Source organism: Dasania marina DSM 21967 (genome assembly GCF_000373485.1).
Classification (GTDB): Bacteria; Pseudomonadota; Gammaproteobacteria; order Pseudomonadales; family Dasaniaceae; genus Dasania; species Dasania marina.
In genome coordinates, this window is the sequence record NZ_KB891586.1 from 288,358 (window position 1) to 346,028 (window position 57,671).

Consider the following 57,671-nt stretch of genomic DNA (forward strand, 5'->3'; position numbering starts at 1 on the left):
TATCGCGGGGTTACCTCTGGACATGGCATTACCCACCACCACCAAATCGGGGGCGGGATCTAACTGGGCCGGATCGTAGCCCTCGGTTAAGCTAATACCCTGCTCTTGCAGTTGGGTACTCATGGGCGGGTAAACATTGGCATCTGAGCCAGAAACGGTATGGCCTAGCTGGCGGGCCAAAATGGCTAAGCCGCCCATAAAGGTGCCGCAGATACCCAAAATATGGATATGCATTTCTGTCCTTAAATGATTTTTATTGCGCGGATAGTATCATTGCAGTTTGCTGAAACCCAGCACTAAGGCAGTGCTTAGCCATCACTGTCGACATACTCTAAACCTATGCCATCTTTATCGCAGCGAGCGATACGCATTTTCACCACTGGGGCGTCGCCATCCCCCATACCTTGCACCTGCACATTGACTATCTCGCCTATGGCGGGCATGGGATTACCTTCGGAAAGTATAAATGCCCCAGACTCAGAAATATCACTGGTGTGGGTTGCTACCTCCCCCACCTCTGGGTGTGTCACTTTTACCTCAGCACGAAACTTGGTACGTAGGTCTCGTCTTTTATCTGAATCCGTCATAATAAACCCTATATTATTGTTATCACCCACAGATCTAAGCCGCTAGGTTAGCATAAGCTTCTGATTCAAGCATTGGTATTCAGCGCCGCTCAGTTTATAATCGCAGATCAATTTTTTAGGCCACTACGTATTAGCTTCTCGGCTAAGCCCCTATTAACGGCACTAATTGTTAAACCATTAACCCTAATTGGAATGCAGCAACCATGAGCTACAACAAAATCCCAGCAGGTAAAGACCTACCCAATGATATCTATGTCGCTATAGAGATTCCAGCCAACCACGCCCCCATTAAGTATGAGATCGACAAAGATATGGATTGCTTATTGGTTGACCGCTTTATGGCTACACCTATGTTTTATCCTGCCAACTATGGCTACATCCCTGAAACTTTATCAGAAGATGGCGACGCATTAGATGTATTAGTGGTTACCCCCTACCCCGTCGCCCCTGGCTCAGTAATACGCTCGCGCCCTATAGGCATTTTAAACATGAGCGATGAAGCAGGCCAAGACGCCAAACTACTAGCGGTACCACACGACAAACTCTCTACACTCTATAAAGATGTACAAGAGATAGCCGATTTACCCGAATTGCTCATTAAACAAATCGAACATTTCTTTGAAAACTACAAAGACCTAGAAGTCGGCAAGTGGGTAAAAATAGAGGGTTGGGATAACGCCGCTGCCGCTAAAGCTGAGATCATCAAAGCCAAAGCCGCTTATGATAATGCCTAGACATAAGACATAACGTAGACATAAAAAAACCAGGCACTGCCTGGTTTTTTTATGTCTACTATTAATACAATTAACATTAGGCCGTTTTAGGTTTACTGATAAGCAATTTTTGATAGAGCTTGGTGTTTTTGCGTATCGCCTTATGCTTGGAATAGGTATCAATTGCTTTTTTCCAAGCCTCCTGCTCACCATGAGCATTAACGGAAAAACTGGTGCAGACTATTTTCTGCTTAATTTCCGACGATATACCCACCTGGAAGATAGGCGTAATGGTGCCGCTTTTTTCGGTTTTTAATAAATAGCTAATACCCTTGATAGTGCCATCGGCATTAAAACAACGATCCGCCTTTAATTGCTGCTTGGTTTTTTGTTGTAGTTCAGCAAGCTCCTTATCCCTATCAAAAGCATCTTGTTCAACCCGCCTCTTATGCCTACCTTCTAGGCGCATACCTTCGCTTTTTAAGGAATAGTATTCCTGAAATAAAGCACCATTAATCGTTCGTCGTACACGATAGCCATAAAAGGCCTCATTATCTATTAACTTTACACTCAAAATAACCTCTTTACTCTACCTAGTGCAGAGAGAAATGCCGCATCCGTGACGTATTTATTATTTAAGCTGAGTTTCAACTCAACGTTTTACAAACTTCGCTAATGTATAGAAAACATCTATAGCTTTACAAGAGATTAAGTTCACAATAAAAAAATATAAGAAAAATTTACTTAAAAATAAACTGGCAAGACTCAGGATAACAGTCTACCGGCACATCAATATAGCGAGACTTAATCAATGGCAAATTATCTAGCACGGTTTCTTTTAGCAACATATCGCAGCTCTCGCAGCATAGCCGAATCGCCTCTAGGCTTAACGCTTTTTGATAATGCGCCGCAATAGGCCCATAGCTTAAGTGCCAACGTTCGGGCGCAACCCCGCCACGATCATGATTATAGGGCCGGAAAAAACCCAGTTCAGGTTCGGCCACCAATAGCTCATCCAGCCATTGGTGCAAGGCATAAAAGGGGCCTCCAACACTCACTTCAGCCAAAGACAACTGCAGCTGATAACCCGGCTCTATGGCTGCCCTATCATAAACATCTATATCGGTGCCCCAGTGGTGCCTAGAAGCCCCTGGCAAGGCCGACCAGCGCAGCACCGCCTCTAACTGTTGCCAGGCACTCAGACCCTGCAAACTTAAAAGTTGATTATGGCTATCGTACACCGGCCTATTACCACTCAGCTTGGCATTCCATATCGTCAGCTGGCGCTCATGGCTTCTATAAGCACTAGCCACCGCCAAATCAAAGCCCGCAGCCTTGGCCCTGTCCTGCAAGCGGGTAAACGCCGTGATAACACCTTTATGCATAGGCGCCTCAGCGGTATCGTAATCTATATTCTGGTCACTTTGACCCAGTAAGCTAGCTATTTCCGTCATAGTATTTATAAAATTTTCAGCAATATGTGTGTGTTTATTGATATATCCGCCTATCTGTATTATAAAATTAGAATATAATAACAAAGATAATAGAGCAGTCCTTATGCAAAATGATTTACTAGAGTTGAAAAATCTAGGCAACACCTCAATAAACTGGCTCAAAGCCATAGGCATTAACAGCTATGAAGATCTAAAAAACATCGGCCCTGTTGCAGCCTACACCCAAATCAAACAACGCGAAATTAAAGTATCCAAGGTATTTTTATATGCTCTGCAAGGCGCATTAATGGATACCCATTGGAACGATTTAGCACCCAGCCTTAAACAACAGCTGGTTGAAGAAGCGGAGAAGCGTTTAGCCACCACCTAATATATGATCAAGCTTTGTCACATAGACGATATACCCGAAGATAGTTCTAAGGGCTTTGAATACAACGACCACAGCCTGTTTGCGGTGAAGAAAGACGGCCAACTGTTTATCTATAAAAATAGCTGCCCGCATCTGGGCGTAGAGCTAAACTGGCAGGAAGACCAGTTTTTAGATATAGATAACACCCTAATCCAGTGTAGCACCCACGGCGCCCTGTTTATTATAGAGGACGGCCAGTGTGTAGCCGGCCCCTGCTTAGGGGAGCAGTTACAAACTATATCCTACACCATAGAAGATGGCATGGTTACAGTCTCTAGTCTCTAGTCTCTAGTCTCTAGTCTCTAGTCTCTAGTCTCTAGTCTCTAGTCTCTAGTCTCTAGTCTCTAGTCTCTAGTCTCTAGTCTCTAGAATTCTGTCAGCAAACCACCTGCTGTCAACTAATTGTTTTTTTCTAGCGACTAAGAACTAGAGACTAGGAACTAGCAACTTTCAAACCAACAAAAAAGGCCAGCCCCCTTACAGGAGCTGGCCTTTTTACTAGCGACTAAAGACTAGAGTCTAGCGACTCTAGTCTTCTGAAGCTTCTTCAGTTTTTTCTTCTAACTCTTTTATAGACAACTTAATACGACCGCGCTGATCAACGTCTAATACTTTAACTTTGATCTCTTGGCCTTCTTTTAAGTAGTCAGTAACATTCTCTACGCGCTCAGATGAGATTTGTGAGATATGCACTAAGCCGTCTTTGCCTGGCAAGATGTTAACGAAAGCACCAAAATCAACAATGCGCGCTACAGTACCTGTGTAAACAGCACCGATTTCCGCTTCAGCCGTGATTTCTAATACTTTAGCTACCGCCGCGTCACGCGAAGTTGCATCAGTACCGTAGATACGAACTGTACCATCGTCGTCTATATCAACGCTGGCGCCAGTCTCTTCGGTGATAGAACGGATAGTTGCACCGCCTTTACCGATTACGTCGCGAATCTTATCAGTGTCAACTTTCAAAGTTGCCATAGAAGGTGCATTTTCAGACACCTCAGTGCGAGACGTGCTTAGCACTTGGTTCATTTGACCTAAGATGTGCAAACGCGCAGTCATGGCTTGCTGTAAAGCAATTTCCATAATTTGCTCGTTTATACCTTCAATCTTAATGTCCATTTGCAGTGCAGTAATACCATCGGCAGTACCGGCTACTTTAAAGTCCATGTCGCCCAAGTGATCTTCGTCACCCAAGATATCGGTCAAAACAGCGAAACGCTCGCCTTCTTTAACCAAACCCATGGCGATACCGGCAACCGGTGCCTTAAGAGGCACGCCCGCTTCCATCATCGACAAGCTGGCCACACAGGCAGAAGCCATAGAGCTAGAGCCGTTAGATTCAGTAATTTCTGATACTACACGAATGGTGTATGGGAAATCTTCAGGCTTAGGTAATACCGCAGCAACACCACGACGCGCTAAACGGCCATGGCCTATCTCACGACGGCTAGTGAAGCCAGCACGACCACACTCACCTACTGAGTAAGGAGGGAAGTTGTAGTGCAACATGAAGTTATCTTCACGCTTACCTTCTAAGGCGTCAATTAACTGTGCGTCACGGGTAGTACCTAAAGTAGTTACACCAATCGCTTGCGTTTCACCACGAGTAAACAGTGCTGAGCCGTGCGTTTTTGGCAATATACCTACTTCAACATTGATACCACGAACTGTACTGTTATCACGGCCATCAATACGGGCTTCGCCGTTTAGGATGCGCTGACGTACAGTAGATTTTTCAAGCTTTTTGAACACGTCTAATACGTCTTCCGCTGAATACTGGGCATCATCACCGGTAGCCAATTGCGCAATCAACTGCGCTTTTAAAGCACCTAGGCTAGCATAGCGATCCGCTTTATCAGTAATGCGGTACGCATCGCCTATGCCTTGTTTGAAACCGTTAGCAACAGCTGCTAATAGCGCAGTGTTTTCAGCTTCAGCTTCGGCTTCCCAGCGTGGCTTGCCAACTTCAGCCGCTAGCTCAGCAATCACCTTGATAACTGTTTGCATTTCTTGGTGGGCGAATAAAACCGCACCTAGCATTTGATCTTCAGTCAACTCTTGCGCTTCTGACTCAACCATTAATACCGCTTCAGAGGTACCGGCCACAACCATATCTAGCGCACTTTCAGCTAGCTTGTCATAACCTGGGTTTAAGATATAACCCTCTTCTGCAGTAAAGCCAACGCGTGCTGCACCCACTGGGCCATTGAAAGGCACACCAGAAATAGCCAACGCAGCTGAAGTACCAATTAAGGCAATAATATCGGGATCGGTATTTTTATCCGCAGACATTACCGTACACATAACCTGTACTTCGTTTTTAAAACCTTCTGGAAATAATGGACGTATAGGACGGTCGATTAAACGCGAGGTTAATGTTTCTTTTTCTGAGGGGCGAGCTTCGCGCTTGAAAAATCCACCGGGAATTTTACCCACCGCGTAGGCTTTTTCAGTGTAATGCACACCTAATGGAAAAAAGTCTTGGCCTGGTTTTGCCGACTTAGCAGCAACAACAGTACACAGTACTTTTACGTCACCCATAGTCGCCAATACTGCACCTGTCGCTTGACGGGCAATACGGCCGGTTTCTAATGTTACGGTATGATTACCGAATTGAAATGTCTTTGTTACTGGATTCACCAATTGAAATCCTCCCTTCTGGGGCTAATGTAAGTTCTGTTTATTCATCTATTTACTTAATTTTTATAGCCCTTGTTTAAACGACTATAAAATGCAAAAACCCCAACCGTTTAGCTGGGGTTTTTATTAGGTCTTAACGACGTAGACCTAAGCGCTTAATCAAGTCGGCGTAACGTTCAACGTTTTTGCCTTTTAGGTAATCCAGTAATTTACGACGCTGGTTTACCATGCGAATCAAACCACGACGTGAGTGGTGATCATGCTTGTGGTCACCAAAGTGGCCTTGTAACTTTAAAATATTTGTCGTTAACAATGCTACTTGTACTTCTGGTGAACCGGTATCGCCTTCAGCTGTTTGGTATTCAGTTACAACAGCTGCTTTTTCGCTAGCAGATAATGCCATTTTTAATTCCTTAATTCATTGAATGATATGCCCCGTAAACACGACCTAAGCCCCATTTACCTCTGAAATTTAGCCTGACCGCGCATATCTACAGTCAGGTTAATCATGCTCTTTACACAGCCATAGGCTGCTTGCGCATAATAAGCGCGGAATTTTACCCTATTTTGGATCAGTTTGTCGCTATTAATCGACGTGGTTTTACTAATCCATCGTCATTTAATTCGCCTATGCCTAAAAAGCTGCCCTGCTCACTATAGAGCTTAAATTCGCTATCGCTAGGCGCCTTAGGCACCATCACCGGCTGACCCTGCTTGATATAATCCACCGCGGCCTCGCTTAGGGTCACCGCAGGCAGATGACCCAAGGCTTGGTCTACCGGCTGTAACAAGGCATCCAGCTCGTCAAAAGCCTCTCTATCACGCAATACCTGTAATTCAGCCAGGCTAACACTCTGCGACGCCACAAAAGGGCCAGCACCGGTGCGGTTGAGCATGGAGACGTGAGCACCACAACCTAATGCTGCCCCCAAATCTTCCGCTATAGAACGTACATAGGTACCTTTGCTGCATTCTATATAAACATCAATCTCAGGGTACTCGCCCGCCCTATACGCTTCTAGCTCCAGAGTGAAAATCTCTACCCGGCGGCTTTTGCGCTCCACCTCCAACCCTTTACGGGCCAATTTATACAACGGCTGGCCTTCATGCTTAAGAGCCGAATACATGGAGGGCACTTGCTCTATGCTACCCCGGAATTGGTCCAGCATAGCTAGCACTTGCTGCTCGCTAATATGCTCCGCCGGCTCGGCCGTTAACACCTTACCTTCGGCATCCCCCGAGGCAGTGGTGACACCCAAGGTAAAGGTGCTGCGATAAGCCTTGTTGGCGTTGAGTAGGTATTGTGAAAACTTGGTGGCCTCGCCAAAACACAGCGGTAATACGCCGGTAGCTAGCGGGTCCAAGCTACCGGTATGGCCGGCCTTTTGCGCGTTATAAATCGCTTTGGCCACCTGTAGCGCCCAATTAGAACTTTTATCTATGGGCTTATCTAACACTAAGATGCCGTGTACCGGCCTACCTCGACGTCGCTTAGCCAAAATCAGGCCTCGCTATCATCATCGGCTTTATCATAATCATCGTGCTGCCGGTCTTCAGACACCGCTTTTTCGATAAGATTAGAAAGATACTGGCCATTTACCACACTGGCATCAAAATAAAAGCGCATTTTCGGCGTGGTACGGGCATTGCTAGCCTTAGCGATTTGCGTGCGCAAAAAACCTGCTGCCTTATTAAGAGCCTCTATAGACTCCTCCGCCTCTTGCTCGGTTTCCTTACCCAGCACGGTCACATACACTTTCGCATGGCTCATGTCGCGGCTTACTTCAACATCAGTCACACTGACCATGCCTACCCGCGGATCGCGAACTTGAAATTGTATGAGCCCGGAAAGCTCGCGTTTAATAAAATCACCCACCCGTTGGGTACGGCTATATTCTTTGGCCATATCAGCCACCACCTAAAACATTTACGGGGCAAAAAAATAACCCCTAAAAATAAAAAATTGCCATGCCCGAAACAGGCATGACAATCATCGATTAAGGCCCCGTTAACACGGGGACAGCAAGGTAGAAATTATAGGGTACGAGCGTACTCTTTAACTTCGTAAACCTCTATCTTATCGCCAGGCTTAACATCGGTATAGTTTTTAACACCTATGCCACACTCCACGCCGTTACGTACTTCATTGACGTCATCTTTAAAGCGGCGCAGCGACTCTAACTCACCTTCGTAAATAACCACATCCTCGCGTAAAACGCGTATAGGATTACTACGTACCAGCGTACCTTCAATAACCATACAGCCGGCAATTTGACCGAACTTAGGCGAGGTAAATACATCGCGAACTTCCGCGGTGCCGTTAATTTCTTCGCGCATCTCTGGACTAAGCATGCCAGACAAAGCCTGCTTAACATCATCTAACAAGTCGTAAATAATGCTGTAGTAGCGCAGATCTAGACCTTCGCTTTCTACCAATAGACGGGCTTTATTATCGGCGCGTACGTTAAAACCAAACACCACTGCACCCGAGGTTGCTGCCAAGCTAGCATCGGTTTCAGTAATACCACCGACACCGCCACTGATAATATTCACCTTAACTTCATCATTACCTATTTCCATCAATGATGACTGTATAGCCTCTAGCGAACCACGCACATCTGCTTTCAACACGACGTTTAAGGTACGTACTTCGTCAGCACCCATGTTGGCAAACATGTTTTCCAACTTAGCTGCTTGCTGACGCTTAAGCTTGTCCTCACGGTCTTTGGTTTGACGGAACAAGGTAACTTCACGCGCCTTCTTCTCACTCTCCAGCACCATAAAGCTATCACCCGCATCGGGTGTGCCGTCTAAGCCTAAAATCTCTACAGGAATAGAAGGGCCAGCTTCTTTAATGGGGTTACCATTTTCATCATTCATGGCACGTACACGGCCATAGTGATGGCCTGCTAAGACGATATCGCCTTGGCGTAAAGTACCAGCCTGCACCAACACAGAAGCCACTGAACCACGCCCTTTATCTAAGCGCGACTCTATAACGATACCGCTACCTGGAATGTCGGTAGCTGCCTGCAGCTCTAACAGTTCGGCCTGTAATAAGATCGCTTCTAATAGAGCATCTATGCCGTCACCGCTGTGCGCTGATACGGGAACAAACTGCACATCGCCGCCCCAGTCTTCCGGGATAACGTCTTTAGCTGCCAATTCATTTTTAACACGATCTAAATCGGCACCCTCTTTATCCATTTTGTTCACGGCGACAATAATAGGTACGCCTGCAGCACGGGCGTGCTTAATCGCCTCTTCGGTTTGTGGCATCACACCGTCATCGGCAGCAACCACCAAAATCACTATATCAGTACTCTTGGCACCACGTGCGCGCATGGCGGTAAACGCCGCATGCCCAGGGGTATCCAAAAATGAAATCATGCCGTGATCGGTTTCTACATGATAGGCACCAATATGCTGGGTAATACCACCCGCCTCACCACCGGCTACAACTGTTTTGCGTATATAGTCTAGCAATGATGTTTTACCGTGATCTACGTGACCCATAACAGTAACCACTGGCGCACGAGGCATCATAGTACCTTCTTGCTGACCTAGTTCTGTTTCCAGCGCTTCTTCAACTTCATCACCGCTAACTAACTTGGCAACATGCCCAAGCTCTTCAACCACTAACTGCGCAGACTCTTGGTCTAGGCTTTGATTGATGGTAGCCATCACACCCATACCCATCAGAATTTTAATAACCGCAGAGGCTTTGACATTCATTTTCTGAGCAAGCTCAGAGACTAATAGCGCTTCAGGGATTGCAACTTCGATAGCTTTTTTCTCGGTAGGGGCCGAGAAACCATGCTGCTTCGCACCTTCTGGCAATTTTAAGATTTTTTGCTTGCGGCGACCGCGCATATTACCTTCATCCATATCGATATTACGGATGTTATGGCCACGGTTTTTACCGCGTTTTTTGATCGCCAGCTCTTTAACTTTAGGGCCTTTCTTCTTGCCAGCTCGGGCTTCAGCGCTAGCTTCGGCATCGGGCTCAGCATGCATGCGAGCAGGCTTAGCTTTTTTGTCGTCGGTTTTTTTGTTGCTATCTACCGCTGCTAGACGTACCTCTTCTGCACGTTTAGCGGCTAGTGCCGCCTCTTGTAACTCGCGATCTTTGACATCTTGTTCCTGACGCTTGGTTGCAGCCATCTGACGCAACACTTCAGGATCCATTTGCGACTTGTCCAGCGTTGCCTCTTGCGCAGCCTGAGCCTCTTTTTCGGCCAAAGCCTTGGCCTCTGCCGCCGCTTTTTCCGCAAGTTCTAGCGCCGCTTTTTCAGCCGCTAGCTCTTGTTCTGTTTTTTCGCTTAGCTCATTGTTCGCCAGCTCCTCAGCTGCCAACTCTTGCGGATCACGCTTAATATAAGTGCGCTTTTTACGCACTTCTACGCTAACCGTTTTTTTACCTTGGCTAGAACTGGTTTTCAAGGTGCTGATGGTTTTACGTTTTAAGGTGATTTTCTTAGGCGCATCCGCCGCTTCACCATGGCTGCTCTTTAAAAAAGCCAGCAATGTTTGCTTATCATCATCCGATACAATTTGTTCAGCCTGTGTATGCGTAAGGCCCGCCTGCTTCATTTGACCCAATAAACGGTCAACTGGCGCGCCAACTACTTCAGCTAGTTGGCTTACAGTTACTTCAGCCATTCAGTATTCTCCTGTGTATTGCTACTTGTTATTACTGATGTACGCTTATTGATCGTCAGTTTCAGCAAACCATGGGGCGCGAGCAGTCATAATTAATTCGCCTGCACGCTGCGCATCCATACCTTCAATATCGAGTATATCTTCTACACCTTGCTCAGCAAGGTCTTCCATGGTGACTATACCTTTACTGGCCAACACGAAAGCTAAATGCTTATCCATGCCGTCCATAGTCAGCAAATCTTCAGCTGGGTCGACTTTACCCAACTGCTCTTCGCTGGCGATAGCCTGTGTTAGTAGCGCATCTTTTGCTCTAGCACGCAGCTCTTCGGCTATATCTTCATCAAAGCCTTCAATGGCAGTCATTTCCTCTAACGGAACATAAGCAACTTCTTCCAAGGTAGTGAAACCTTCTTCCACCAACACTTCAGCCACATCTTCTTCTATATCTAAAGCAGCCATAAACTGCTCCATAATGGCGCCTGATTCCTTTTGATGCTTTTCAGCAGCATCTTCAACGCTCATTACATTAATCGTCCAACCGGTTAGCTCACTGGCCAGGCGCACATTTTGGCCGCCGCGACCTATGGCCATAGCCAAGTTTTCTTCATTAACCGCCACATCCATAGTGCCGGAGTCTTCGTCCACAACAATAGACTCTACTTCGGCAGGTGACATGGCGTTGATAACTAATTGCGCAGGATTGTCGTCCCACAAAATAATATCGACACGCTCATTACCCAGCTCGCCAGATACCGCCTGCACACGCGAACCACGCATACCTACACAAGCACCCACTGGATCAATGCGACCATCGTTAGTTTTAACGGTGATCTTTGCTCGTGAACCGGCATCGCGTGCCGCCGAACGTATCTCAATAACCTGTTCAGAAATTTCAGGCACTTCAATTTTGAATAGCTCTATGATCATTTCTGGGCAGGCACGGCTTAAGAATAACTGTGGACCACGTGCTTCTGGACGCACATCTTGTAAAATGGCGCGCGCCCTTTCACCCATGCGGAAAACTTCACGGCCTACCAGCTCTTCTCTAGGTAATAAGCCTTCGGCATTGTTACCTAAATCAACAATAATATTATCGCGGGTCACTTTCTTAACGGTACCGCTCACCAGCTCGCCTATGCGGCCCTGGTATTCTTCAACCACTTGCGCACGCTCTGCTTCACGTACTTTTTGTACAATGACTTGCTTAGCCGTTTGCGCAGCAATACGGCCAAAACCTATATTCTCTACCACTTCCTCATGGACGTCGCCTACTTGTAAGGCACTGTCTTCTTCATGTGCTTCTTCAAGGGTAAACTGAGTGCCCAGCAAGGCCATTTCGTCATCGCTCATCACCAACCAGCGGCGGGTGGTAACATAGTTGCCGGTAGTTCTATCTATGGCTACCTGTATGTCAGCGTCTTCGTCATAGCGCTTTTTAGTAGCCATGGCTAACGCCTGCTCTATTGCCTCGAAAATAATTTCTCGATCTACGCCTTTCTCGTTAGAAACTGCTTCAGCTACTAAAAGTATCTCTTTACTCATTGCTCGCCTCGTTAAAATCCATTCACGCGCTTACGGTCTAAGCGGGTAAAACATACGGTACGCAATTAAAATTGCGGGACTATATTTGCCTTATCGATCATCTCAAAGGGTAATAAATATTCGTGATCATCAACAACAATCACCACGTCTTGATCTTCTACACCCACTAACTGGCCGGTAAAGTTTCTACGACCTTCGTAGGCTACGCGTAGCTTTAGCTTTACCACATCACCTTTGTGAGTTAGGTATTGCTCTAGGCTAAACAAAGGCCTAGCCATACCTGGCGAAGAAACCTCTAGGGTATATTCACCGGCTATAGGGTCTTCCACATCAAAAACACTACTAACCTGACGACTGACTGCAGCACAGTCGTCGACATCGATACCCTTGGGGTTATCTATATAAATTCTTACTACAGTTTGTTTGGAGTGTGCGACATATTCTACGCCCCATAACTGTAACTCTAAAGCCTCAACAACGGGCTTGATTAACTCTAGCAATAGCGCATCTTTGCCAGCCATGCATAAACCTCAATAAATCGAGTAAACTGCCACTGCCTTTTAAAAAGCAGCAGCAATAAAAAATGGGCTCCTAGGCCCACTTCAATCTGGCTCAGCCCTGCATCTCGCAAAAGCTAAACCGCAAATAGCAAAAAACCCCAGCAAAGGGGCTTATTCAGTGTCACGCGTTTACTGTACAACGCATGAATTGGTAGCGGGGGCCGGATTTGAACCAACGACCTTCGGGTTATGAGCCCGACGAGCTACCAGACTGCTCCACCCCGCATCTACTTTGGCCCAACACTTAATAGCGATAATTTGCTACTGCATCGACCACCATGCCCCTTTGGCATGCGCCCATCAAACCCCTAGGGCTTAATAAGTGCGCGAATTATAGGGATTTGGCGGTTTTGGGTCAAGGACAAGTTCCCGTATTTACCCTGCAGGGGCAACTATTTTCAGTATGCAGTCACCGCAAAAAACAAAAAACAGAGACTCAGCCCAGCCACAGCGTAGCCAACCATGCTAACACCCCCACTTTGGACAGACATAAAAAAAGCGCCTAAAACTAGACGCTTTTAATATTGGTGCCGAAGGCGGGACTTGAACCCGCACGAGCTTGCGCTCACCACCCCCTCAAGGTGGCGTGTCTACCAATTTCACCACTTCGGCTAAAACTTAATTACTGCCAGGCATATCCTCTGACGTGGCAGGTACATCAACCGAAGTTGCTGGCGCAACCGTGGCAGGCATATCAGACTGCTCCATCTCAGGCATCTCAACCTCGCTAGACTCCACTACCGCTGGCACAGGCATATCAATAGCGCCCACACTTGCCGCATTCTCTTTGGCCACCACAGCCAAACCAAAGCTAGTCACAAAAAATAACGTGGCCAATACAGACGTACCCTTGGTCAGCAAATTACCGCCGCCCTGGCTACCCATAATTGTTTGCGATGCACCCGAGCCAAAAGAGGCCCCCATGCTGGCGCCCTTGCCCTGCTGAATCAGAATCAAGCCAATAATGCCCAATGCTGCAAGTACGTGACAAATAAGTATTAATTGTTCCATAGTAATAACTCTATTTTAATTCGATGACTGGGCCGCACGACAAATCACAGAAAAGTCGTCGACCTTTAACGAAGCTCCACCGACTAAGGCTCCGTCTATATCTGGTTGAGCAAACAATAGTGCCGCATTGGCCGCATTGGCGCTACCGCCGTATAAAATTTGTAATGCTACTGCCGCCGGCTCGCTATACTGCGCAAGCACTGCCCGCAAATGCTGATGCACGGCTTGCGCCTGCTCGGGGCTGGCCGTTACACCTGTGCCTATCGCCCAAATAGGCTCATAAGCCAGCACCGCCTTATCAAAAGCAGCTATACCAACCTTGTCTATAATCGCCGTTAACTGCTCAGCAACAAAGGCTAACGCTTGACCGGACTCGCGCTGTTGCAAGCTCTCACCCAAACACAATATTGGCGTTAAGCCCGCTGCCTGCGCGGCAATAAATTTTTCTGCAATCAACGCATCAGTCTCAGCAAAAAGCGCGCGCCGCTCTGAGTGACCTATAATCACATAGCGACAACCCAACTCGGCCAACATAGGCGCTGACACTTCGCCAGTATAAGCACCCTGCTCATGCTGGCTCACATTTTGTGCGCCCAAGGCGATGCGACCATCCGTTAAAAGCGTTGCTGCTTGCGCGAGAAAAACCGCTGGCGGACAAACTGCCGTATCGGCAAAGTCGCCCTGCGTAGCCTGAGCCTGCAAACCTGTCAGCAAGCTATGCACTAACTCCTGGGAGCCATGCATTTTCCAATTACCTACGACCAACTTGCGACGCATAGTTTTCTCTTAGCTAAAAAAGGCGGCAATCTTACCCAAAGAACTTTCAACATACAAGAAAGGAGCAAGGCTTAATGCTATCTTTGCTGACAACATGGCTAGGCAACCTCAGCTTTAACCACGGCGGCAATCTCTTTGGCCAAACGGCTAACTAATTCGCCGTCCTCACCTTCAACCATGACCCGCACTACCGGCTCGGTACCCGATGGCCGCAACAACACCCTACCGCGACCCGCCAAAACAGACTCAGCTGCCGCCACTGCCTGATCAATAGCGCTATTAGCTGCCAGTTTGCCACTATCACTCATCGCCACATTAATCATGACCTGCGGAAACTTGCTCATCCCCGCCACCAAATCATGCAAAGGTATTTGACTACCCACCACCGCAAGCAACACCTTTAACGCAGCCACCAAGCCATCACCGGTAGTAGTAACGTCGGCACAAATAATATGGCCGGAGTTTTCGCCACCTAAAGTCCAACCTTCCACCTTCATGCGCTCGTTAACATAGCGGTCACCCACCTTGGCGCGCGCAAAAGGCACTTGTAATTTCTGTAACGCTAACTCAAAACCTAGATTAGACATTAACGTACCTACCACCCCGGCACAGGAGCCGGTGGTGCGTATTTCATCTTGCGCAATCACATACAACAATTCATCGCCATCAATTAAACGGCCATTGCGATCAACAAACACTAATCTGTCGCCATCGCCATCAAAAGCCACACCCAAATCAGCCTTCTCCATCACCACCCGCTGCTGCAACGCCTGCGGCTGAGTAGAGCCCACCTGCTCGTTAATATTAAGGCCGTTGGGCTTATCGGCCATGGTAATCACCTCAGCACCCAGCTCATCAAAAACCGCTGGCGCCACTTGGTAGGTAGCCCCGTGAGCGCAATCCACCACTATTTTTAAGCCTTTAAGATTAAAACCACTGGGCACGGTGCTTTTACAAAACTCTATATAGCGCCCCGCGGCATCATTAATGCGAGTCACCTTACCTAGCTTGGCAGAGTCTACCGTGGTCATAGGTTCATCTAGCTGGCGCTCTATTTCCAGCTCAACCTCATCAGGCAATTTAGTGCCTTCGGCCGAGAAAAACTTAATGCCATTATCGTGATAAGGGTTATGGGAGGCGCTAATCACTATGCCTGCCTGCGCCTGAAAGGTGCGGGTTAAATAGGCCACCGCCGGTGTGGGCATAGGCCCCAGCATACAAACGTCGGCACCGGCCGCCACCAAGCCTGCCTCTAAAGCCGACTCAAACATATAACCAGAGATACGGGTGTCTTTGCCTATGATAATTTTACAGCGCCCTTTGCGCGCAAATACCTTGCCTACCGCCCAGCCCAGCTTTAGCACAAATTCTGGAGTAATCACCCCGGCCCCTACCAGACCACGTATACCATCGGTACCAAAGTATTTTCTTGTCATCAAGCCTGCCTTATTTATTGTTGTTTTCTGCCGCTATGCATTTTGCATAGCATTAAAAAGTGTTAATGCGTCTACGGTTTCTGCCACATCGTGCACCCGCACGATGGCCGCGCCATGCATCAGCGACATCAGTGCCAAGGCCAAGCTGCCGGCCAAACGGTCAGCCACCTCGCGACCTAATACTTGGCCTATTAGTGACTTACGGGATAGGCCCACCAAGATAGGAAACCCCATCGCCTGCAGTTGTGATAAGCCCTTCAGTAATTGCAGATTATGCTCAACCGTTTTACCAAAACCAAAACCGGGGTCAATAATAATACGTTCGGCCACTATACCCGCAGCTACACAAGCCTCGGCCCTAGCGGTTAAATACTTGGCTACTTCACTGACGACGTTTTGGTAGTTGGGATTATGCTGCATCATAGCCGGGCTGCCCTGCATATGCATTAGGCATACGGGCAAACCTGTTTGCGCCGCCGCTGCTAGCGCGCCGGGGCGCTCTAGGGCACGCACATCATTGAGCAAACCGGCACCGCAACGAGCCGCGGCCAGCATCAACTCTGGACTGCTAGTATCTACCGAAATCACCGCATCAAAACGCGCATTGATGGCCTCAACCACCGGCAGCACTCTATCCATCTCTTCCGCTAGGGGTACCGCCTTCGCACCCGGCCTAGTGGACTCGCCACCTACATCAATAATGGCAGCACCCTCAGCCAATATGCGCTCCACTCGCTGCAAAACCTTTTGCTGATTAACTAGGCCAGCAGTGGTGAGGCTGCCGCCATCGGAGAAGGAATCAGGAGTAACATTCAACACCGCCATGACCTGCGGTTGCGATAAATCTAAAACACGACCGCCGCAATCCATGGAGAAATTGCGGCGGTTATTAGCTGTAGTCACTGCTGTAGACATACGATAGGAAACAATTAATGATCGCTGGCAGGGCCGCCAACGGGTTTGTCGGCCTGCGCTTGGTCTTCACTCTCAGGCTCCGCGGCCTTGCCGGCATCACCTTTAGTGTCATCATCATTCCAGTCCGCTGGCGGACCAGGCTTGCGCCCTTCCATAATGATATCAATCTGACCCGCGTCTATGGTTTCATACTGCATCAAAGCTTCAGCCATTAAATCCAGCTTATCGCGGTTTCCAGCTAGAATCTGTTCGGCCTGAGCATAACAATCATCAATGATGCGACGCACCTCGGTATCGATTTCATTGCGGGTATTACCTGACACATGGGACGAAGAACCACCCGGCTTACCTAAGTACACCTCGTCTTGTGCGTCTTCATACATCAGCGGACCCAGCTTGTCAGACAAACCCCACTTGGTCACCATGTTGCGGGCTATGCTGGTGGCGCGCTCTATATCATTAGAAGCGCCGGTAGTAACACCATCTTTACCCAGTGTCATTTCCTCGGCAATACGACCGCCAAATAAGGAACAAATCTGGCCTATGATATGACGGCGACTCAGGCTATAACGATCCTCTTTAGGCAGGAACATGGTCACGCCCAAGGCGCGGCCACGAGGAATAATAGACACTTTATAGACAGGGTCATGTTCAGCGACTAAACGACCCACTATAGCGTGGCCGGCTTCGTGATAAGCGGTATTGAGCTTCTCTTTATCAGACATCACCATAGATTTGCGCTCGGCGCCCATCATGATTTTATCTTTGGCCATCTCAAACTGCTCCATACCCACCACGCGCTCACCGGTGCGCGCCGCAAACAGCGCCGCCTCATTCACCAAGTTGGCCAGATCAGCACCAGAGAAACCTGGGGTACCGCGCGCAATAACCGACGCATCGATCTTGTCAGATAAAGGCACTTTGCGCATATGTACTTTTAAGATTTGTTCGCGGCCACGTATATCGGGCAAGCCCACCACTACCTGGCGGTCAAAGCGACCGGGGCGCAATAGCGCGGGATCTAATACATCGGGACGGTTAGTCGCGGCGATAACAATTACACCATCGTTGACATCAAAACCGTCCATTTCTACCAATAACTGGTTTAGGGTTTGCTCACGCTCGTCGTGGCCACCGCCCATACCAGAACCACGATGCCTACCCACAGCATCGATTTCATCGATGAAAATAATACAGGGCGCTTGTTTTTTCGCCTGCTCAAACATGTCGCGCACACGAGAGGCACCCACACCAACAAACATTTCTACGAAATCAGAGCCTGAGATAGTAAAGAAAGGCACTTTCGCCTCGCCGGCTATGGCTTTAGCCAATAGGGTCTTACCGGTACCGGGCTGACCTACCATCAACACACCACGGGGGATACGGCCACCCAATTTTTGGAATTTGCCGGGGTCGCTTAAGAAATCCACCAGCTCTTTAACATCTTCTTTGGCTTCATCAACACCCGCCACATCGGCAAAGGTGGTTTTGATTTGGTCTTCACCTAATAGGCGCGCCTTGCTCTTACCAAAGGACATGGGGCCGCCTTTGCCGCCACCACCGCCTTGCATTTGGCGCATAAAGAACATAAATACGGCAATAATTACCAAAATGGGAAAACTGGCGACTAGTAACTGCATCCAGATGCTTTGCTGTTCGGGCTTGCGGCCTTCAACTTCAACCCGGTGATCATAGAGATCGGTCATTAAACCAGGATCTTCTATTAAGGGCCTAACGCTTTCAAAGCTGCTGCCATCTGAGCGCTGACCACGTATGGTTTGGCCTTCTATCACTACGCGCCGCACCCTATCGTTTTGAACCTCTTGGATAAACTGCGAGTAATCCAAAATCTCTGCAGTGGGACGCACGTTGAAGTTATTAAAAATCGACAACAAAACCGTAGCAATCACCAACCACAGCAATAAATTTTTTACCATATCGTTCAAAAGTCTATCCTCTATAGAGCGCCTAGGCCTACAAGCCTGTGCTCATTACAACAATGCTGCCACTTTACTACACATTAGCCCAAGGCTCCATTGGCAACGCCGGCTGTTCGCACCAACTCTGGCCACAGGAGACTAAGACACGGAAACTACGATTTAAATCCTCGCCCCAACAAATACACCTCCCGAGAGCGTGCGCGGGACGCAGCGGGCTTACGGGTAATGACGGTTTGGAAGCTGGCCTTTAACTCGGCCATTAAGGGCTCAAAGCCCTCCCCCTGAAACACCTTAGCCAAAAACACGCCCTTAGGCTTTAACACCTGCCTGGCCATATCTATCGCCAACTCCACCAAATACATGGAGCGTGGCTGATCAATATCGCTCATACCACTCATATTGGGGGCCATATCGGAAATTACAAGGTCTACCGGCGAATCAGCTATCAGTGCCATGATCTCATCAAACACGGATTCTTCGGTAAAATCCCCCTGAATAAAGTCCACCCCCGCCAAGCCATCCATAGGTAAAATATCTGAGGCTATGACCCTACCCTTATGCCCCACCAGCTCAGCAGCCACCTGTGACCAACCGCCTGGCGCGGAACCTAAGTCCACTACCGTCATGCCTGGCAGTATCAGCTTATCTTTCTCTTGTATCTCTAACAGCTTGTAACAGGCTCTAGAACGATAACCCTCGCGCTTGGCCCGCATAACGTACTCATCGTCAAAATGCTCTCTTAGCCACCCCTTACTACTACTGCCTTTTTTTGCCATTAGAGCCCATACCTATTTGTTGCAGATAGAGGCTGGCAACCACATTGCCGCCAACCAATACCGCCATCTACTTCTATCGCCAACCCATGCTTTTCTATACAATACAGCACCGGATTTAGGTCCCCTTATTAAAGCGGTCCATTATCCCATAAACCCCAGCCCAACAGACAGCATCAAAAAGCCGCACATTATGCCATTAACATCTAGTCAGAAAAAACAATACCGCACCCTAGGCCACAACTTAAAGCCTGTAGTAATGATTGCCGACAAAGGCGTAACTGAAGGGGTAGACAAAGAATTGGAGCGCGCGCTTAACGACCACGAGTTAATTAAAGTTAAGCTTAACGTGAATGACCCGGCCATACGCAAACTATTAGCTCAAGAGCTTTGCGACAAACATCGGGCTTTACTGGTGCAGGCCATAGGGAAAATGGTGTTAATTTATCGCGCCAACCCCAAACCCAACCCTAAGCTATCTAATTTATTACGCGCCACCTAAAGTAGGCAGCGTTCATAAACAGCGACGCTCAGCCGGCAGGTTTGGGCGTTGGCTCAGCCACCCTAACCCTGTCATCTGGCTTGCCGCCAACCTCCCAGGCCATCGCATCTGCCAGCGTGTCAAACACCTTAAGCTGCCAGGACGTCTGCCCAAAGCGCTGCAAATAAAGCGCTATACTTTTTCTCACCGACTGGTCGTCTGTCACTATCGCAATGTGCGCATTAGGGTTGCTAATAAAAGCGGCGCTATCAATATGCACAAAAGTTTTTAAGTCATGCAAGCTTAAATCAAAATAGGTCACCGCCACACAGTCGTAAATACGTTTACGTAAATCATCGAATCGATAATCTCTGGCAACCTCATCCACCATAGCCATCAACGTGTCGGCATTAATCACCCCCGACAACGTCACACTCAGTACATCTTTAGACCACGACAACGCATATACCATAACAACCACAACCTCAGCTATTCCTAAACATCAGTCACCTCTATAGGTAACGCAGAGAAAAAACATAAGTGAAACATAGCAATATTTGGGATTTTTAAAACAATTATTAACGCCAACTATTACCATTTTTGGGATAAAATTAGGCTTTTATAACTATTTTTCGTTTAGTGGCTGCTAACAAACCTACAGCTAATTAGCTTTTTTAATAATTCAGGCGTTTTTTATAGGCAACAAAGTTATAGACAAAAAAAAGAGGCTTTCGCCTCTTTTTTAACAATGGTTCTCGTTTTAAATATGCTCGACTAAACCAATTTCGTATTCCACATCGCCACCCGGCGTACGAATGATGACGTCATCACCTTCAGACTTACCAATTAAGCCTCTGGCTATAGGGGAAGTAATAGAGATTTTACCTAGCTTCACACTGGCTTCATCTTCACCCACTATTTGATATTTTACGGTCTCGTCAGTTTCTATGTTGATAATAGTCACTGTCACGCCAAAAATAACTTTGCCGGTGTAAGCGATACTAGTCACATCAATAATCTGTGATTCGCCTAACTTACCTTCTATTTCCTGTATACGTCCCTCGCAAAAGCCCTGCTGCTCACGGGCAGCATGGTACTCAGCATTTTCCTTCAGGTCGCCGTGCTCGCGGGCGATAGCAATAGACTGAATAATACGTGGTCTATCTTCCGTTTTCAGACGACTTAATTCGTCTCGCAAGGCCTTTTCACCGGCCACTGTCATGGGTGTTAAACGCATATTTTTAACCAAACCTTATAATTCAAACCTATAGTTCAAAACTTGTTATATCAAACCTTGATGAACATCTTGTAAGCGGCGCACCACTATTTCATCATCCACTTTAAAGGACTCGCAGATAGCCTCACCACCCGCCAAGGTGGTAGTGTAATACACTTTATATTGTAAAGCCGAGCGGCGAATTGAAGCAGAATCGGCAATAGCCTGTCTACCCTCAGTCGTGTTAATAATGAGATCTATATCACCGTTTTTAACCATATCTACCGCATGAGGCCTACCCTCATTCACCTTGTTAACCACATCTGTTTCTATGCCTGCCGCTTTAATGACTTTGGCAGTGCCTCTAGTCGCGACCAAAGTAAAGCCCGCATCCACCAAAGATCTGGCGACACCGACTATGCCTTCTTTGTCGGCCTCCCGCACGCTTAAAAAAGCTTTGCCGGAAGTAGGAATCACACTACCACCGCCCAGTACGGCTTTGCGGAAAGCTTCAGGGAAGCTCACTCCCAAACCCATCACCTCACCGGTGGATTTCATTTCTGGGCCTAAGATGGGGTCTACACCCTGGAACTTATTAAAGGGGAATACCGCCTCTTTAACACAGTAATAGCTGGGTATAATTTCTTTGGTAAAGCCCTGATCCGCCAAGCTAGTGCCCGCCATACAGCGCGCAGCAATTTTAGCCAGCGATACACCTATGCACTTAGACACAAACGGCACGGTACGAGAAGCACGAGGGTTGACCTCTATCACGTAGATCTCACCATCTTGCTCAGCCAACTGCACATTCATTAAACCGCACACGCCTAACTCTAGGGCCATGGCTTTAACCATGTCGCGCATTTTGTCTTGACTTTCTTTGCTTAAAGAGTAAGGCGGCAAGGAACAAGCGGAGTCACCCGAGTGCACACCGGCCTGCTCTATATGCTGCATGATAGCGCCGATGACAACATCTTTACCGTCACTCACCGCATCCACATCCATTTCTACGGCGGCGTTTAGGAAGTGATCCAACAATACCGGCGACTCATTAGACACCTGCACCGCATTGGTCATATAGCGCATCAACTCGTCTTCGTTGTAGACGATTTCCATGGCGCGGCCACCCAATACATAAGAGGGGCGTACCACCAAGGGGTAACCAATATTAGCCGCAGCTTCTACCGCCGCCTCGGTAGAGCGCACCGTGATATTAGGCGGCTGCTTTAAGCCCAGTTTTTGTATCATTTGCTGGAAGCGTTCGCGATCTTCGGCGCGGTCTATAGCATCAGGCGTGGTACCAATAATCGGCACACCCGCCGCTTCTAAATCGCGGGCTAATTTCAGTGGCGTTTGGCCACCAAACTGCACGATGACGCCTTTGGGCTTTTCTTTTTCTACGATTTCTAACACGTCTTCCAAAGTCACCGGTTCAAAGTACAGGCGATCAGAGATGTCGTAATCGGTAGAAACCGTTTCGGGGTTACAGTTCACCATAATGGTTTCGTAACCGTCTTCACGCATTGCCAAGGCGGCGTGTACACAGCAGTAATCAAACTCTATACCTTGGCCTATACGGTTGGGGCCACCGCCTAAGATTAGGATTTTATCTCTGTCGCTAACATCGGCCTCACACTCTTCCTCATAGGTAGAGTACATATAAGCCGTGCTGGTAGAGAACTCAGCCGCACAGGTATCAACGCGCTTGTAGACAGGATTAATCTTTAAGGCTTTACGGTGTGCTCTAACCGCCGACTCTTGTTCGTTTAACAATACTGACAAGCGCTTATCGGAAAAGCCTTTGCGCTTAAGGCGGTACATTTCATCGGCCGTCATATCATCGAGATTGACAGCCTTCAGCGCATTTTCAGAATTCACCAAGTCTTCAATTTGCACCAAGAACCAACGATCTATAGAGCAGTAATCAAACACTTCATCGACGCTCATGCCATAACGGAAGGCATCGGCCACATACCAGATGCGCTCGGCTCCCGGGGTGCGTAACTCGCGGATGATTTTATTTTTGGCATCAGGCCTATCAACATCAATTTGATGTTCAAAGCCCGACGAACCCACTTCTAAGCCACGTAATGCTTTTTGTATAGACTCTTGGAAAGTGCGACCTATGGCCATCACCTCACCCACTGATTTCATCTGCGTGTGCAGGCGATCATCGGCGGCGGGGAATTTTTCAAAGGTAAAGCGAGGGATCTTGGTAACCACGTAATCTATAGCCGGCTCAAAAGAAGCCGGCGTCGCGCCACCGGTGATGTCGTTTTGCAACTCATCTAAGGTGTAACCTACCGCCAACTTGGCCGCTACCCTGGCAATGGGGAAGCCGGTAGCTTTAGAAGCCAAAGCCGATGAACGCGATACCCGTGGGTTCATCTCTATAATCACCAAGCGACCGGTATCGGGGCACTGACCAAACTGTACGTTAGAGCCGCCAGTTTCTACGCCTATCTCACGCAGTACCGCCATAGAGGCGTTACGCATGATTTGGTATTCTTTATCGGTAAGGGTTTGCGCGGGCGCTACGGTAATAGAGTCACCGGTATGCACACCCATGGGGTCAAAGTTTTCTATAGCGCAGACGATAATGCAGTTGTCGTTTTTATCGCGCACCACTTCCATTTCGTATTCTTTCCAACCGATTAAAGACTGGTCGATAAGCAACTCATTGGTGGGCGACAAGTCCAAGCCGCGCTCACAAATTTCCACAAATTCTTCACGGTTGTAGGCGATACCGCCGCCGCTGCCGCCCATAGTAAAGGAGGGGCGAATAATAGAGGGGAAGCCCAGCTCTTCTAACACCGCCAACGCTTCTGTCATATTATGGGCTATGCCCGAGCGCGGCGTTTCTAAACCTATGCGCTTCATCGCCTTATCAAACAGGTCGCGATCTTCCGCCATATCGATGGATTCTTTAGTCGCACCGATTAACTCAACATTGTATTTTTCCAGCACACCCTCTCTAGCCAAATCCAGCGCACAGTTCAGTGCGGTTTGGCCGCCCATGGTAGGCAGGATAACGTCGGGACGCTCTTTCTCTATGATTTTTTCTACCGTGCGCCATTCTACCGGCTCTATGTAGGTGGCATCGGCCATAGCCGGATCGGTCATAATAGTGGCGGGGTTTGAGTTCACCAAAATAACGCGGTAACCCTCTTCGCGTAGCGCCTTACACGCTTGCGCACCCGAGTAGTCAAACTCACAGGCCTGGCCAATAACGATTGGGCCAGCGCCCAGTATTAATATGCTTTCTATGTCAGTTCTTTTTGGCATCGATCTCTTAACCTAGCGTTTAAATGTGTTCAAATTTTTCATCAATATCGTGTTGCAATATCGTTGCGCAATATACCAATATGCCACCCTATAGAGAGTGGCATACCGTTAAGCCTTGTGCGCTTCCATCAACTCAATAAAGTGATCGAATAAGTTGGCCGCCTCATGGGGGCCGGGGCTAGCCTCAGGGTGACCCTGAAAGCTAAAGGCCGGCTTGTCGGTGCGGTGTATACCCTGCAAAGAGCCGTCAAATAAGGACTTGTGGGTCACTCGCATATTGGCTGGCAGCGTGGCCTCATCGGCGGCAAAGCCGTGGTTTTGGCTGGTAATTAACACCGTGCCATCTTCCAAGTTTTGTACCGGGTGGTTAGCTCCGTGGTGGCCAAACTTCATTTTTAAGGTTTTTGCGCCGCTGGCCAAGGCCAACAACTGGTGACCCAAGCAGATACCGAAGATGGGGATGTCGGTTTCTAAAAAGGTTTTAATCGCCGCTATAGCATAGGTACAAGGCTCTGGGTCGCCAGGGCCATTAGAGAGGAATATGCCATCGGGCTGCATAGCCAGCACTTCGCTAGCTGGCGTTTCAGCAGGTACTACGGTTAGCTTGCAACCACGATCGGCCAGCATGCGTAAAATATTGCGCTTAACGCCAAAGTCGTAAGCCACTACATGAAACTTGCACTCGGCATCGCTGTAGTCTTTATAGCTGTCACCGGTCAGTTGATCAGAGGGTAAAGTCCAGCTGCCCTGCTGCCAGTTGTAGGCGGCTTTAGTGCTAACCACTTTCGCTAAGTCCATGCCTTTTAAACCGGCAAAGCCCTTGGCTAGCTCTAGCGCCTTAGCTTCGTCTATATCGACACCGGCCATAATACAGCCGTTTTGGGCGCCTTTGTCGCGCAAAATACGGGTTAGCCTACGGGTGTCTATATCGGCTATGCCTATGATGTTCTTGGCTTTGAGGTAGTCTTGCAGGCTTTGCTGGTTGCGAAAGCTGCTGGCTAACAAAGGTAGATCGCGTATCACTAGGCCTGCTGACCAGATCTCAGATGATTCTTCATCTTCGTCTGTAGTGCCCGTGTTACCTATATGTGGATAGGTAAGCGTAATAATTTGCTTAGCGTAGGAAGGGTCAGTCAATATTTCCTGATATCCGGTCATGGCTGTATTAAATACAACCTCACCGACGGAGTGCCCCTCGGCACCGATGGCTAAACCCCGAAAAATACTTCCGTCTTCTAGGGCGAGTATGGCTGGTACCGTCAAGCAAACCTCCAATATATAGGGCAAAAAACGAGTGCGGGAGATAGCAGTGGTGTTAGGCGCCGTCATACCTTGAGTATGAAACCCATGCCGCAGACTGTAAAAAAGCGAGATGAAGTTTACCTCATCTCGCTTTTACGAATGCTTTACCCGTGCGCTTATCTTAGTACCCATTGAAAGGCCCATACTGATAAATTAAGGGGGGTTTTACGCCGTTGACCACTGGTCTAACTTGGCGGGCGATTCTACGCAAAAGTTGAGCTATTGTCCAGCGAGCTAGGGCTTAATTTCAGCAAGTTTAGCTGCGGCCAGCTCGGCTTTGAGCGGCCGCTTAAAGCTATACTTGCGTCTATAAGGGAATACGCTCTTCACTTGGCCATTGCGTATCTGCCGCTGCAGGCGCTGCCAAAACTCTGCTTGATAGATATCGCTGTGTAAGCGATCAAATACCTCTCTGGCTCGCTGATTACCAGAAAAGAACAGCCGAAACTCCTCGGGGAACACGTCATTAGGGGCCACGTTATACCAAGGGCCACTAGCCATTTCCTGCTCTTCGGTTTGCGGCTGGGGTATTTTGCGGAAATTACAGTCCACTAAAGGGCAGATTTCATCGTAGTCGTAAAATACCACCCGACCATGGCGGGTCACCCCAAAGTTCTTTAGCAACATATCGCCGGGGAATATATTTACTGCCGCCAGCTGCTTAATGGCATTGCCATATTCATCCATCACGCTTTCTACTTGCTGATCACTCGCATCTTTAAGGTAGAGGTTTAAGGGCACCATTTTGCGCTCTACGTACACATGTTTAAGTATCAGCACATTGCCCAGCTCTTCTATTAACGAGGGCACCTCACGCACCAACTCCTCCATAAGCTCATCGGAAAAGCGCCGCCTATCAAATACCAGGTTTTTAAACTCTTGGGTATCGGCCATACGGCCCGCTCTATCCCAGCGTTTAACCAATACGTATTTTTCCTCCACCTGCGCCCTAGTCATATCTTTAGGCGGGGTAAATCTATCCTTAATTACCTTATAGACGTAATCGAAACCCGGACGGGTAAACACCAGCATCACCATGCCTTTAATACCCGGCGCGGTGACATATTCATCATCGGAGTGCATGGTCTCCCATACCGCTCGCCGAAAGAACACGGTTTTAGCATGCCTAGCAAAACCCAGGGCGCTGTACAGTTCAAACACTTCTTTTTGCGGCATCAGTTTTTTCAAAAAAGCCACAAACTGTGAAGGCACAGAGGCATCCACCATAAAATAGCTACGGGTGAAACTGAATAGAATACTGACATCATCAGCTTCGTTAAGCACGGTATCTACATAAACACCGCCGCACTCATTATTCATAAAAGGCAACACAAAGGGGATACTATCTTCGCCATCGATGATACGCCCCACTAGGTAGGCCGCCTTATTGCGATAAAACAGAGACTCCAATATTTCCGCCCTAAAGACCTCACCCTGCAGTAAACGCTCGCCTAGCAGGGCTTCTAAAATCTCCGCCACACGCTGCACATCACGCTCAAAATCCTCAAAGGGCACATTGAAATCAGTGCTCGCTAACACGCTACGCACAAACGGACTTACTTCGGTGATTTTATAACGATCAAAAATTTTGCTGGGGGCGATATCAATATCCATATCGTCGCCATCGAAAACAAAGGAGAATTTATCGCGAATTTTTCTATGCTTAAAAATAAAACAATAGACCGAATTAAAAAAGGTCTGCGCTATTTCGTAATTGCTGTGGGTTTCAACGATATCCGCATAATCAAGCTTAGCGTGCTCCCACACCTCTGGGTCGCCTAGCAAATCGCCCGCCACAGTTTCAGCCACCGCCGCCACCTCGGCCACCTTCTTTTTATACATGGACAGCCGATTACTCATCTCTGCTTGTACTAAATTCCAATCCGCTTTTTCAAAACGGGCCTGGGCACCTAAAGTGACATTTTGAAAATCACCAAAAAAGGAATCAAAGCCATTTAAGATGGCTTTGGCTAAGCGTAGTGAGCGGGTCATACCCATATTTTTAGTCTCTAGTTGTTAGTCGACAGTCTCTAGCTTTTTCTAGCGGCTTTTCTAGCGACTAGGAACTAGCCACTAGCGACTCTTTAGCAATAATAATGCCGGTGCCGTCGGCATAGAGGTAATCGCCGGGGTTTACGGTTACGCCGGCAAACTGCAAGGGGATGTTGATTTGGCCTTCGCCGCGCTTTTCGGTTTTTCTGGGGATTGTGCCTAACGCCATCACCCCCATGTCCATCTCTGCAATATCTTCTATGTCACGGATATAGCCGTATATCACTATGCCTGCCCAGTTATTTTTTACTGCCTTGGCCACCAGCATATCACCCAGCAACGAACGCCTAGGCGAAGCGCCGCCGTCTACTACCAACACTCTACCTTTACCTTCAGTGGCAACTAGCTCGGCAACTTTTGAGTTGTCCTCAAAACACTTAACCGTTACTACTTCACCGCCAAAGCGGCGAATAGGGCCGTAATGGTTAAATACAGGCGCTACAACTTGCACGGCATCGCCGTACTCATCACATAAATCAGGGGTAGAAATTTTCATCACAGCTCTCTTATCGATACTCTTATTAATGTGCTTATTAATGTGTTTATTAATGGCCAATACACCACACACCCTAAAGTGTTAGAGACTAACAAAACTACTATCGTTAACCTAGTTCATTCACTATTACCGCTTTGGATGCCCTATGGCCAAGCTCAAGCAATACCAGCAACATGACCTCGCCGAGATTAGCCTAGTACTTGCTAGCGCCTTTCGCGACTATGAGGTTATGCGCTATCTATTTAGCGATTCCGACCACTATTATCAGCAGCATGTGCAGGGATATTTCCACGCACTGTTAAGCATGAGCCTAGCTAATAACTGGCCTAGGCTAGGCATATACACTGAAGGGCAATGGGTTGCTGCCACCATAGCTTATCACTCCAGCTCCGCCGATGTAGTGGCAGGCAGCGATAAGGCACTACAGCAGTTTTGCCAACAACTCAGCCCACATACACAACAACGCATAGACTATTACGAAAGCCGCGCCGATGCCGCCCACCCCAGCACGCCACATTTTTTTATAGATTCACTGGGCTGCCTACCACAACATGAGGGCAAGGGTTACGCAAAAATCTTATTACAGGCACTGCAACAGCTCTCCCTGCAACACCCTAACGCTAGCGGCGTATGCCTCAATACCGAATCCAGCCTCAACCTACCGGTTTATCAACGCGTGGGATATAAGATAATAAGCACACAAACCATAAGCTCACTCACTAGCTGGTGCTTATTTAAAGCCGATAGTGATTAAGCACTAAGCAGAGTGACATAATCGGCGACTATATCTTTATTGCAATAAGCCATGCCCAGCTTATTTAAATACTCCATACGATTTGCATTCATCAAATCTATATCGGGCGCTGACAAACCTGCAGCCTCATAAAGTGCAGCAACAAAAGCTACATACCTCTCACCCTCGGGTGTTAACAGCAAGCTGGCTGCACCTACATCCGTTTTCACGGACCCAGCCAAATCTACCGGCAAATTTACTGCCAACACTACGGGTGTTTCCGCACCGGCAAAGCGCACTGAACGATTGCGAACCGCTTGCTCAGCCCAGTAATACGCCAGGGCTTTGCTCTGCGTTAAAAATACCGGCTCTATGGATTCGGTGTATTTGTTGCCAATAGTATCCATGGTTTGCTTAGCCGCCTGCTTACTGGCCTTATCACCCGAGCGATTAAGGCCATCACTTAAAATAGCATCGGCCAATGCCGAAGACGTACCGTGATACCAGGTATTAGTAACGGCAAAACCTTCTTTGCTTAATAGGACTTGGGAATCTTGTAGGTATTCAGGGATAGGCATCAACACATTCCAAATAAAGGAGATAAGGGGATCAGAACTTTCGAGCCTGACCCCATCAGCACATTCTAACAGAAACAAAAAAGGCGACCCAAGGGCCACCTTTCTTTTCCAGCGACTAGAAACTAGCCGCTAAAGACACCAAAACCCTTAACCGAACTGGTTAGAAGTGTTCTTTTCGCCACCGGCTTTCAGGGCATTTTCACCCGCAAAGTATTCTTTGTGATCATCACCCATATCAGAACCTGACATGTTTTGGTGTTTAACACAGGCAATACCTTGGCGAATTTCTTTACGCTGTACGCCAGCAACATAACCCAGCATACCCGCTTCACCGAAGTATTCTTTCGCTAAGTTGTCAGTAGACAATGCTGCGGTGTGATAAGTAGGCAAAGTGATTAAGTGATGGAAGATGTTAGCTTCACGAGCCGTGTCAGACTGGAAAGTACGGATCTTCTCGTCAGCGCGCGCACACAGCTCAGATTCGTCATACTCAACACTCATCAAGTTAGCACGATCATAAGCAGATACGTCCTCACCCGCTGCAACCATCGCATCATAAGCCTGCTGACGGAAGTTTAATGTCCAGTTGAAAGAAGGTGAATTGTTGTAAACCAGCTTCGCATCAGGAATTTCTTTACGCACTTCGTTCATCATATCAGTGATATCTTGAACGCTAGGCGTTGCCGTTTCTATCCATAATAGATCGGCACCCGCTTTGATCGCCTCGATGCTGTCAAATACGCAACGCTCTTCACCTGTTCCTTGACGGAATTGGTATAAACCAGAAGGTAGACGCTTAGGACGAACTAATTTGCCATTACGGTTGAAGCATACATCGCCTTCAGCCATGTCAGCTACGTCGATTTCTTCAACATCTAAGAAAGCGTTGTATTGATCACCTTGATCGCCAGGCTCTTTAACTACCGCAATTTCTTTAGTTAGACCGGCACCTTCAGAATCGGTACGGGCAACGATAACACCGTCATCAACACCACACTCAAGGAAGGCATAACGCAACGCGCGCAATTTAGCGTGAAAGTCTACGTGAGGAACCGTTACTTTACCGTCTTGGTGGCCACACTGCTTCTCATCAGCCACTTGGTTTTCAATTTGTAAACAACAAGCACCGGCTTCAATCATTTGCTTAGCCATCAGGTAAGTCGCTTCAGCGTTACCAAATCCGGCATCGATGTCGGCAATAATAGGCACAACATGGGTCACGTGGTTATCAATTTGATCTTGGATAGACGTTTCAGCAGCTTTATCGCCCGCTTCACGCGCCGCGTCTAATTCACGGAACAAACCACCGAGTTCACGGGCATCCGCTTGACGTAAGAAGGTGTATAACTCTTCAACCAAATTAGCGACAGTCGTTTTCTCATGCATAGATTGGTCAGGAAGAGGGCCAAACTCAGAGCGTAGCGCAGCAACCATCCAGCCTGAAAGGTATAAATAACGGCGGTCAGTTTGGCCGTTAAAATGCTTCTTGATAGAAATCATTTTTTGTTGGCCGATAAAACCATGCCAGCAACCTAAAGACTGGGTGTACTTAGTCTTGTCTTTATCGAACGCCGCCATATCAGCGCGCATAACGCCAGCTGTGTACTTGGCAATATCAAGACCTGTTTTAAATTTGTTTTGAGCGCGCATGCGAGCTACAGATTCTGGGTTAATAGCATCCCATGGGCTGCCTGCCGCCTCTTTAAGCGCAGCGATAGCTTGGATGTCTTGAGTAATGGCTGACATGGTATTTCCTTACTGATGGGTAAACAGGCCAACAAATTATGACCTTAGCTAAATCGTGGACAAAGTCTATCCGAGCATGCGATGATTTAGCTAATTTATAGTTTTTATGTCCGGTATTTACTTTATGAATATATCTCGTATAGATCTCAACCTACTCGTTTACCTTGATGTACTGCTGCGCCACCGCAATGTCACCAAGGCAGCCAACCAGCTAGGTATTAGCCAACCCGCCATGAGCAACGGCCTAAAACGGCTACGCGATTTATTTGGCGACCCGCTATTAGTACGTACTAGCGAGGGTATGATGCCAACCGAGCGGGCGCAAGGGCTGCAACCAGTAGTGCGCAACATGCTAGCCAGCGTAGAGCAGGCCATACAACCCACTACCGAGTTTGACGCCAAAAACAGCGACCGCGTGTTTCGCATTATGGCCAGCGACTACACAGAATCCACCCTCACCATCCCCCTGCTCAAACACCTGCGCGAACTAGCTCCCAATGTGCGCCTAGATATCATGACCCCCAGTGATGTCACCTACCAAGATGTAGAACAGGGCAAAGTGGATATGGTCATCAACCGCTTTGACGACATTCCCCAGTCCTTTCACCAAACCACCGTCTGGCACGATAGCTTCTCCTGCCTGTTTAGCCGCGACCATCCAGTAGCACAAAACTTTAACCTAGACAGTTACTTAGAGTCACAACATGTATGGGTAAGCAAAACCGGCATGGGTACAGGGGTGGGGGTTAACCCCAGCGACGTACAGCGCTTGGGCTGGGTCGATAATGAACTAGGTAAGCTAGGCAAAACCCGTAACATTACCGTGTTTACCCGCCATTATTTATCCGCCATGCAAATGGCTGAACAAAAAGATCTGATCGTCACGGTGCCCAGCAAAGCAGCCATCTCGCAGCGCAACAACCCCAAGCTGCTAATCAAGCCCGCGCCCTTCCCGATACAGCCACTAGAGCTAAAAATGGCCTGGAGCCCATTACTGCAAAGTAATCCAGGCCATCAGTGGATGCGCCGTCTGATAAAAAGCGTGGCTGAAGAAATAGAGCGCGGTAACTAATACAGCTAAGCAGTCATCACATTCACATACCTTATAGCGAACATAATAACTATTAATTAGATTTATCATGGTGCCCTACATAGAATAAGGAAACAGACTATTTCCACTTTCCATTCGCTAAGATGTTTAGGGCTTTATCATGGCAACGCGCATACAACAGGGCGGCTTACAGGTCGACAGTACCCTACACTCGCTCATTAATGAGCAAGTCATCCCCGGCACCGGTGTTAACACCGCGCATTTTTGGCAAAGCTTTGAAGCCATACTCAGCGACCTCAGCCCTAAAAACAAAGCACTACTAGACCAACGCGCCAGCCTACAACAACAAGTTAACGACTGGCACAAAGCCCACCCCGGCCAAGCTTTTAACTTTGCAGAATACAAAAGCTTTTTACAAAAAATCGGCTATCTAGTCGCCGAAGGCGAAGACTTCAGCATTAGCACCCAAAACGTAGAGCCCGAAATTGCCGAGCAGGCAGGCCCGCAATTAGTGGTGCCTATTATGAATGCCCGTTTTGCCCTTAATGCCGCTAACGCTCGCTGGGGTAGCTTATACGATGCTCTCTATGGCACCGACGTTATCGCCAATGAAGGCAGCATTGCCAAAACCGCCAGCTTCAACCCTTTGCGTGCCGACGAAGTACGTCGCCTAGCAAAAACCTTTTTAGACAGCGCCGCACCTTTAAATGGCGCCTCACATAAAGACGCCGCCGGTTACAGCATTAACAACGGCAAGCTCAACGTGTTATTAAAAAATGGCGAGACTGTTACCTTAATCGACAACCAACAATTGCAAGGCTATCAAGACGATGCCGCCAAACCCAGTATCGTTTTGCTCAAACACAACAACCTACATTTTGAGATAGAGATCGATCAGCAACTGTCACGTAAGGTCGATGCTGCCGGCGTAATAGACGTTAACCTAGAAGCCGCACTCTCCACCATTATGGACTGCGAAGATTCCGTTGCCGCTGTCGATGGTGAAGATAAAGCGCTGGCCTATAGCAACTGGCTGGGGTTAATGAAGGGCGATTTAAACGTCACTCTCAAAAAAGGCGAGCAAGAATCTATACGCCGCCTCAACCCCGACCGTAACTACACCAGCCCCAAGGGTAAAAAGTTTTCACTCAAGGGGCGCAGCTTATTATTTATTCGCAACGTCGGCCACCTCATGACTAACCCCGGTATTTTAGATAGCCATGGCAACGAAGTGCCCGAAGGTATTATGGACGGCATGATCACCTCACTAATTGCCATGCACGACTTAAACGGCAGCGGCCCCTTGCGCAACAGCCGCGCCAACAGCATTAATATCGTCAAACCTAAAATGCACGGCCCCGAAGAAGTGGCCTTCACCAATGAATTATTTGGCCGCATAGAAGACGCCCTAGGGCTAGAGCGCCACACCATTAAAGTGGGCATTATGGATGAAGAGCGCCGCACCTCGGTGAACTTAAAAGAGTGCATACGCGCAGCCAAAGACCGCGTGGTATTTATTAACACCGGTTTCCTAGACCGCACCGGCGACGAAATACATACCAGCATGGAGGCCGGTCCTATGGTACCCAAGGCCGAAATGAAAGCGCAGAAATGGATAACCGCCTATGAAAACTCCAATGTCGATATAGGCTTAGCTTGTGGCCTGCAAGGCAAATCACAAATTGGTAAAGGCATGTGGGCCGAACCCGACAACATGGCAAAGATGATGGAAGCTAAAATTGCCCACCCACTGTCAGGCGCCAACACGGCCTGGGTACCCTCGCCTACCGCCGCCACTTTGCACGCCATGCACTACCACCAAGTCAACGTGCAAAACCAGCAGCAGGAAATTAAGCAGCGCGCCGCCGCCAGTGTCGATGATATTTTAACCATCCCCTTATTAGGCGACCGTAAACTCAGCGCTGACGTAATTCAAAAAGAATTGGATAATAATGCCCAAGGCATTTTAGGCTATGTGGTCCGCTGGGTAGATCAAGGGGTGGGCTGCTCAAAAGTACCCGACATCAACAACGTAGGCCTAATGGAAGACAGAGCCACCTTGCGTATTTCCAGCCAACACATAGCCAACTGGTTACACCACGGCATATGCAGCCAAGCGCAAGTCATGGAAACCTTACAACGCATGGCAGCCATTGTTGATAGCCAAAATGCAGGCGACCCGGCATACACCACTATGGCACCCAGCTTTAACGGCCTAGCTTTTCAAGCCGCCTGTGATTTAGTGCTTAAAGGCTGCGAACAACCCAGCGGTTATACCGAGCCCGTTTTACACGCCAAACGTTTAGCCCTAAAAGCGCAACAAGCGTAAGCAAACCATTAACAAAAACAAAAAAAGGCGCGTGTTAATGATTTAACACGCGCCTTTTTTTGTTTTGTCTGTGCTGCCGCAGTAAGACCTAGCTTTACTTTAAACCCAGCACGTCTTGCATATCGTACATGCCTGCGGGTTGCGCGGCTAACCACACCGCAGCCCTAGCCGCACCGCGAGCAAAGCTCATGCGTGAGCTAGCTTTATGGGTAATCTCTACGCGCTCGCCATCAGCTAAAAACATCACCGTATGGTCACCTACAACATCACCACCACGTACCGTCGCAAAACCAATTTCATCTTTCGTGCGCGGGCCCACCTGGCCTTCACGGGCGTAAACAGCCACATCACTTAGCTTTTGACCCAAGCCTGCTGCCACCGCCTCACCCATACTCAAGGCGGTACCGGAAGGCGCGTCCACTTTATGGCGATGGTGTGTTTCAACTATTTCCACATCATAATCGTGGCCCAGTATTTGCGCCGCCATATTTAATAACTTAAAGGTCGCATTTACACCTGTACTGAAATTTGAAGCCATGCAGATGCCAGTTGTTACAGCCGCTCCATGAATTTGAGCTAAGTCGTCTTCACTACAGCCAGTAGTACCAATAATCATTTTTTTACCAGCGGCAGCACAGGCTTTAGCATTGGCAACAGTCGCTGCAGGAGCAGTGAAATCGATCAATACATCAAAGTCATTAATCACCGCATTAATATCACCGGCAATAATAACGCCCAGCTTGCCAACACCTGCTAATTCACCAGCATCAGAACCCACTAACGAACTTTCAGGGCGTTCAATAGCGGCACTTAGCGCTGCACCCTCAGCTAGGCCTACCGCTTCAATTAAGGTTTTACCCATGCGCCCAGCGGCACCGGTTACTGCAATTCTTACTATCATTATTGGGCTCTCAATTTTGCGGTCATCAATCTGCGGCCATCAATATCAGTGGCCATTTAGGGAGTTTAACGTTTGAGTTTACAGGTAAGTGCAAGGAAGCACTGCGCACAGCAGCGGAGTGTACAATAGTACATGAGCATGCGAGCACAGCGCTGACGCAGTAATTGCCTGTAAAATCGAGCGTTAAAACCCTAAATTTTCATGTCGTCGAAAAAGTTCTTTACACCTTCAAACCAAGAGCTCTTTAAGGGCGACTGGTCGCCGTTGCCATCATCAAAGGTTTGTTGCAACTCTTTCAACAATTCTTTTTGTTTTTTGGTTAAGTTAATCGGGGTTTCTACTGATACCTTGCAGAGCAAGTCGCCAGTGGAGCCACCGCGTACGGGCGCAACACCTTTGCCTCGTAATCTAAATAGCTTACCGGTTTGTGTTTCTGAGGGTATTTTCAATTTTACGCGACCGTCTAAGGTCGGCACTTCCAGCTCACCACCTAGGGCAGCATCGACAATGGATATAGGCACTTCGCAATACAAATGCTTACCGTCACGCTCAAATATTTTATGCGCACGCACATTCATCTGCACATACAAATCGCCACTAGGGCCGCCATCGGGGCTGGCCTCACCTTCACCGGATAAGCGTATACGGTCACCCGTATCAACACCGGGCGGTACTTTTACCGATAAGGTTTTGGTTTCTTCTACACGCCCTTGACCATAGCAGCTGCCACAGGGATCGGAAATCATCTTGCCCTTACCGCGACAATTGGGGCAGGTTTGTTGCACCGAGAAAAAGCCCTGCTGCATACGTACCTGGCCAGCACCACCACAAGTAGTACAGGTAACGGGCGCGCTGCCTTTTTTAGCACCAGAACCATCACAAGGCTTACATGCTACCAAGGTAGGTATGCGAATTTTTGTGGTGGTGCCTTTTACCGCTTCTTCTAAATCTATATCTAGGTTATAGCGCAAATCAGATCCGGGCTGTGGCCCGCGATGCCTGCCGCCTCCGCCGCCTCCAAAAATATCACCAAACACATCGCCAAAAATATCGCTGAAATTACCGGCACCGGCGCCACCACCATAACCACCACCCGCATTACCATCCACACCGGCATGGCCGTATTGGTCGTAGGCAGTACGTTTTTGGCTATTAGAAAGAATCTCGTAAGCCTCACTGGCTTCCTTGAATTTTTCTTCAGAGGCTTTGTCATCGGGGTTGCGGTCGGGATGATGCTTCATCGCCACACGGCGATAGGCTTTTTTCAGATCCGCCTCTGAAACATCCTTACTAACCCCTAAAATTTCGTAATAATCGCGTTTTGACATAGTTTTCATTCAGCCTGTTTCGGCTGCTACTTCTGGCTTTTTAAATGAATAAAAGCGCAGCTTAAATGCCGCGCTTCAAAATAATATGGCTGAAGCTACAAGCCGTAAGCTACAAGAAAAACTCTCTTGCAACTTACCGCTTACAGCTTGCCGCTGTCGATAAAAAAGCTGCGCTTATTTATCGTCCTTCACTTCTTCAAACTCGGCATCCATTACGTCATCGGCAGACTCAGCTTGTTCAGCACCAGCGTCACCGCCAGCAGGCTGGGCTTTCGCTTGCTCTTCGGCGTATAGCTTTTGCGCTAATGAGCCAGACGCTTCCGTCAGCTTTTGGGTAGCCGCGTCCATCGCTTCTTTGTCACCGCTGCCTACAGCCTCTTCAGCCTCTTTTAGCGCTTCTTCTATCGCCGCTTTCTCAGCGTCGTCAGCTTTGTCGCCAGCTTCTTCTACGGTTTTCTTAGTCGCGTGGATTAAGCCTTCTAACGTGTTACGAGCCGTTACCACTTCTTCAAACTTTTTATCCGCTTCGGCGTTAGCTTCAGCATCGCGCACCATGTTTTCGATTTCGTCGTCAGACAAACCACTAGAAGCCGTGATGCGTATAGACTGTTCTTTACCGGTTGCCTTATCTTTGGCGCCCACATGCAGAATACCGTTGGCATCTATGTCGAAGGTTACTTCAATTTGTGGCATGCCACGCGGTGAGGGCGGAATATCAGCCAAGTCAAAACGACCTAGTGATTTGTTTTGTGCCGCTTGCTTGCGCTCACCCTGTACTACGTGAATCGTCACTGCTGATTGATTATCTTCAGCGGTAGAGAAAGTTTGCGATTTCTTAGTAGGAATCGTGGTGTTCTTTTCAATCAAAGTCGTTGCAACGCCGCCCATGGTTTCTATACCTAGGCTTAATGGGGTTACGTCTAGCAACAATACGTCTTTAACATCACCGCTTAATACCGCACCTTGAATCGCCGCGCCCATGGCTACTGCTTCATCAGGGTTTACATCTTTGCGTGGAGCCTTACCGAAAAATTCAGCTACTTTCGCTTGTACCATAGGCATGCGAGTTTGGCCGCCCACTAAAATGATGTCATCAATTTCAGAGGTTGATAAATCAGCATCTTTAAGCGCTTGCTGTACAGGTTTTAAAGAATTAACAACTAAGTCTTCAACCAAAGATTCAAGCTTGGCACGGGTTAACTTAACCACTAAATGCTTAGGCCCAGTCGCGTCAGCAGTAATGTACGGCAAGTTCACTTCTGTTTGCTGGCTAGAAGACAACTCGATCTTAGCTTTTTCAGCAGCTTCTTTTAAGCGCTGTAGGGCTAGCGGATCGTTGTGTAAATCAATGCTGTTGTCTTTCTTAAATTCAGCGGCCAAATATTCGATTAAACGCATATCGAAATCTTCACCACCTAAGAAAGTGTCACCATTGGTAGAAAGTACTTCGAACTGATGCTCGCCATCAACTTCAGCAATTTCGATAATAGAGATATCGAAAGTACCACCACCTAAGTCATATACCGCAATGGTGTGGTCGCCTTTAGATTGATCCATGCCGTAGGCTAATGCGGCTGCGGTAGGCTCGTTGATAATACGTTTAACATCTAGGCCCGCAATTTTACCGGCATCTTTAGTAGCTTGACGTTGTGAATCATTGAAGTAAGCCGGAACAGTTACAACCGCTTCGGTTACCGCTTCACCTAAATATTCTTCAGCGGTTTTCTTCATCTTTTTCAAGACTTCCGCAGAAATTTGTGGAGGCGCCATTTTCTCGCCATTCACTTCTACCCAAGCATCGCCATTATCAGCGGCTGAGATTTTATAAGGCACCATGGAGATGTCTTTTTGTACCACATCATCTTTAAACTTACGGCCGATTAAACGCTTAACCGCATATAAGGTATTGTGAGGGTTGGTAACAGCTTGACGCTTAGCGCTTTGGCCTACCAAAATCTCACCGTCAGCCGTGTAAGCCACGATAGAAGGCGTAGTGCGATCGCCCTCTGCGTTTTCAATTACTTTGGCTTTGCCGTTTTCTAGCACAGATACACACGAGTTAGTTGTACCTAAGTCTATACCGATTATCTTACCCATTGTCATACTCCATCGTTCAATTTCATGGCGGCCTGTCTGAGAGCTACAAGCCTTTACTATTCAGTTGTTATCTATATTGGCGCATTTACGCCCTTTTCAAGGGCTGCAGCCATTTATTTTGTGTTGTTTAGCCGGACATTAGCCGACCCGCTCGTCCAGCTAGGCGCCGGGCGCTTTCGAGACCATAACCATAGCCGGGCGCAATAAACGACCGCTTAAGGTGTAGCCTTTTTGCATGACATGGAGAACCGTATTGGGCTCCACATCGGGGTTTTCAACCATAGACATAGCCTGATGTACTTGCGGGTCAAATGGCTCGCCATTAGGGTCAACCTGTTCAACCTTGAATTTTTCCAAAGCGGCCATGAGTGATTTTTGGGTGAGTTCCACCCCTTCTATCAAAGGCCTTAAGGATTCATTGCCTTGATCGGCGGCCTCTAGAGCGCGCTCTAGGTTATCGGCAACCACCAACAACTCACCAGCAAACTTCTCTAATGCAAACTTGCGGGCCTTATCCACCTCGGCCTCGGCGCGACGTTGGGTGTTATGGGCATCAGCCACAGTGCGCAGGGCATGCTCTTTGGTGTCGGCCAACTCTTGCTGAGAGGCCTCTAGCTGCGCTTTTAGGCTATCCACTTCGCTAAGCTCTGCACCAAACTCTGTGGCCTCGGCGCTATCGACTACCGTTTCGGGCTGGGCTGAGTCTAACTCGGGGTTTGTTTGATCATCTTTTGACACTGCGTACACTCTCCAATTACCGCTGAGATTAATGGCTACAAAAAGGCACTAACAGCGCCACCTTTTCACCTATAACATTACCTATTGTGCTCAGATATGGGGGCGCTCAGCGTCATATCAAGGTTTTAGACATAAAAAATTAATTCTTATATATCAATAAGTTATTCAAAGGTCACGGCAACAGCCACACAGCAACAGCCAGCCATAAAATAAAAACTAGACAAAACACTGTACAAATAACCATAATACTGTGTATAACAACAGTGGTTAAACGCCAGCGCCTTAATAAGACTTGATACAGAGATAAACAGCATGCTCAGCCATTTAAATATCAATAATTTTGCTATTGCCTCTCATTTGGATATAGAGCTACACCGCGGCATGACCGTAATTACCGGCGAAACCGGCGCCGGCAAATCCATTATGCTGGGCGCTTTGGGCTTGGCCTTGGGCGATCGCGCCGATGCCAGCATCGTCAAGCACGGCGCCGACCGTGCTGATATCCATGCCACCTTCGATATCAGTGACATTCCTGAAGCTCAACAATGGTTGGCCAGCCGTGAGCTTAACGCCGGCCACGAGTGCCTACTGCGCAGGGTCATCACCAAGGAGGGGCGCTCACGCGGCTTTATTAATGGCAGCCCCGCCACCCTCAGCGACCTGAAAACCCTAGGCAATATGCTCATAGACATACACAGCCAGCACGCCCATCAATCGCTGTTAAAAAAGGAGCAACAGCGTCGCCTGCTAGACGAATACGCCAATACCCAGGGCTTAGCCGATGACATCAAAACCACCGTTACCGATTACAATCAACTGGCACAACGTCTAGCTACACTAGAGAGTAACCACAGCGAACAAACCGCCAGAGCACAGTTATTAAGCTACCAAGTGGAAGAGCTGGATCAACTGGCCCTAGAAGTAGGCGAGCTGGAAAAACTGGAAACCGAGCAAAAACAACGCGCCAATGCTGAAGCTATACTAGAATCCTGCCACCACGCCCTAGCGCTGTGCCAAGAAGGCGAACTTAACGTCAACAATATACTCAGCCAAGCCATACGCTCACTGGCCACTATACCCGCCAAAACCAAAGGCTTAAGCGAAGCCGAACAGCTATTAAGCAGCGCCCTGATACAAGCTGAAGAAGCCAGCCACGAAATTTCTGCCCATATAGACAGCTTCGAAGTCGACCCTGAGCGCCTGCTCTATGTAGAGCAACGCCTCAACCAAGTATTCGAGATAGCCCGTAAACACCGGGTAGACGCCAGCCAACTCAGCGAGCTACACCAGCAATTACAAACCGAACTCAGTGCCATCGCCGGCAGCGATGAGGAAATAGACAACTTGCACCGGCAAACTAACGAGCTGCGTCTGGAGTACCAGCAACTGGCCGCTAAACTCAGCAAAAAACGCCGTAGCGCAGCCCAAAAACTTGAAAAGCAAGTAGAAGCACAGCTACAAACCCTAGCCATGAGTAACTGCCGCTTTACCATAGCGCTAGCCGCCAGAGAGTCTCAACAGCCACACCAGCACGGCCTAGAAGACATCCACTTTTTAATTAGCACCAACCCCGGCCAGCCCGCGCAAGCCCTATCGCGTACCGCTTCTGGCGGCGAACTCTCACGCATCAGCCTAGCCATACAAGTGGTCACTGCTCAAACCAGCGCCATACCCACCATGGTATTTGATGAAGTAGATGTAGGTGTAGGCGGCGCCACCGCCGAAGTAGTCGGCAACCTACTGCAACAACTGGGCGAAAAAGGCCAAGTACTGTGCGTAACCCACCAGCCACAGGTTGCCTCCAAGGGACATCAACATTTATACGTGAGCAAACAGAGTAATAAAAAAGCCGTCAGCACCCAACTACAGCAATTAACAGCGGAACAAAAAGTGGAAGAAATTGCCCGCATGTTAGGGGGCATAGACATAAGCAAGCAATCGAGGGCGCATGCCAAACAGATGTTGGCAGTGCATTAGTACCCAAAACAGGGTTTTGGGTAGCTACGAGTTGTAAGCGGCAAGCTTTAAGATAAAGATTGACTTTGAGAAGCCTGCACCAATAATTTTATAGCTTATAGCTTATAGCTTATAGCTTATAGCTTATAGCTTGTAGCTTGTAGCTTGTAAAACCGAAGCAGCTACTGCTTCGGCTTTACATACAAAACAAGACTATGATCAACAATCTCATAGCCCATTTCATCGGCTATTTCATGCTGGCGTCTTTCTATCGTGGGGTCACAAAACTCTAATACTTGTCCGCTATCTAAGCACACCATGTGGTCGTGATGATCTTCTTTGGCCATTTCAAAAACGGAGTGGCCGCCTTCAAAGTTATGCCTAACCACTAGGCCGGCAGACTCAAACTGGGTTAATACCCGGTAAACCGTGGCTAGGCCTACGTCTTCACCAGTCTCTAATAAGGCTTTGTACACGTCTTCTGCGCTGAGGTGATGGCTGTCTTGTTCCGCGGCCTCTAATAGCTGCAAAATTTTCACTCTAGGCAGGGTGACTTTTAACCCTGCTTTACGTAATTCCTGATTTTGGATGGCCATAATGTGGCTGCCTTAGCGTTAATTGCGAGTTTCGGGTATTATCCACAACCTCAAGCAACAGTGGAACCACCCATGACTAAATATCTTTTACCTCTATGCTGCTTATTGCTTAGCTTAGCAGCTTGTACACCGCATAAAATCGCTATCGAGCAAGGCAATATTTTAAAAGCCGATATGATCAAACAACTGGAAGTTGGCATGTCTAAAAGCCAAATCGAGTTTATTTTAGGCAGTCCCATTATTAAAGATAGCTTTAATGGCGACCGCTGGGATTATATTTATGTTATGCGCCCCCATAAAATGCCGGTACGCAAGAAAACCCTAACCCTAGTTTTTAAAGGCGAGCATTTAGCCAGCATGAACGGTTCGGCGCTTAAGCTGCTAGAAGAGGATGAAGCTGAAGAGAACCCTGATGCTGAAACCCTTAGCCGCGACGACTAAACCAGCAGGCCATTAATAACGCCAAACAGCAGAACATTACCCTAGCGCCGAGTATTCTTTTGCTCGGCCTTTTCCGCCTTAACCTTCTCGGCACGGGCTTTGCGTACCTCTTTCGGGTCTATTAATAAGGACCGGTAAATCTCTACCCTGTCACCCTCACGCAGCAAGGCTTGCTGCGGCTTGGCCACCGTCTTGCCAAAAACGCCCAGTTTGGCGTCGGCGACACACAGGTCAGGGAAAAACCGCTCCATACCCGCAGCCAAAGCGCCTTCGTATACTGTGCTGCCCTCGGCAAGCTCTAGCGTAATAATTTTTTGCTTGGTAGGCAGGGCATAAGCCACTTCTATAGTGATAGTAGGCGTTGCTGGCATGACGTTCTCTTGATTCATTGCTCTTGATTGATCGGTATTGTTATCGATAGCGCTCACCCGTAATGACTCGGTAACCTAGCCATACAGCTGTTGCGCGCGTTTGACTATGGCATCCACCAAATTATTAGCCATGGGCTCAAACACTTTTTTAGCAGCCAGTGATAGCACCGCCCCTCGCAACTCAAAATCCATCTGCAAGCTTACCTTACAGGCCTCATCACCCAAAGCCTGCAACTGCCATTCGCCTTGAAACTGTGAAAAGGGCCCATCCACCAAATGCATCACCACCTTTGTGGGGTAATACAACTCATTGCGGGTGGTAAAACTGTAGCTAAAGCCCAGCTTGGACAAGTCCAAGCGCGCCTGCATATGGCCCTCACTTTGCGATAGTAACTCAGCCCCCACGCAGCCATCCATAAATTGGGGGTAGGCGGTAACATCATTAATAAGCTGGTATATCTTATCAACAGCATAAGGCAATAACGCACTGCGCTGAATGGAAGTCATCATATATAGTCGTTACTAAAAAGGGGGCTAAGCAGCATTAAAACCAATGCCTATACACAGGCACCAGCAAAATCACCAATACAGCAGGTGCGGCAATATAACGTAAAAGCCAATACCAAAGAACAAAAACAAAACCGCTGTGGCGATAAAACTCATCGCGCACCACCTCTAGCCGCATGCGCCAGCCCACAAACATCGCTATTAACAAGCCCCCTAAGGGCAGCAATATAGTGACGCTAACATAATCCAGCCAATTAAAAATACTTCTGTCCAGCCAGCGCACATCACTCCACACATTTAGCGATAGCAACGCCGCTAAGCCCAGCAGCCACACCAACAAGCCCACGCTGATGGCGGCGAACAAGCGCTTAAACTTAGCCCGCTCAATCAGCCAGGCAACCGCCGGCTCCATTAAGGCTACGCCCGAGCTTAACGCCACCAGCGCCACCACGGTAAAGAAGGCACCGCCGAATAACTCGCCGTGCTCTATATGGCCAAAAGCATAAGGAAGCGCCACAAACATCAAGCCCGGACCCGTGCTGGGGGCAATATTTAAGCTAAACACCAAAGGGAATATGGCCAAACCGGCCAACAAGGCTACCGCGGTATCGATCAACACCACCACCGATAACAGCCCCGCCACTGAGCGGCCATCGGGCATATAAGCACCAAAGGCCATCATCGCCCCTAAGCCTATGCTCAGCGTAAAAAAAGCCTGACCCAAGGCCGCTAACATAATCTCAGGGGTAATGGCCTGCCACTGAAAACTAAACAAAAACTGCTGGGCGGCGGCCATATCGCCCATGCGATTACTATAAAACACCACGATCAGCAGCAAAATCACAAACACCGGCAAGATAATACGGGCCATTTTTGCCATGCCCCACTCCACCCCTGTAGAGACCACCAACACTACCAAGCCTATAAACACGCTGTGCCACAACGCCAATTGTTGCGGGTCAGCCAGTAATTGATTAAACACCTCGCCCACTTTAGCCGCGCTTAACCCCTTATATTGGCCACTAAAAACACTCTCTATATGGGCAATACCCAGCCCCGCCATGACGCTGTAATAGGAAAGAATCAACAAGCCCGCTAAACAACCCAACCAGCCCATGCTCTGCCACAGCGTGGAAACGCCGGCCTCACGGGCCAAATTATGGCTGGCGGTAATAGGGTTAGCACGGCCACGGCTGCCTATCACCACCTCGGCAATCAGCACTGGCAACGACACCATGAGCACAAAACAGAGATACACCAATACAAAAGCTCCACCGCCGTTGGCACCCGCCAAGGCAGAAAACTTCCATAAGTTACCCATGCCTACCGCAGCACCAGCGGTAGCCGCCACAAACGTCCAACGGCTGCCCCATACGCCCTGGCTAGATTCCCTTAATAAAGACACTGGCTCTGCACCTTCCCCTAAATACGCCCAAAAAATAAATACAGCTTACCGTAAAGCCCTAGACTATGGCGATAAACAAGCCGCATAACTTAAAGGCGGCTATAGGCATCCCCTATATTCTCATCCCCCCCTATATTCATTAGCCAATGAAATACCTATAATGCCGCCCCATGAGCAAAAACAAACCCAAACATACCAGCAACACCATCGCCCTTAACAAAAAGGCCAAACACGATTACCAGCTTGAAACCAAATTTGAAGCTGGCGTCGTGCTATTAGGCTGGGAAGTAAAAAGCTTAAGAGAAGGCAAAGTACAAATAGTCGACACCTATGTGCATATGCAAAACGGTGAGGCCCTGCTGATAGGCGCGCATATCACCCCACTAAACACGGTTTCTACCCACTATGTGGCAGAGCCCATGCGCACCCGCAAGCTGTTACTCAATAAACGCGAGCTGGCCAAAATAATTTCCGCTACGCAACAAGATGGTCTCACCTGTGTGTGTACCGCCCTGTACTGGAAAGGCCATTTAGTTAAAGCCGAAGTTTGCATCGCCAAAGGCAAGCAAAAACACGATAAACGCGCTACCGAAAAAGATAGAGACTGGGGCCGCGAAAAACAACGCATAGTGCGCGACAACACGCGCCAGTAAAAATCAGCAATACTTTTCAAAAATATCGAATGACTTTATAAAGCGCTTTTTTAGACGTAAACACTCTAACCACCGCATTGCAATTTAACCACTTCGGGGCCATATTAACAATGACACTTCGGTGCCACGACAGATCTCCCTCAGGGAGCATCAACTGGGGTGCGGACGCATAACCTACGGGTCGTCCCATCCCTGTTCTTCCCAAGCTATTCCATTCCCCACAGCTCTCAACGACACTTTATCGCCTTAATATCACTTTATGTAAATGAGGAGTAGCCGCAGACAAACACTCGCTCTATAATGAGCGAACCTTAAGTGATAACGGCTAACGCTAACCGCTATCAACAACAGTTTCGGGGCCGATTAGGATTCGACGACGGTTACAAAACTTAAGTGTGCATGTCGTGATGGTAGCCAATCACGTTAATCCAAAGCTGCAATTTATTAGTTGCCAACGACGACAACTATGGTGCTCAACTAGCTGCGTAAGTAGCTTTTTGTTGCATGACCTAGAGGTTCGCCTCTAGCGGTCTTTAGCAAGGTGCCAGTATCGCGCTACTGACTGTCATTTAGAACTGGATCGCTGTGAAGCCTCGCCCGGGGTGGATCTGCTAAATAATAATCGGGATCGCCAAACACGTCCTGCCCGTCGGGCTGTATGCGGCTAAATTAATTGACGGAATCTAAGCATGTAGAGCACTAAGCAGCGGACTGACGGACGGGGGTTCAAATCCCCCCGGCTCCACCAATACAAAACCCTGCCTTCGCAAGAAGGTGGGGTTTTTTATTGGTAGTACAGTAGGTATTGAGTTATAAACCCGGGTTCACAAAATTGACTGGATCAATTTTGGTCGGCCTTTAGGCCGCCGCGTAGCGGGCTTGCACATGGATGTGCAAGAACCAATCCCCCCAGCTCCACCAATACAAAACCCTGCCTTCGCAAGAAGGTGGGGTTTTTTATTGGCGGAATGGTGGCATGCAGAACCACCTAGCAGGAGCAGTTTTACACAGCCGCAGGCTGCCCGTAGGGCGAGGCACATGGATATGCCGAGTAAAATCCCCCCAGCTAATCCCACCTAAAGTTTAATAACCCATGAAAATAAGCTAACTTAACAGACTATAGCAGCGCTTTTAATTTCACATATCGATACTCTTACCATGATCACCATACATAGCACCAAAAAACTTTACGCTAAGCTGCCCTTAGATGAGCAGGGCTTACTGGTGAATAAAACAGCACCCCAACATGGGTCACTTTGTGTTGATCCTAACCCACTCAGCGGCTGGCACGCTAACCTAATCACCCTGCAGCGACGCAACTGCGTACTGCTAGTACACGATGCCACCCGTTTTCCGCTATTTATTAAAGGCTTACTAAAAGATGACTTTGCTAATTTCAATTGGCTTTTTGAGGATGCGGTGATGAACACCTTATTGAAACTGGGAGCCAATCAACAACAACTAGACGCTGCTGCGGCACTACTCGCCCCTTGCCAGTTCGATACCAGTTGTAACCGCTCTGTACAAGGCACTATGAATCAAATGGCTGGCGACATTGAACATATGCTGCGCTTTGATAACGTCACGGTGGAAGCGGTTAGCGCTTATAAAACAGCTGTTTGGCTAGCGGACAGGCCCTGCAATGTTAAGGGGCGTAAAGAGTGTGTTTGGCCACAACAAGCTATGTTAGCGCTATTGTCGGGCTCATCGCCTACTGCGCAGGCCGAAGAGAACACCCCTAAACAAAGCAATAACATCATTCAACTTTCCGACTATCGGCGACGCTAGCAATACCAGCCCAGCAAGCAAGTCATAGAGAAAATTTAAAGCTTTACCTAGCCGACTATGTTCCCCTTGTGGCTATTAGCACTTGTTTATTAATGCTACTTATCAATATGACAAAAATTCCATTCCCACACTTTTCCAAACGAGCTTTGTCACACTAACGCTCTGCACATCATCATGCCAGTAACAACAAAGGCCATGACTACAACACATGGCTATGCTCAATATTTTACCAAGCAAATTTTTCAAACATTTTGTCTACCGGCGTTTTAGCTATATGATTGGTGTAATTACTAATTACTTTTTGTGACAGCCCCAACACTATTTCCAATAACTGCTGCTTGCCATAGCCGGCAGCAAAAAATGCCTCTACCTCTACTGCCGAGATATGACCACGGTCGCGCACTATGCTCAGCGTCGTGTTATGTAATACCTGTAACTTTTCTGTAGGCATGGGCTGTTTGTTACGCAGGGCCTCGGTTAAAGCCGGATCTACCTTCATGGAGTGAGCAATGCCGGCGTGAGCAGGTACACAGTAGCCGCAAGCATGCTCTACATTAATAGTTTGCCATACCACGGTAAGCTCTTCGGCATTAAATGACGAGTTTGCAAATAACTCATGCAAGGTTTGATACGCCTCCAAGGTCTCGGGGGATTCTGCCAATACCGCGTGAAGATTGGGAATCATGCCGTAGGCTTTTTGTGAACGTTCCAACAAAGGCTTGCTAGCTGCTGGCGCTGAATCTAAATCGTGTAGGGTAAATTGGCTCATATATGCTCTCCTAATAAGAGTATGGTTAATTGCTTCAGTGATTAACTGATAAGTACATTATATAGATTGAGGCCTTTATCGCTCGGCAAATAGGGTCAATGCTTGAGCGTATTGGCTCAAAGAAATGAGCGGCCGTTATTAAAATAAAAGCCGCCATGGGGAATAGGCTAACGAGATAGTTAAAAAATTCTTATGTGATCAACGTACGGGTATTCGCAGATCTATTAATCTAGTACCTCGCACAAGCCTATAAGACTGCTCACTGTTGCTGTTGGCGGTATGTCCCAGGGGTCAAATACGGCAGCAGTACTTCTTTGCAGCCAGGCCGCGCGCCAACCCGAGGAGATAGCACCTATAACATCAAAGGGATTACTAGAAATTAACCATGTTGCATTGTTGTAGCTGCTAGCTTGCCGTAAAAAATAACTGTACACCGCGGGATTGGGTTTAAAGGACTGGATCTCGTTACAGCTAACAACCCCTGCAAAAAAATGGCCTATGCCAGCGTTATCTAGCAACTGCTCTACAGCCTGTTTACTGCCATTAGAAAAGGCATAAAGCGTAGCATTTTTTTTCTTTAAACGGGCCAAGCCCTCTTGCACATCATCAAAGGCTGGTAGAGTTTGGTAGCTGTTAAGTAGTAGTTTTTTTTGCTGCGCACTTAGCTCCTCGCCATAAAATGCACAGGTATAATCCAAGGCTTGGCGGGTACAGGTGGCAAAATCTACATAGTGCTGCATTAAGCCACGGCGAAAGGTATATTCCAATTGCTTTTCACGCCAGGTATTTGAAAACGTTGTAGCGTCACCCGCTACCACAGTTTCGAGAGCAGTAAGCACGCCTTGTGTATCAATCAATGTGCCATACACATCAAAGGCCAAGGTTATTGACATATTTATCTCCTGATAGTAATTGTTACAGCGTTTGGTCTAATCCGACATTAGCCTAAATCGCTAGCGTCGTGGCGCTCGGCCAATTGCTCAGCCTCATCGCCCCAAACACGATTGACTCTGCGGCCTCGTTGCACCGCAGGCCGTGCGGCAATGTCTTCAGCCCAGCGCAGTACATTAGAGTAAGATTTCACATCTAAAAATTCAGCTGCCTCATAGAGTTTGCCTTCTACCAATACGCCATACCATGCATAGTTGGCAATATCCGCTATCGTATAGTCCTCGCCACAAAGGTACGACCTTGACGCTAGGTTTCTATCCAACACATCTAATTGTCGTTTTACTTCCATGGCGTAGCGATTAATTGGGTATTCCAATTTTTCTGGCGCGTAGGCATAGAAGTGACCAAAGCCTCCACCAAGAAAAGGCGCGCTACCCATTTGCCAAAACAACCACGACATACACTCCGCTCTTTCGGCTGGGCTTTGCGGCAGTAAAGCATTAAATTTTTCCGCTAGGTAAACCAGAATCGCCCCGGATTCAAATACGCGTATAGGCTCTTTTGCGCTTCTGTCTAGTAGTGCGGGTATTTTTGAGTTGGGATTGACCTCTATAAAACCACTACCAAATTGTGCCCCTGTTGAAATATCAACCAGCCAGGCATCGTATTCTGCCCCGCGATGCCCCAGCGCTAATAACTCCTCTAACAACACGGTAACTTTTACACCATTGGGTGTTGCCATAGAGTATAGCTGTAGAGGGTGCTTACCCTCCGGTAAGGGCTGCTCGTGGGTGGCGCCAGCCACAGGTCGGTTAGTGCTGGCAAAGGTGCCACCGTTTTCCTTCTGCCAAGTCCATACTTTGGGGGGGTGTACTGCGGGGCTTTAGTCATACCTATTAATACCTTATCGATAACGGGTCATTATCAATTATAATAATCCATAGCTTAGTCAGCCGCCCCGCAAAAACGTTCAACATCAAGGCAAGTTAGCCCAAGCGGTACTGGCTGGGTGTTTTTCCTGTTTGCGCCTTAAACGCGCGGTTAAACGTAGATACGGAATCGAAACCGGTTTGAAAAACAATCTCTGAAATACGTAGATCTTGCTGTTTTAATAAAGGCAATGCTTTATCTATTTTCAAGCGGGTGATATATTTTTTTGGGCTTTCAGTATAAACCTCACTGAATTTTCGTTTAAAGGTGGATAAACTCATATGGCACAGTTTCGCCAGTTCATCCAAACTCAGGTCGGCATATAAATTTTGCTGTATAACTTCTTCAAATTTAGCGAAATGGGGCTTGAACATAGAAGCAAGAAAGTCAATTTCGGAAGGCGCGCCAAGCTTTTTCGTCATTAAAATAACAAACTCTCGCAACTTATTTTCCACTAGCATTTCATCGGCTATCTCAGGCTCATCCAACAAAATATTAATGCTATCCCGGTAATGCGCTAGCAATCCATCTACCGCAAACTGCTTAAGATTAAAGGTAGTGTTGTGGGTAGAGCGAGTAAGATCAAAATTGAAAAGTTGCTGATAAATATCAGGGTAAAGAAATACGCCTATAACTTCCCCCTCCGGTTCCGACGCCATAGGGTACACATTACTTTCATAAAAATAATTGGTACATTTTGCTAACAAAGCGGTTTCCCGGTTTATATCCAGTAGCGAGTTTTGATCCCTCACTTTATATTCGCCTTGAGTGATAAAAGCGAAACAGGCTTCATTCTCATAATATTCACGGGCTATACGTTTAAAGCTAGGCATAGGCATTTTTTTAAAAACCACGCGGCCTTTATAACTTATTGTCTTCAATGATACCTCCCCTAATATTATGGATATTTAATAGTATCATAAGATCTTTACCCATAGCCGCTAAGCTTTGCTGCGTAAACTCTGTAATGGCACCAGCGCGGCTAAATAGACAATATAATTTTGTTTGAACATCAATTGCAAACGATAGGAATTCACACCACTGGTATAGCGGCAATTAAGATAAGGTGAGGATAGCGGCTAACACACCGCTTTAATATCAGAGAAAGTAACAGCTAACAATATCGGGGCAACATTTCACACTAAAACCCCGTTATCTGACAGCCAAAAAATTGAATCATAATTTGTAAACCACGCCCCCCCTAATGACCATAGGCACTAGCTACACGGACGGCTTCACATCCGACGGTAAATCTGTAATTTCAGGATTGCGACGACGACGCGTTTTTGCTGGTACCATGCCACGCATGGACTCCAACTTACCAAAACAGAGTAGCTTGTCATTAGGCTCTAGCACACGCTCCGCCTTAGGATTTGGAATAACCTTTGCTCCGCGGTATAAGGTGAGCACGTTAATATCTTGCTCTCGTAAGTTGGTGCCCTGAATAGTGCTGCCAACAAATTTAGAACCTTCGGGTATATAAATTTCGCTTACACCATAACCTTTGCTAACGGTCAGACGCTGTCGAACATCAATCTCTGGAAAATCTACCTGCGCAGCTATGTAATCGATAACCGCACCGGCTACATCTAGGCCGGTACACGTTTCTATACCTTCCAAGCCAGGTGAGGAATTAACTTCCATTATTTGAGGGCCATTCGCGCCCTCAAGCATATCCACACCTGCAACTTGCAGGCCCAGTATTTGCGCGGCTCTAACCGCTGTTTCTATATATTCGGGGGAAAGATCTACCGCTTCGGCTACACCACCTCTATGAACATTACTGCGAAACTCCTGACCTTGTGCAACTCGGCGCATGGCCGCAACCACACGATCACCCACAACAAAGGCTCTAATATCTTTGCCTTTGCTTTCCGCCACAAACTTTTGTATTAACACATTCTGTTTTTGGCTCTGTAGTAACTCAACAATTGATTCTGCAGCTTTTACTGACTCGGCTAATAAAACGCCTATGCCTTGAGTACCTTCTATCAGTTTAATAACAACAGGGGCACCACCTACGCGCTCAATAGCAGGTAAAACATCGCGTTTATCACGCACAAAGGTAGTTTGAGGAATACCAATATGATGCCGACTCAGTATTTGCAAACTGCGAAGTTTATCCCTAGAGTTATTGATACCGTGGGCCGTATTGGCGCAAAACACATCCATCTCCTGAAACTGCCGCACCACAGCAGTACCATAATAGGTAATAGACGCACCGATACGCGGCAACACCGCATCGTAGTGGCTCAATGGTTTTTGGCGAAAATAAAGATCGGGCACGCCTTGCTGTAAATCAATGGCAAATTTGAGTGTGTCTAGCACCTTAACATCATGGCCGCGTTGTAATGCCGCCTCTTTAAGACGCCTGGTGCTGTAAGATTTAGGGCCACAAGATAATATCGCAAGTTTCATAACAACTACTCCTAGAAAATATTTGTTTAATGTTCATGATACCAGTACAAACAAGGCTTACTCAGCTTAGGACAGAATAAACTCTTCACCGGGATCTACCAAAATTCTATTTTTCATCGCTTCACGGCCTAACAACATTAAGCTAGTCATGGATGATCTATCGGTTAATGTTAACTTAATATTCCACGTTTTACCGCCTAAATTAATAGCGGTTTTAATCACTACACGCTTTTCTGTATCCGCCGACGAACTTTTCACTACTTTTTTCCCACTTAATGGCAATGTCTTCGAAACAACTTTCTCAACATTGTGTACATCTGGATGTATATCAAATTTCACATAACGCTTACCGTCTGTGCTAAATTCTTCAATATTATCTACATGCAATGATGAGGTTGTAGCACCGGTATCGACTCTCATTTGTAATTTGACGACGCCTAGCTCCGGAAGGTCACATAATTCTAGCGCACCGACGAGTAATTTATTAGCTTGTTTTTTATTAATGACGTAAGCCCTTATAGTGAAACGCTGTTAGTAAGCGTGATTATAGTATTACTAAGGCACTGTATTATTGCAATATAGGGTCATTCTTTAGATAGGTTACACATGAGTTACACAAACATTTTAGTACTCTATAGAGGGACTTGCACCCCCTTTTATATGTATTAGATTACGGGTTTAAATAATTTTTTAAAGACTGCTAAGCACATGCCAGCGCCCCCAGTGTTACAGTAAAGTCACATAGTTAGCACGGTATATCGCCCATTACTAACACAGTGATTTTAGATATATAGAATGCTATAAAAAGACACACCTTCTCGCTCTCACGATTAACAGCTACTGGTCAATTATTCTATTAAGCTATCACTTTTCTATAAAGCGTTTTAATTGGTGGCGATAGCGGCGATTTTCTTGTTGCAGATCTTCTTTTTGCTGCATCAAGTCAATGACCAAAGCGACTGCCACCCAGTCTATATCTAAATCTCTTTGTAGGCGGGCGGCTTTTTTTATCCAGTGTACCGTGCTGGCTTCAAACAGCCAGTCGGCGCTGCTATGCCCTGCTATGGGTTCGGCTATGCCATACTCGACGATATCTAAAATCATGTCGCGCTCTATACATTCCAGCTGGCACAATTCGTTGATGGATAAGTGTAAGGTAATTTCAACCATGCTATTTGCTCCATTCAACTCTGGGATCAAAGCTAGTACTGCTGGCTAACTGCTGCCACAGCGCGGTGGTTTTTTCATCATTACTGGCGGGTATAACAATTTTAACCACGGCATAGAGATCGCCGGTCTCCTGCCCTGCTCCCGCCTTACTTTTTAAGCCCTTACCTTTAATACGCAGCTTTTTACCGGCCGATGTATTAGGCGCTATAGTGACATTCACCGAGCCTTGCAAGGTGGGTAACTGAACCTTGGTACCTAGTGCCGCCTCCCAAGGCGCCAAAGGCAGGGTCAGCATAAGATCATGACCTTGCACATCAAACAACGGATGCGGCACTAGGCGTATATGCAAATATAAATCACCTGCACCGCCTTGGCCGTGACCTGCGCCACCTTGGCCTTTTACCCGTATGCGTTCACCATCAGCGACCCCTTGTGGGATGGTGACTTTTAAATGCTTCTTATTGGCTGCACCCTGTAGCTGATACTCTACCGTTTTAACGGTGCTTTGCAGAATTTCTTCCAAAAAGATAGGTATTTCTATTTCCACATCCTGCCCTCTTACGGAGCGCTGGCGCGCTTGAGAAAACCCATGGCTGCCGCCAAACATGGAATTGAAAAAGTCTGAATAATCCCCACCCTGCTCGTAGCTTCCGTTAGTACCTTGCCAGCCCGGTGGTGGCGTAAAGCCGCCGCTTTGGCTACCGTATTTGCGCAGCTCATCGAATTCGGCACGGCGCTTATCGTCTTTTAATACTTCATAGGCTTCTGCAGCTTCCTTAAATTTATCTTCTGCGCCCTTATCGGGGTTCATATCAGGATGATACTGGCGTGCCAACTTTCTATAGGCTGTTTTTATAGTTTTGGCATCGGCATCGTCTTTAACCCCGAGAATCTTATAGTAATCTTTAAACTCCATACCGCTTCCTAATAGCAAAATGAACCTGTTAATCATGGCAGCTAATGCCATTTCGGCAAATCATTATGTGCCTATGTCATGGCTTATGATAGTTTTTTGAAATTGTAATCACGACTTGTCGATCTTGCTGAACTACCACCATAGCTGAGTTATCTACCCGCTGTGTCGAAGTAATAGTCTGCGCGCTGCTGTTTATCCTCATCATTTCCGTGTTTAAACCAATGCCAAGGATTGAGCTTTTCTCAGGTTGAATGTTTTTCAGTATTCATCAGCAATACCTCATACACTTAAGCAATGAAGTATTGCTAACATCCAAGGCTGCCGGCAGAGCCTTACCGCTACCGGCAGCCCAGCTTTACGCTATGCAGCCTGCTCGTCTTTAGCGTCAGGCTTGTTTGCCTCCTTATGCTCTAAAACATTGCCACCTTTAGTAATAGCTATGGTTTTAGGTTTCATCGCTTCGGGTATTTCCTTAACCAAGCTAATACTTAACAGGCCATTATCAAGACTGGCATCCACCACCTCTACCTGATCATCTAAATTAAACTTACGCTCAAAGCTGCGGTTGGCTATGCCTTGATACAGGTAATTGTGCTGCTCGGCATTGGTTTTTTCTCCGCGTACACTAAGCACGCCTTTTTCCACATTTATATCTAGCTCTTGCTCGGTAAAGCCCGATACAGCCAAGGTAATGGCGTAATGGTTATCTTCCAGTGCTTCGATATTATAGGGTGGATAGTTAGGGCTAACGGTATCAGCACGTAGCATATTATCTAATAAATTAGCCAATCTATCGAAGCCTATACTGCTGCGATACAGTGGGGTTAAATCAACTGTGTTCATCTATATTCTCCTTAAGAATCAACAAAAATAAACAGCTGTGTTTCAGCTAGTTACCGCACCCGCTCGCTAAGAACCTAGCCGGCAATCAATAACTATGGACAGGAAATATGATTTCAATAGGAAGAATTTATAAAAATTAATTATAAAAAATAGTATAAATATGCGAGCAAACTATTTTGAAAGGCAGGGGCTAGCAGCCCCCCTAGCGCATTATTCTTTATCGAAGCCATCAACCACTATAGCGCCCATAGAGGCGGGCATAGCAATGATAATTAGCCGCTTGAGCGCCACTATGGGCTCTGTCAATATAGGTAACTTGTCCAAGGCCAATAGCACTAAGGCCACTACCAACATAGATATAACATAGGCAATAACGATACGTGCCACATACACCGGCATTCGGTATTTTACATTGCTTTGGAACACGCCTTCGTAGGCAAAGAAGGCCAAGAAGATGATAGACAGAGAAAATAACAGGGCGATATTAGCCATGGGTAAGGTTTTGCTTAACGACCAAGCCTCCTCCGAAAAAGAAATAGGCACCGCTAACACAAACGAACCAACAAAGACTTGGCTGACATCTTCAAGATTAAAGTAGAGCTTCAAAGGCTATCTCCAGCAGGGTATCAAGGCATTAACCAACAGGGAGTATAAACTAAATGCCTTAGATCTCGCTGTTTTATCAACCCTATTGACTGGTACCAGAGGCTTCTGGCAACTTTTCACCACTCAAATGTTTAATCGCGTTGCCTGCCAATAAAAACACTATACCCATGACTATGCCGGGAAAACCTTCATACACATAGTTATGCCAGCCTAATGCGCGCCACAGCAAGGCAACGCTAAAGCCGATTAATACCGCCGCTATAGCCAGCCTCTCGCTAAACCTAAATCCTAGGCAGTACATTAATAATAAAGGCGCAAAGGCGCTGGCCAAACCCGACCAAGCCATGACCACCATGCCAAACACCGACTGCTTATTAAACACCGCCAAGGCCAGAGCCAAGCCTGTGACTATTACCGACGATAGCTTCAACAGACTCACCCGCTCTATGTTGCCGGGTAAAATATCATGAGTTAGCGCAGCTGAGCAGCTCAGCACTAGCGAGTCGGCGGTAGACATAGTGGCAGCAAAAATACCCGCCAGTATCAATCCCACCCAAACACCCGGTAACAGGGCTTGCGCCATAGTCGGCAAGGCCAACTCAGCATCAAAGTTACCGGTATCGCTTAATAAGATTTTTGCCAACAAGCCGACAGCCGTCGCCATGCAATAAAAGGCGGTAAACCATAGGTAATACCATGTTTTAGCCTGACGCATATTGGCATTATTGTTTAGGGTCATAAAGCGCACCATCACATGGGGCTGCCCTATCACCGATAAACCGGCAAACAACCAGCCAACAACAAACAGTAACGCCCCCAGCACACCGGGAAACAATAAATCCTCGGGCATCCAGTTCATATAACCCGGCACACTGTGCAACTGTTCTATCGCGGGCTGTATGCCACCCAAGCTACTCACCGCCGCGGTTAATAACACCGCCATCGCCACTATCATCACTATGGATTGTGCTGCGTCAGTCCATATCGATGCCCGTATGCCACCGGAATAACAATAGATGCAAACAAATAAAGCACTCATGGCGGCGCCCGACCACAATGGCCAGCCTAGTAATACATGTAAGGCCTTACCGCCCGCCATTAACTGTGCCGCAGCATAGGTTAATAAAAACAGCAGCGAGATAACACCTATAAGACGCTGCAAGCCTACAAAGTTTTGCCCATGCCAATTACTCAGCACACCAGCATAACTAACCTCGCCATTGTTGCCAGCCGCGTTGCGCAAACGTTTATGCACATATAATGAGGCCAAGAAGTCACCGCTAATCCAGCCTATCATTAACCATACTGCCGATAAGCCTTGGCTATAGGTGTAACCAATAACCCCTATAAACATATAACCACTGTTATTGGTAGCCACTGCCGACAAACCCACCAACCAAGGCTTAACGCTGGCACTGGCCAGATAATAGTCCTGCTTGGTACCGCGACTCTTCCAGGCCGAAGCCGCACCCACAAGTACAAAGCCTAATAGGCAGAGAGCAAAAGAAATTAACATTAACTAGCGGCCTTTTTTATTGTGGTATTAAGTGCAAAGGTTGTTTTAAATAAGTCATGTTCTACCAGCAATGCTAAAGCTGGGTCGTGCTCTATTTCGTCGCGATAGTTTTCGCTACGATCAATCGCTTCATTTAAGTAACG

Annotated in this window: 55 protein-coding genes, 2 tRNA genes, 1 other RNA gene and 2 pseudogenes (2 of these 60 only partly in view); 12 read left to right on the forward strand and 48 right to left on the reverse strand. The window is 47.6% G+C overall.

From position 1 onward, the window contains the following. Positions 1 to 234 carry the 5' end (the start) of a UDP-N-acetylmuramate:L-alanyl-gamma-D-glutamyl-meso-diaminopimelate ligase gene (gene mpl, locus B067_RS0114180; RefSeq protein WP_019530748.1) on the reverse strand. The gene continues 1,140 nt to the left of window position 1, outside the view, so 234 of the gene's 1,374 nt are visible here — the first part of the coding sequence; the start codon lies at positions 232 to 234; its stop codon lies off the left edge, out of view. Between the two features lie 74 nt (positions 235 to 308). Then, positions 309 to 587, reverse strand: a complete 279-nt coding sequence (locus B067_RS0114185) for a PilZ domain-containing protein (RefSeq protein ID WP_026244669.1) — start codon at positions 585 to 587, stop codon at positions 309 to 311. Between the two features lie 203 nt (positions 588 to 790). Here B067_RS0114185 and ppa point away from each other — a divergent pair, with 203 nt between their 5' ends. Next, positions 791 to 1,321: an inorganic diphosphatase gene (ppa, locus tag B067_RS0114190; protein ID WP_019530750.1), complete on the forward strand. Its 531-nt coding sequence runs from the start codon at positions 791 to 793 to the stop codon at positions 1,319 to 1,321. A gap of 76 nt (positions 1,322 to 1,397) precedes the next feature. On the opposite strand, the gene B067_RS0114195 is transcribed toward ppa, so the two are convergent. Then, positions 1,398 to 1,874, reverse strand: coding sequence for a hypothetical protein (locus B067_RS0114195; protein ID WP_019530751.1), 477 nt, complete (start codon positions 1,872 to 1,874; stop codon positions 1,398 to 1,400). A gap of 166 nt (positions 1,875 to 2,040) precedes the next feature. Next, positions 2,041 to 2,754, reverse strand: coding sequence for a M15 family metallopeptidase (locus tag B067_RS0114200; protein WP_156820851.1), 714 nt, complete (start codon positions 2,752 to 2,754; stop codon positions 2,041 to 2,043). Positions 2,755 to 2,857: 103 nt separating this feature from the next. Between B067_RS0114200 and B067_RS0114205 the strand changes: the two genes are divergently transcribed. Together B067_RS0114205 and B067_RS0114210 are read left to right on the forward strand one after the other, a co-directional pair. Beyond that, a complete protein-coding gene (locus tag B067_RS0114205) occupies positions 2,858 to 3,124 on the forward strand; it encodes a TfoX/Sxy family protein (protein ID WP_019530753.1) in 267 nt (88 codons plus the stop codon). A 3-nt stretch (positions 3,125 to 3,127) separates the two neighbouring features. Further along, entirely contained in the window at positions 3,128 to 3,448 is a 321-nt protein-coding gene (locus B067_RS0114210; protein ID WP_019530754.1) for a Rieske (2Fe-2S) protein, read from the forward strand. 243 nt (positions 3,449 to 3,691) lie between these two features. Here the strand turns inward: B067_RS0114210 and pnp are convergent, their stop codons facing one another. The 15 genes from pnp to rlmE form a co-directional block, all read right to left on the reverse strand. Further along, a complete protein-coding gene (gene pnp, locus B067_RS0114215) occupies positions 3,692 to 5,803 on the reverse strand; it encodes a polyribonucleotide nucleotidyltransferase (RefSeq protein ID WP_026244671.1) in 2,112 nt (703 codons plus the stop codon). 133 nt (positions 5,804 to 5,936) lie between these two features. After that, entirely contained in the window at positions 5,937 to 6,206 is a 270-nt protein-coding gene (gene rpsO, locus B067_RS0114220) for a 30S ribosomal protein S15 (RefSeq protein ID WP_019530756.1), read from the reverse strand. Positions 6,207 to 6,375: 169 nt separating this feature from the next. Further along, positions 6,376 to 7,302 (reverse strand): tRNA pseudouridine(55) synthase TruB, encoded by a 927-nt coding sequence (truB, locus tag B067_RS0114225; protein WP_026244672.1) that lies wholly within the window; start codon positions 7,300 to 7,302, stop codon positions 6,376 to 6,378. A 2-nt stretch (positions 7,303 to 7,304) separates the two neighbouring features. Further along, entirely contained in the window at positions 7,305 to 7,709 is a 405-nt protein-coding gene (gene rbfA, locus B067_RS0114230; protein WP_026244673.1) for a 30S ribosome-binding factor RbfA, read from the reverse strand. A gap of 128 nt (positions 7,710 to 7,837) precedes the next feature. After that, positions 7,838 to 10,465 (reverse strand): translation initiation factor IF-2, encoded by a 2,628-nt coding sequence (infB, locus tag B067_RS0114235; RefSeq protein WP_019530759.1) that lies wholly within the window; start codon positions 10,463 to 10,465, stop codon positions 7,838 to 7,840. A 45-nt stretch (positions 10,466 to 10,510) separates the two neighbouring features. Further along, on the reverse strand, positions 10,511 to 12,007 hold the full coding sequence (gene nusA, locus B067_RS0114240; protein ID WP_019530760.1) for a transcription termination factor NusA: 1,497 nt from the start codon (positions 12,005 to 12,007) through the stop codon (positions 10,511 to 10,513). Between the two features lie 65 nt (positions 12,008 to 12,072). Continuing rightward, on the reverse strand, positions 12,073 to 12,528 hold the full coding sequence (rimP, locus tag B067_RS0114245) for a ribosome maturation factor RimP (RefSeq protein WP_019530761.1): 456 nt from the start codon (positions 12,526 to 12,528) through the stop codon (positions 12,073 to 12,075). Positions 12,529 to 12,716: 188 nt separating this feature from the next. Continuing rightward, positions 12,717 to 12,793: transfer RNA gene (locus tag B067_RS0114250), tRNA-Met, on the reverse strand. A gap of 299 nt (positions 12,794 to 13,092) precedes the next feature. After that, positions 13,093 to 13,179, reverse strand: a tRNA-Leu gene (locus B067_RS0114260). A 6-nt stretch (positions 13,180 to 13,185) separates the two neighbouring features. Further along, entirely contained in the window at positions 13,186 to 13,578 is a 393-nt protein-coding gene (gene secG, locus B067_RS0114265; RefSeq protein ID WP_019530763.1) for a preprotein translocase subunit SecG, read from the reverse strand. Positions 13,579 to 13,593: 15 nt separating this feature from the next. After that, entirely contained in the window at positions 13,594 to 14,355 is a 762-nt protein-coding gene (gene tpiA / locus B067_RS0114270) for a triose-phosphate isomerase (protein ID WP_019530764.1), read from the reverse strand. Between the two features lie 98 nt (positions 14,356 to 14,453). Further along, complete coding sequence (gene glmM, locus B067_RS0114275) at positions 14,454 to 15,791, reverse strand: phosphoglucosamine mutase (RefSeq protein ID WP_019530765.1); 1,338 nt, start codon at positions 15,789 to 15,791, stop codon at positions 14,454 to 14,456. A gap of 33 nt (positions 15,792 to 15,824) precedes the next feature. Continuing rightward, positions 15,825 to 16,661, reverse strand: coding sequence for a dihydropteroate synthase (gene folP, locus B067_RS0114280; protein ID WP_019530766.1), 837 nt, complete (start codon positions 16,659 to 16,661; stop codon positions 15,825 to 15,827). 59 nt (positions 16,662 to 16,720) lie between these two features. Next, positions 16,721 to 18,643: an ATP-dependent zinc metalloprotease FtsH gene (ftsH, locus tag B067_RS0114285; protein ID WP_019530767.1), complete on the reverse strand. Its 1,923-nt coding sequence runs from the start codon at positions 18,641 to 18,643 to the stop codon at positions 16,721 to 16,723. A gap of 155 nt (positions 18,644 to 18,798) precedes the next feature. Next, positions 18,799 to 19,422: a 23S rRNA (uridine(2552)-2'-O)-methyltransferase RlmE gene (gene rlmE / locus B067_RS0114290; RefSeq protein ID WP_019530768.1), complete on the reverse strand. Its 624-nt coding sequence runs from the start codon at positions 19,420 to 19,422 to the stop codon at positions 18,799 to 18,801. Between the two features lie 190 nt (positions 19,423 to 19,612). Between rlmE and B067_RS0114300 the strand changes: the two genes are divergently transcribed. After that, on the forward strand, positions 19,613 to 19,921 hold the full coding sequence (locus B067_RS0114300; protein ID WP_019530769.1) for a YhbY family RNA-binding protein: 309 nt from the start codon (positions 19,613 to 19,615) through the stop codon (positions 19,919 to 19,921). Between the two features lie 28 nt (positions 19,922 to 19,949). Here B067_RS0114300 and B067_RS0114305 read toward each other — a convergent pair whose 3' ends face one another. The 6 genes from B067_RS0114305 to rraA all read right to left on the reverse strand — a co-directional run bounded on the left by B067_RS0114305 (position 19,950) and on the right by rraA (position 28,251). Beyond that, the gene (locus tag B067_RS0114305; RefSeq protein WP_156820852.1) at positions 19,950 to 20,381 is read right to left on the reverse strand and encodes a hypothetical protein; all 432 of its coding nucleotides are present in this window, start codon (positions 20,379 to 20,381) and stop codon (positions 19,950 to 19,952) included. 279 nt (positions 20,382 to 20,660) lie between these two features. Next, positions 20,661 to 21,137 (reverse strand): transcription elongation factor GreA, encoded by a 477-nt coding sequence (greA, locus tag B067_RS0114310; RefSeq protein ID WP_026244675.1) that lies wholly within the window; start codon positions 21,135 to 21,137, stop codon positions 20,661 to 20,663. A 45-nt stretch (positions 21,138 to 21,182) separates the two neighbouring features. Then, on the reverse strand, positions 21,183 to 24,401 hold the full coding sequence (gene carB / locus B067_RS0114315) for a carbamoyl-phosphate synthase large subunit (protein ID WP_019530772.1): 3,219 nt from the start codon (positions 24,399 to 24,401) through the stop codon (positions 21,183 to 21,185). A 108-nt stretch (positions 24,402 to 24,509) separates the two neighbouring features. Continuing rightward, on the reverse strand, positions 24,510 to 25,664 hold the full coding sequence (gene carA / locus B067_RS0114320) for a glutamine-hydrolyzing carbamoyl-phosphate synthase small subunit (protein WP_026244676.1): 1,155 nt from the start codon (positions 25,662 to 25,664) through the stop codon (positions 24,510 to 24,512). 273 nt (positions 25,665 to 25,937) lie between these two features. After that, complete coding sequence (gene aceK / locus B067_RS0114325; RefSeq protein WP_019530774.1) at positions 25,938 to 27,701, reverse strand: bifunctional isocitrate dehydrogenase kinase/phosphatase; 1,764 nt, start codon at positions 27,699 to 27,701, stop codon at positions 25,938 to 25,940. Positions 27,702 to 27,762: 61 nt separating this feature from the next. Beyond that, entirely contained in the window at positions 27,763 to 28,251 is a 489-nt protein-coding gene (rraA, locus tag B067_RS0114330) for a ribonuclease E activity regulator RraA (RefSeq protein ID WP_019530775.1), read from the reverse strand. Between the two features lie 145 nt (positions 28,252 to 28,396). Between rraA and B067_RS0114335 the strand changes: the two genes are divergently transcribed. Continuing rightward, the gene (locus B067_RS0114335) at positions 28,397 to 29,005 is read left to right on the forward strand and encodes a GNAT family N-acetyltransferase (protein ID WP_019530776.1); all 609 of its coding nucleotides are present in this window, start codon (positions 28,397 to 28,399) and stop codon (positions 29,003 to 29,005) included. Here B067_RS0114335 and B067_RS0114340 read toward each other — a convergent pair. Then, complete coding sequence (locus tag B067_RS0114340) at positions 29,002 to 29,562, reverse strand: hypothetical protein (RefSeq protein WP_019530777.1); 561 nt, start codon at positions 29,560 to 29,562, stop codon at positions 29,002 to 29,004. The two genes, B067_RS0114335 and B067_RS0114340, sit on opposite strands and share 4 nt — an antisense overlap. 147 nt (positions 29,563 to 29,709) lie before the next feature. Continuing rightward, on the reverse strand, positions 29,710 to 31,308 hold the full coding sequence (locus tag B067_RS0114345; protein WP_019530778.1) for an isocitrate lyase: 1,599 nt from the start codon (positions 31,306 to 31,308) through the stop codon (positions 29,710 to 29,712). Between the two features lie 124 nt (positions 31,309 to 31,432). Between B067_RS0114345 and B067_RS0114350 the strand changes: the two genes are divergently transcribed. Continuing rightward, positions 31,433 to 32,380 (forward strand): LysR family transcriptional regulator, encoded by a 948-nt coding sequence (locus B067_RS0114350; RefSeq protein WP_026244677.1) that lies wholly within the window; start codon positions 31,433 to 31,435, stop codon positions 32,378 to 32,380. A gap of 139 nt (positions 32,381 to 32,519) precedes the next feature. Beyond that, positions 32,520 to 34,688, forward strand: coding sequence for a malate synthase G (locus B067_RS0114355; protein WP_019530780.1), 2,169 nt, complete (start codon positions 32,520 to 32,522; stop codon positions 34,686 to 34,688). A gap of 94 nt (positions 34,689 to 34,782) precedes the next feature. On the opposite strand, the gene dapB is transcribed toward B067_RS0114355, so the two are convergent. From dapB to grpE, 4 genes are all read right to left on the reverse strand, one after another. Next, on the reverse strand, positions 34,783 to 35,589 hold the full coding sequence (gene dapB, locus B067_RS0114360) for a 4-hydroxy-tetrahydrodipicolinate reductase (RefSeq protein ID WP_019530781.1): 807 nt from the start codon (positions 35,587 to 35,589) through the stop codon (positions 34,783 to 34,785). A 191-nt stretch (positions 35,590 to 35,780) separates the two neighbouring features. Continuing rightward, positions 35,781 to 36,917 (reverse strand): molecular chaperone DnaJ, encoded by a 1,137-nt coding sequence (dnaJ, locus tag B067_RS0114365; protein WP_026244678.1) that lies wholly within the window; start codon positions 36,915 to 36,917, stop codon positions 35,781 to 35,783. Between the two features lie 174 nt (positions 36,918 to 37,091). After that, positions 37,092 to 39,014 (reverse strand): molecular chaperone DnaK, encoded by a 1,923-nt coding sequence (gene dnaK, locus B067_RS0114370; RefSeq protein WP_019530783.1) that lies wholly within the window; start codon positions 39,012 to 39,014, stop codon positions 37,092 to 37,094. Between the two features lie 159 nt (positions 39,015 to 39,173). Beyond that, on the reverse strand, positions 39,174 to 39,761 hold the full coding sequence (gene grpE / locus B067_RS0114375) for a nucleotide exchange factor GrpE (RefSeq protein WP_019530784.1): 588 nt from the start codon (positions 39,759 to 39,761) through the stop codon (positions 39,174 to 39,176). A 303-nt stretch (positions 39,762 to 40,064) separates the two neighbouring features. Here grpE and recN point away from each other — a divergent pair, with 303 nt between their 5' ends. Next, positions 40,065 to 41,729, forward strand: coding sequence for a DNA repair protein RecN (gene recN, locus B067_RS0114385; RefSeq protein WP_019530786.1), 1,665 nt, complete (start codon positions 40,065 to 40,067; stop codon positions 41,727 to 41,729). Between the two features lie 161 nt (positions 41,730 to 41,890). On the opposite strand, the gene fur is transcribed toward recN, so the two are convergent. Then, the gene (gene fur, locus B067_RS0114390; RefSeq protein ID WP_019530787.1) at positions 41,891 to 42,304 is read right to left on the reverse strand and encodes a ferric iron uptake transcriptional regulator; all 414 of its coding nucleotides are present in this window, start codon (positions 42,302 to 42,304) and stop codon (positions 41,891 to 41,893) included. Between the two features lie 72 nt (positions 42,305 to 42,376). Between fur and B067_RS21395 the strand changes: the two genes are divergently transcribed. After that, on the forward strand, positions 42,377 to 42,745 hold the full coding sequence (locus tag B067_RS21395) for an outer membrane protein assembly factor BamE (protein WP_019530788.1): 369 nt from the start codon (positions 42,377 to 42,379) through the stop codon (positions 42,743 to 42,745). Positions 42,746 to 42,786: 41 nt separating this feature from the next. On the opposite strand, the gene B067_RS0114400 is transcribed toward B067_RS21395, so the two are convergent. From B067_RS0114400 to B067_RS0114410, 3 genes are all read right to left on the reverse strand, one after another. Beyond that, on the reverse strand, positions 42,787 to 43,116 hold the full coding sequence (locus tag B067_RS0114400; RefSeq protein WP_026244679.1) for an RnfH family protein: 330 nt from the start codon (positions 43,114 to 43,116) through the stop codon (positions 42,787 to 42,789). A gap of 75 nt (positions 43,117 to 43,191) precedes the next feature. Next, on the reverse strand, positions 43,192 to 43,626 hold the full coding sequence (locus B067_RS0114405; protein ID WP_240472868.1) for a type II toxin-antitoxin system RatA family toxin: 435 nt from the start codon (positions 43,624 to 43,626) through the stop codon (positions 43,192 to 43,194). Between the two features lie 34 nt (positions 43,627 to 43,660). Beyond that, on the reverse strand, positions 43,661 to 45,028 hold the full coding sequence (locus B067_RS0114410; RefSeq protein ID WP_019530791.1) for a sodium-dependent transporter: 1,368 nt from the start codon (positions 45,026 to 45,028) through the stop codon (positions 43,661 to 43,663). Positions 45,029 to 45,198: 170 nt separating this feature from the next. Between B067_RS0114410 and smpB the strand changes: the two genes are divergently transcribed. From smpB to B067_RS21960, 3 genes are all read left to right on the forward strand, one after another. Then, a complete protein-coding gene (gene smpB, locus B067_RS0114415; RefSeq protein ID WP_019530792.1) occupies positions 45,199 to 45,681 on the forward strand; it encodes an SsrA-binding protein SmpB in 483 nt (160 codons plus the stop codon). Between the two features lie 355 nt (positions 45,682 to 46,036). Further along, positions 46,037 to 46,429, forward strand: a transfer-messenger RNA (tmRNA) gene (ssrA, locus tag B067_RS21685). A 410-nt stretch (positions 46,430 to 46,839) separates the two neighbouring features. Then, on the forward strand, positions 46,840 to 47,469 hold the full coding sequence (locus B067_RS21960) for a DUF6933 domain-containing protein (protein ID WP_019530793.1): 630 nt from the start codon (positions 46,840 to 46,842) through the stop codon (positions 47,467 to 47,469). A gap of 226 nt (positions 47,470 to 47,695) precedes the next feature. On the opposite strand, the gene B067_RS0114425 is transcribed toward B067_RS21960, so the two are convergent. The 13 genes and pseudogenes from B067_RS0114425 to B067_RS0114485 form a co-directional block, all read right to left on the reverse strand. Further along, positions 47,696 to 48,238: a carboxymuconolactone decarboxylase family protein gene (locus B067_RS0114425; RefSeq protein ID WP_019530794.1), complete on the reverse strand. Its 543-nt coding sequence runs from the start codon at positions 48,236 to 48,238 to the stop codon at positions 47,696 to 47,698. Positions 48,239 to 48,462: 224 nt separating this feature from the next. Continuing rightward, on the reverse strand, positions 48,463 to 49,131 hold the full coding sequence (locus tag B067_RS0114430) for a haloacid dehalogenase type II (RefSeq protein ID WP_019530795.1): 669 nt from the start codon (positions 49,129 to 49,131) through the stop codon (positions 48,463 to 48,465). A gap of 47 nt (positions 49,132 to 49,178) precedes the next feature. After that, positions 49,179 to 49,997: pseudogene (gene yghU / locus B067_RS20590) on the reverse strand (glutathione-dependent disulfide-bond oxidoreductase); the annotation flags it as partial. A 118-nt stretch (positions 49,998 to 50,115) separates the two neighbouring features. Further along, positions 50,116 to 50,940 carry a helix-turn-helix domain-containing protein gene (locus B067_RS0114440; protein WP_205619983.1) on the reverse strand — a complete coding sequence of 275 codons (825 nt, stop codon included), beginning with the start codon at positions 50,938 to 50,940 and terminating at the stop codon, positions 50,116 to 50,118. A 340-nt stretch (positions 50,941 to 51,280) separates the two neighbouring features. Then, a complete protein-coding gene (locus B067_RS22170; protein ID WP_420806534.1) occupies positions 51,281 to 51,577 on the reverse strand; it encodes a cation:proton antiporter regulatory subunit in 297 nt (98 codons plus the stop codon). Continuing rightward, positions 51,554 to 52,477: pseudogene (gene rimK, locus B067_RS0114450) on the reverse strand (30S ribosomal protein S6--L-glutamate ligase); the annotation flags it as partial. The pseudogene rimK and the gene B067_RS22170, both read right to left, overlap by 24 nt. A 66-nt stretch (positions 52,478 to 52,543) precedes the next feature. Continuing rightward, positions 52,544 to 52,996 (reverse strand): ATP-dependent zinc protease family protein, encoded by a 453-nt coding sequence (locus B067_RS0114455; protein WP_205619988.1) that lies wholly within the window; start codon positions 52,994 to 52,996, stop codon positions 52,544 to 52,546. Between the two features lie 345 nt (positions 52,997 to 53,341). Beyond that, positions 53,342 to 53,647 (reverse strand): chaperone modulator CbpM, encoded by a 306-nt coding sequence (locus B067_RS0114460; RefSeq protein WP_019530801.1) that lies wholly within the window; start codon positions 53,645 to 53,647, stop codon positions 53,342 to 53,344. A gap of 1 nt (position 53,648) precedes the next feature. Further along, positions 53,649 to 54,563, reverse strand: coding sequence for a DnaJ C-terminal domain-containing protein (locus B067_RS0114465; protein ID WP_026244681.1), 915 nt, complete (start codon positions 54,561 to 54,563; stop codon positions 53,649 to 53,651). Positions 54,564 to 54,923: 360 nt separating this feature from the next. Continuing rightward, positions 54,924 to 55,406, reverse strand: a complete 483-nt coding sequence (locus B067_RS0114470) for an Hsp20 family protein (RefSeq protein ID WP_019530803.1) — start codon at positions 55,404 to 55,406, stop codon at positions 54,924 to 54,926. Between the two features lie 210 nt (positions 55,407 to 55,616). Then, entirely contained in the window at positions 55,617 to 56,012 is a 396-nt protein-coding gene (locus tag B067_RS0114475; protein ID WP_019530804.1) for a DUF2391 family protein, read from the reverse strand. Between the two features lie 82 nt (positions 56,013 to 56,094). Beyond that, on the reverse strand, positions 56,095 to 57,528 hold the full coding sequence (locus tag B067_RS0114480) for a sodium/proline symporter (protein WP_019530805.1): 1,434 nt from the start codon (positions 57,526 to 57,528) through the stop codon (positions 56,095 to 56,097). Beyond that, positions 57,528 to 57,671: the final stretch of a TPR end-of-group domain-containing protein gene (locus tag B067_RS0114485; RefSeq protein ID WP_019530806.1), read on the reverse strand. The gene runs 747 nt beyond the window's last position; only the last 144 of its 891 coding nucleotides appear in the window; its start codon lies off the right edge, out of view; the stop codon is at positions 57,528 to 57,530. Before B067_RS0114485 ends, B067_RS0114480 begins: the two co-directional genes overlap by 1 nt.

Bases quoted from the DNA above. Each gene is read 5' to 3' on its own strand.
- fur (WP_019530787.1), bottom strand. From the start codon at position 42,304: ATGGCCATCCAAAATCAGGAATTACGTAAAGCAGGGTTAAAAGTCACC.
- infB (WP_019530759.1), bottom strand. From the start codon at position 10,465: ATGGCTGAAGTAACTGTAAGCCAACTAGCTGAAGTAGTTGGCGCGCCA.
- rlmE (WP_019530768.1), bottom strand. From the start codon at position 19,422: ATGGCAAAAAAAGGCAGTAGTAGTAAGGGGTGGCTAAGAGAGCATTTT.
- aceK (WP_019530774.1), bottom strand. From the start codon at position 27,701: ATGGGTATGACCCGCTCACTACGCTTAGCCAAAGCCATCTTAAATGGC.
- ppa (WP_019530750.1), top strand. From the start codon at position 791: ATGAGCTACAACAAAATCCCAGCAGGTAAAGACCTACCCAATGATATC.
- B067_RS0114460 (WP_019530801.1), bottom strand. From the start codon at position 53,647: ATGGTTGAAATTACCTTACACTTATCCATCAACGAATTGTGCCAGCTG.
- B067_RS0114345 (WP_019530778.1), bottom strand. From the start codon at position 31,308: ATGTCAGCCATTACTCAAGACATCCAAGCTATCGCTGCGCTTAAAGAG.
- recN (WP_019530786.1), top strand. From the start codon at position 40,065: ATGCTCAGCCATTTAAATATCAATAATTTTGCTATTGCCTCTCATTTG.
- tpiA (WP_019530764.1), bottom strand. From the start codon at position 14,355: ATGCGTCGCAAGTTGGTCGTAGGTAATTGGAAAATGCATGGCTCCCAG.
- B067_RS0114185 (WP_026244669.1), bottom strand. From the start codon at position 587: ATGACGGATTCAGATAAAAGACGAGACCTACGTACCAAGTTTCGTGCT.
- B067_RS0114200 (WP_156820851.1), bottom strand. From the start codon at position 2,754: ATGACGGAAATAGCTAGCTTACTGGGTCAAAGTGACCAGAATATAGAT.
- greA (WP_026244675.1), bottom strand. From the start codon at position 21,137: ATGCGTTTAACACCCATGACAGTGGCCGGTGAAAAGGCCTTGCGAGAC.
- B067_RS0114335 (WP_019530776.1), top strand. From the start codon at position 28,397: ATGGCCAAGCTCAAGCAATACCAGCAACATGACCTCGCCGAGATTAGC.
- dnaK (WP_019530783.1), bottom strand. From the start codon at position 39,014: ATGGGTAAGATAATCGGTATAGACTTAGGTACAACTAACTCGTGTGTA.
- B067_RS0114205 (WP_019530753.1), top strand. From the start codon at position 2,858: ATGCAAAATGATTTACTAGAGTTGAAAAATCTAGGCAACACCTCAATA.
- nusA (WP_019530760.1), bottom strand. From the start codon at position 12,007: ATGAGTAAAGAGATACTTTTAGTAGCTGAAGCAGTTTCTAACGAGAAA.
- B067_RS0114470 (WP_019530803.1), bottom strand. From the start codon at position 55,406: ATGAACACAGTTGATTTAACCCCACTGTATCGCAGCAGTATAGGCTTC.
- B067_RS0114465 (WP_026244681.1), bottom strand. From the start codon at position 54,563: ATGGAGTTTAAAGATTACTATAAGATTCTCGGGGTTAAAGACGATGCC.
- B067_RS0114480 (WP_019530805.1), bottom strand. From the start codon at position 57,528: ATGTTAATTTCTTTTGCTCTCTGCCTATTAGGCTTTGTACTTGTGGGT.
- B067_RS0114425 (WP_019530794.1), bottom strand. From the start codon at position 48,238: ATGAGCCAATTTACCCTACACGATTTAGATTCAGCGCCAGCAGCTAGC.
- B067_RS0114355 (WP_019530780.1), top strand. From the start codon at position 32,520: ATGGCAACGCGCATACAACAGGGCGGCTTACAGGTCGACAGTACCCTA.
- glmM (WP_019530765.1), bottom strand. From the start codon at position 15,791: ATGACAAGAAAATACTTTGGTACCGATGGTATACGTGGTCTGGTAGGG.
- rimP (WP_019530761.1), bottom strand. From the start codon at position 12,528: ATGGCTGGCAAAGATGCGCTATTGCTAGAGTTAATCAAGCCCGTTGTT.
- folP (WP_019530766.1), bottom strand. From the start codon at position 16,661: ATGGATTGCGGCGGTCGTGTTTTAGATTTATCGCAACCGCAGGTCATG.
- rbfA (WP_026244673.1), bottom strand. From the start codon at position 7,709: ATGGCCAAAGAATATAGCCGTACCCAACGGGTGGGTGATTTTATTAAA.
- B067_RS0114405 (WP_240472868.1), bottom strand. From the start codon at position 43,626: ATGATGACTTCCATTCAGCGCAGTGCGTTATTGCCTTATGCTGTTGAT.
- rraA (WP_019530775.1), bottom strand. From the start codon at position 28,251: ATGAAAATTTCTACCCCTGATTTATGTGATGAGTACGGCGATGCCGTG.
- carB (WP_019530772.1), bottom strand. From the start codon at position 24,401: ATGCCAAAAAGAACTGACATAGAAAGCATATTAATACTGGGCGCTGGC.
- B067_RS21395 (WP_019530788.1), top strand. From the start codon at position 42,377: ATGACTAAATATCTTTTACCTCTATGCTGCTTATTGCTTAGCTTAGCA.
- B067_RS0114430 (WP_019530795.1), bottom strand. From the start codon at position 49,131: ATGTCAATAACCTTGGCCTTTGATGTGTATGGCACATTGATTGATACA.
- B067_RS0114350 (WP_026244677.1), top strand. From the start codon at position 31,433: ATGAATATATCTCGTATAGATCTCAACCTACTCGTTTACCTTGATGTA.
- secG (WP_019530763.1), bottom strand. From the start codon at position 13,578: ATGGAACAATTAATACTTATTTGTCACGTACTTGCAGCATTGGGCATT.
- B067_RS0114340 (WP_019530777.1), bottom strand. From the start codon at position 29,562: ATGCCTATCCCTGAATACCTACAAGATTCCCAAGTCCTATTAAGCAAA.
- smpB (WP_019530792.1), top strand. From the start codon at position 45,199: ATGAGCAAAAACAAACCCAAACATACCAGCAACACCATCGCCCTTAAC.
- B067_RS21960 (WP_019530793.1), top strand. From the start codon at position 46,840: ATGATCACCATACATAGCACCAAAAAACTTTACGCTAAGCTGCCCTTA.
- B067_RS0114400 (WP_026244679.1), bottom strand. From the start codon at position 43,116: ATGCCAGCAACGCCTACTATCACTATAGAAGTGGCTTATGCCCTGCCT.
- ftsH (WP_019530767.1), bottom strand. From the start codon at position 18,643: ATGGTAAAAAATTTATTGCTGTGGTTGGTGATTGCTACGGTTTTGTTG.
- B067_RS0114210 (WP_019530754.1), top strand. From the start codon at position 3,128: ATGATCAAGCTTTGTCACATAGACGATATACCCGAAGATAGTTCTAAG.
- dapB (WP_019530781.1), bottom strand. From the start codon at position 35,589: ATGATAGTAAGAATTGCAGTAACCGGTGCCGCTGGGCGCATGGGTAAA.
- rpsO (WP_019530756.1), bottom strand. From the start codon at position 6,206: ATGGCATTATCTGCTAGCGAAAAAGCAGCTGTTGTAACTGAATACCAA.
- B067_RS0114300 (WP_019530769.1), top strand. From the start codon at position 19,613: ATGCCATTAACATCTAGTCAGAAAAAACAATACCGCACCCTAGGCCAC.
- dnaJ (WP_026244678.1), bottom strand. From the start codon at position 36,917: ATGTCAAAACGCGATTATTACGAAATTTTAGGGGTTAGTAAGGATGTT.